Raw genomic sequence first — 55,800 nt, forward strand, 5'->3', positions numbered from 1 at the left:
CCCGCGCTCCCAGGAACACCATTGATTTCCAATTACCGCAGGATTAACTCTTCTTCCGTGGTGATTTGGCCGGCCGGCTTGCAGCCACGTTAAACAACTCGCTAAAGGGCCGCTGGATGCATTCCATCCGTGGGCCTGTCGCATTGCTTTCCGGCTGGCCCAACGTCGATCGAGTGCAACATGCCTATCAAGATTCCGGATACCCTGCCCGCCTTCTCCACCCTGGTCAGCGAAGGGGTGCGGGTGATGACGGAAACCGCCGCCATCCGGCAGGACATCCGCCCGCTGCAGATAGGCCTGCTCAACCTGATGCCCAACAAGATCCGCACCGAATTGCAGATGGCGCGCCTAGTCGGGGCCACGCCGCTGCAGGTCGAACTTTCGCTGGTGCGGGTCGGCGGCCATCGCGCCAAGAACACCTCGGAAGAGCATCTGCTCGCCTTCTACGAAACCTGGGAAGAGGTCCGCGAGCGCAAGTTCGACGGCTTCATCATCACCGGCGCACCGGTGGAGACCCTCCCCTTCGAGGAGGTGACCTATTGGAAGGAGCTCGAGCAGATCCTCGACTGGACCACGACCAACGTGCATTCCACGCTGAACGTGTGCTGGGGGGCGATGGCGGCCATCTGGCATTTCCATCGCATTCCCAAATATGAGCTCACGGAGAAGGCCTTCGGCGTCTACCAGCACCACAACCGCAAGCCTTCCTCGATCTATCTCAACGGCTTTTCGGACGACTTCCACATCCCCGTCTCGCGCTGGACGGAGGTGCGCGGCGAGGACGTGCGCAAGAACGCCGAGCTGGAGATCCTGATGGATTCGGACGAAACCGGCGTTTGTCTCATTCACGAGCAACAAGGCAACCGGCTCTATCTGTTCAACCATGTCGAATATGAATCGACTTCGCTGGCCGATGAATATTTTCGCGATGTCGACGCAGGCGTGCCGATCAAGCTGCCGAAGAACTACTTCCCCTATGACGACCCGTCCTTCCCGCCGCGCAATTTCTGGCGCAGCCACGCCCATCTCCTGTTCGGCAACTGGATCAACGAGATCTACCAGACGACGTCCTACGATCTGAGCGAGGTCGGCAAGGGACGCTGAGGCCTTCCGGGCACAGGAGGCACCCTGCCCATAGACGCCAACTTGAGGGTCGGGCGAGATGACCGAGCTGGAGGTTGAGCTCCACGTCCGAGTCCCCTCGCTCCGTTCTTACGGGGAGAGGATAGAGGTGAGGGGCTCCGCAATGCCCGGTTTTTCAAGGTTTGCGCTGCCCCTCATCCTTACCTTCTCCCCGTGAGAACGGGGCGAAGAAGCGTTTGGCGTCGCAGCTCTCGCCTTGGGTTCGCCCCTATGAGCATTTTGCCCGTTCCCTCCTCCTTCTCGCATCGCATTCAAAGAGCGCCCGAGACGCCCGCGCCCCCGGAATTCCCTCAATCCTTGGCGCGATCCATGCGCATCAGCAACTGCTCGGTCTTGGCGTCCTCGATGCGGTTGTGCAGCCGGCCGGCCTCCTGCTGGTCGCGCAGGGTCTTGGTCAGCGTCACACAGGTCTGGATCAGCATCACCGTGCCCATGGCCAAGTAGGCCTTGATCCAGATGTCGACCGGGATGAACAGGATGCCGAGGCCGACCATGCCGGCAGCGCCCGCGAAGGCGGCATAAGTGAAGGTCATCCAGGCATTGGAGTGCTTGATCAGGTTTGACTGTTCCATGGCAGTGTCTCGATTTTTCAAGAATTGAAAGGCAGGAGTTGAAAGGATGCTTGCTCAAGCGGCCTCAGCCGCTCGCGCTTGCAGCCGCGCCAGCACGTCCTTGGCCGTCGTCCGCGTCGAGGGACCGAACCCTGCCGCTTCGAGCTTCTCGGCCGTTGCCGCCGAGCGCGCCTCGGCGTCGAGGGCCTCGAGTTCAACCTCCACATCGTCCTGATGGGCCTGCCGGTGTCTGAGGCGGGCCAGCGTCTTTTCGGCATCGGCGAGAGCCGTACCGGGCGCGGCGGTGGCGAAGCCGGACTTGAGCTTGTTCACCGTCTCAGCGGCTGCAGTGATGCGCCTGCCTCGTTCGATTTCGAGAAAGCGGCGCTCGGCTGCCGCCAATTTTGCGCGCAGCCGTCCCGCCTCTTCGGCGAATGCCGCCCGGGCGGCGGCGATCGCCTCGGCATCGTTCTCAAGATTGGCGATCTCACCAGCGGCCTCGCCCGCTAGGTCGTCACGGCCGCCGCGCAGGGCCTCGATCGCGCGATCGTCGAGATCGGCGATGCGCCGGCGCACCTCGCCGAGCCGCCGCGCCTCGGCCTTGTCCTGGGCGATGGCCACCGCCAAGGCACGCCTTCCCTGTTCGAGGCCGGCCCGAGCATCCCGAATCTGCTGGTCCAGGATCCGCACGGCATTGCGGTCGACGAGATTGTCCTCCGCTTCTGCGGCCGCGCCGCGGAACAAGGTCACGATGGTCTTGAACATCACGCTCTCCGTGTTATGAACAATGTTCACGATCCGGACGTTAACCTGACCATGAACGGCGTTCAAGATAAATTTTGAACAATGTTCAGAGAGGAGTTGCCAGGCATGGCCAAGGCAAGTGCAAGGCGGGAAGAATTACGCGGGAAGCTGATCGAGGCGGCGGAGAAAACCATTGTCGCGCAGGGCCATACGGCCTTGAAGGCTCGGGCCCTCGCCGAAGAAGTGGGCTGCGCCCTCGGCGCCATCTATACGGTCTTCCCCGATCTCGCCGCCCTCGTCCTGGCCGTGAATGCCCGCAGCTTCGCTCTGCTCAGCGCCATGCTCGGCCGAGAAGCAGAAGCTGCCGCCGCCGAAGGAGGCAACCCTCGCGCCATCGCCAATCGCACCTTGATCGCGCTCGCCAACGGTTATCTCGACTTTGCCGCCGAGCATGGCGGGCGCTGGCATGCCCTGTTCGACTTCCGCTTGCCGGACGGCCAAGACCTGCCGGAAGACCATTTGCGCCAGCAGGATGCGCTGTTCCAGCATCTGGAAACCCCGCTCGCCGTGCTCCAGCCCGGCCTCGCTAGAGACGAACGGGCCCTGCTCGCCCGCTCCCTGTTCTCGGCCGCCCATGGCATGGTACTGCTCGGTCTGGAGGGCAAGCTGGTGCAGTTGCCCCTGCCCTATCTACGCGAGCAGATCGCGCTGGTGGTCAGCGCCATGGGCCGGGGCCTCGAAAGTGCATGAGAAACCACCGGTTGCCGGGATGTCTCAAAGCAGATCCAGCCGCCTGGCAACGTTTCTGCGCCGGTCGATGACCGTGTGCCGATAGAGGGAGGGCTCCAGCCGCAGCTCCGGCGAAATCGGCCATTTCATACCCGCCAGGTCGAGCATGGTCTGGGCGTTGCTGCCCATTTTCGACATACCCGTGCCCCCTTCGCCGAACCGCGCTACCGCATTGTCGCCGAGTTGAACGATCTGGCCGTTATTGGGACCATTGATGCCTCGCGTGCACGGCCATGCGCAGATCACGTCCTCGAAGCTCAGGCCGCATTCCGGCGTCAATATGCTGAGGATGCTCGCCAGCGCATTGATGGCATAGCTCCGGCTGTAGACCGGCAGGCCGATCACGCCGCCGCAGGTCAATTTCATGACGAGATGGCTTGATGTCCGGCCGACCTCGACGAAATGCGTCTGCTTCATCCCGGTGAACGGCAGGTTCCGTACCCTGTCGGGATCGGTGATCCTGAACAGGAGCTGGGCCGAAAGCCCGGTCGCGATGGTCTGATGGGGAACGGATCGGTCGAACCCAAGGCGATCCGACAAGGCCGACAGCATGTGGCTGGCCGGCTCATAGTGGAATGTTGCGGTCGGGCCGAGCGAAAGGCACAGATGGTCCAACGCCAGATGCGAAAACGCACCCGTATTCATGTCCTCCAGTGTAACCGCAGCTGCCCGCGCCATGCCGTGCCCATCTTTCTCGAAATAGACCTGGGTCATGCGCTGCCGATGCCGGCATTCGATGCCGTTCCGCTCCATCGCGTCCATGCAGAGGCGATCGAAACCATGGCGAATGCAGCCATTATCCAGGAAGAGATCGCCCGACACCACGCGATCCAGGATGGCAGGACCATAGAAGGCCTCCAGGCTGGCCGCATCGAGCTTTTGGATTGCGAGGTCAACATCCTCCGCGAGCTCCCTGTTGTCGATCAGCGAGGCCTCGTGGTTCTTGCGCGAGAGATAGAGGAAAACGGCACGGGGACTATCCTGGCCGAGACGCAGCGGGATCGCCATTTGCCGCTCGATCTCAGTGAGGATCTGCGTCGAAACCTTGCTGGCCAGGCGGCTCTTCAGGTGATCCGTCGGTCGTCCCAGGCGCTTGCGAACACGCTGCGCCAAGCCGTGCCATTCGTTGTGGAGATAGACAGGCACATCCCGCAACCGAACCCCGCGGGGCCAAAGGTCGACCTTCCTGTAGTCGACGCCGAGGGCAACCGAAGCATCCGCTTCGCCGAAGATGGCGCGCCTGAGGGCGGTCCCTAGAATGCCGAGCCCGGTATTGTCGAGCTCGGCATTGAGCGCATTGGCATGATTGACATGCTCGTAGCTCGCCGAACCGCTTTCGTTGGACTGCTCGGCGCCATCCAGAACAAACACCACATCCGAGGCATCGGCGGGGGTTTTCTGCAAGCCACTCAGAAGGGCGCCGATCTTGGCGGCGGGACCTCCGGCAAATATCGCCTTCGGCCGGCAGGCACCAGACTCCCGTGCCTTGCGGTGTCTTTCGGCAAGCAGGCGCACCTCTTCACAGGCTGTGTCGAGCCGTGCGACAAAAACCTTGTTCTCTCCCCTCACCCGGACGTCCTTGCGGGCAAAAGCGGGCTGGTAGGGACTTTCGGAGATCAAGAAGGGGTTGGCCGCCACCATGGCTTCATAGGCCTGGCGCACCCGGGCGGACGGATTGACCCACGTCGCCTTGCCCGCGAAATAGTCTCCCTCCAATAGATAGTCTAGAAACAGGTCGCCCGAGGGGTTGGCTTGGGTCATCGCCTTTCGCAGATCGTTTAGCGAGGGAAACGCCCTTGTCGGAGCCGCGTTGAAATAGCCGGACGCAGCCTCGCAAGCGGCTTCAGCACGGTCGAGGCGGGAGAGGCAAATCTCGGAATGCATGCCGCTATCGGGAAAGACTGGGGTATCGACCTTCACGCAATATCTCTACCTACAACCATAGATAGAATGATTTAAGAACAATTGTCGTCTCTCCCGGCGATCCCGTGATCTTCAAGGAAAAATGCACGGAAAATTCGTTGTGCCGACGCGTCTTCGTGGCCCTTCGCTTCCCGCGGATCGTAAGACGCCTCAGCGCGACTGCACAGTCTTGCTGCCGCCGAGCACCGAGGTAATGGCCCAGGTGAAGCCGGATGGAATGGTGTTGCGGTGGTTCTTGCCCGGTACGACCAGGGAACGGATGGTCAGGCTCGGGAAGCTGCGCTGCTTCAACTGCGCCTCGAACGCCTTCATGTCGCCGACCATGTCCCTGGTATGGCCGCGCCGGCTTGGGTCGTAGCGGCTGACTTCCTCGCCGCCGACATACATCAGGACATCGGCCTTCAGGTCGCTGTTAGCCTTGGCGTAATCAGCCTCGAGCACCAGGATGGCATGATCGGCGAACCAAAGTGACGGGCTTCCGAGGATGTAGGTTTTGAACAGGTCCGGCTCCGTCAGCAGGATGCGGGTTCCGAGCAGACCGCCATAGGAATGCCCCCAGTAGAGGCGTTGGCCTGGGTCGACGCGATAAAGGCTCTCGACATGGGGGATCACGGTGGCCCGCAGATAAAGCTGATAGGCCTGCCCGCCGCCATAGGCTGTGTCGCCGGGCTTGAGGGGAACGGGGGTATAGTCGCGCTTGCGGCTCACCTCTAGAGTCTCACCCCTGGCATAGGAGAGCCCGACGATGATGGGCTCCTCCATCAGTTCCCCCTTGCCGTAGAGGGCTTTGACCAGGCAGGTCAGCGGCCGTATCGCGCGGCCGCCATCGGCCAGATAGAGAACCGGGTGACGCTTTGCGGTATCGGTGTCGTAATCGGCCGGCAGGCTGATTTCGACGTCATAGGATCGCCCGGAAACCGGATCCGGCACCGATAGGGTCTGGATCCCGCCGGGATCGCAGTCGCGCCAGGTGGCAGGCTTGGTTTGGGCCACAGCCGCCGGACCGCATGGGATGAAGAGCGCGATCAGTACCCAAGCGAGCAGTGCTCCTGCAACGTCCCGTCGAACCGACCGGCAGGCCCCTGTCATTGCCTGATACGAAGTCGACACGCAAAGGCTCCCTGAATCTTTCTCTGGCGGTTTGTTTGACGCGTTTTCTTGATCGAAAAGTCTATCGACTTTTCCGGAAAACGCTTTACCGCACCGCCCCGCCGCCGAGAGCCGAAGTAACGGCCCAGGAAAAGCCCGGCGGAATGGTGGTACGATGGTTCCGGCCGGGCACCACCAGCGAGCGAATGGTAAGGCCTGGAAAACCGTGCGATTTGAGCTGTTTTTCGAACCTCCTGACGTCGCCGACCATGTCCTGGGTGTCGCCGCGCCGGCCCGGGTCGTAGCGGCGAATTTCGTCACCACCGACATAGATCAGGACGTTGGCCTTCAGATCGCGATTCGCCTTGGCATATTTGGCTGCCATCGCCAGGATGGCATGATCGGCAAACCAGAAGGAAGGGCTGCCGAGAATGTAGGACTGGAAGAGGCCGGGCTCGGTCAGCAGGACGCGGGCGCCGAGGAGCCCGCCATAGGAGTGTCCCCAATAGAGGCGGCGCTGCTCGTCGGCGCGATAGGTCTTCTCGATGAAGGCAATGACGGTCTGCTTGAGATAAAGTTGATAGGCCTCGGCCCCGCCATAGCCGGGTTTGTCGGCCACCGGCGTGTAGTCGCGCGCCCGACTGGCGGCAAAGCCTTCGCCCTTGGCGTAGGAAAGACCGACCAGAATCGGCTCCTCGCTCAGCTTGCCTTCGCGATGGAGCGCTCTCACCAGTCTAAGCGCTTCCTGTCGCCGCGGCTCCTTCGTCAGGCAAGTGGAGCCGTTGGAAAGATGCCCGCCATCGGCATAATAGAGCACCGGATAGCGCCTGGCGGGCTTGGCCTCATAATCCTCAGGCAGGGTGACTTCGATGTCGTAGGATCGCCCTGTCGCCGGATCGGGCAAGGAGCGGATCCGAGTGCCCCCCAGGTCGCAGTTCACCGGAGCCTTGTCCCTGGCCTCCACCGGCACCGTCATCGCGCCAAGCAGCGCCACGCCGGCGACGGTCCAAATTTTTATCTGGAAAAACAATGAAATAACACCGAAAACGACAGCTGGACCAATGCTTCACGCTGGCACGGTGAGCCCGACAGTGCAAGCCAGGAAGCGGGGCACTGCCGACACCGCATGCACCGCCAGCCATGGAGCCGTCACTGCGACCGCGGCTCTACGGCTTCATGTTGGACTTCACGGCCTCGACCAATTGCTTCATCGAGAAGGGCTTGGGCAGGAAGGCGAACTCCTCGCCCTCCGGCATGTTCTTGGCGAAGGCTTCCTCGGCATAGCCGGAGACGAAGATGATCCGCGTCTTCGACTGGCGCTTGCGCATCTCCTTGAGCAGGGTCGGCCCGTCCATTTCCGGCATCACCACGTCGGAGACGACGAGATCGATCTCACTCTCGCCCTCGTCGATGATCTGCAGGGCCTCGATGCCGGAGCCAGCCTCGATCACCTCGAAGCCGCGCGCCGCCAAGGTGCGGGCGGAGAGCGCGCGCAGAGCTTCCTCGTCCTCGACCAGCAGGATGCGGCCGCGCCCGGTGAGATCGGTCATCTCCTTGGCCTTGGCCGGCGCCGAACCCGCCTGGTCCGGAGCACTCTCGGCCTCGACGATTGCGGCCTTCGCCGGCTCGACCAGCCGCGGCAAGAAGATCTGGAAGATCGTGCCCTTGCCCTCCACCGAATGGACGAGAATGGAGCCGCCTGTCTGCTTGACGATGCCGTATACGGTCGAAAGCCCGAGGCCGGTGCCCTTGCCGACATCCTTGGTGGTGAAGAAGGGCTCGAAGATCTTGTCCAGAACGGCCGGCGGAATGCCGCTGCCATTGTCCTCGACCTCGACGGTGACATAGTCGGCCGGCGGCAGCTCGCTGCGGTCGAGGGCGCTCGCTTCCGAGATCGGCACGTTGCGCGTGCGGATGATCACCTTGCCGCCATCGGCCATGGCATCGCGCGCATTGACGGTGAGGTTCATCACCACCTGTTCGAACTGGTTGACGTCCACCTTCACCGGCCACAGATCGCGGCCATGCACGACCTCGAGCGCGACCTTCTCACCCAGCAGACGCCGCAGCAGCATCGACAGGTCCGACATGGCGTCGTTGAGGTTCAGCACCTGCGGGCGCAGGGTCTGGCGGCGCGAGAAGGCAAGCAACTGGCGCACCAGATTGGCGGCGCGGTTGGCGTTGCTCTTGATCGCCATGATGTCCTGGAAGGCGGGATCACCGGGCTTGTGGCTGCCGAGCAGGGAATCGGCGGCCAGCATGATCACGCCGAGCACGTTATTGAAATCGTGCGCCACGCCGCCGGCAAGCTGGCCGACAGCGTTCATCTTCTGGCTCTGGGTGAACTGCTCCTGCAGCGTGCGCTGCTCGGTGGTGTCGATCATGTAGACGATCGCCGCTTCCTTCTCGTTCTCGCCGCGGTCGACGGGCGCGAACCAGAAGCGGGCGGAGCGGCTGCCCTGGCCGACCAGGGAAGCCTCTGCCGGTTCGATGTCGCCCCGGCCGGCCATGGCGAGGCGGGTCAGTTTGCTCAGCCCCTCGCGGTCTCGTTCGATGACGGCCTCAAGCAGGGAATGGCCCGGCGCATCGCCGTTGAGAGACTCCTTGAACAGCCGCATGAACGCTGCATTGGTGCGCACAATCCGGGCATTTTCGTCAATGGTGGCAATGGCCAGGGGCGAATTGTTGAAGAAGCGGGCAAACCGCACTTCCGCCGCCCGCAGACCTTCGGAGACGTCGCCGCCCGGGCCGCGATAGATCACCAGCGTGCGCGATGGGCCGGGCTGGCCGTCGGCGGCGAAGGCGATCTTGTGGAACAGGCGCACGGGCATGATGGTGCCGTTGCGGCGCCGCAAGTCGATGTCGAAGATCTCGGTGCGCACGCTGCCCGGTTCGCTGGCCTGCGTCACCACCAAGGCGCCGGCATTGCCGGGGGCGATGTCGGCCAGCGTCAAACCACCCGTGCCGAACTGGGCAAGGTCATAGTCGAGCCAGCCGGCGAGCGTGGCGTTGAGATAGACGATCTCGCCCGAGGGATCGGCGGAGAAGAAACCGGCCGGCGCGTGGTCGAGATAGTCGATGGCGTGCTGCAGTTCCTGGAAGACGTTTTCCTGGCGCTCGCGCTCGCGCGTGATGTCAGCGACGGTCCAAACCGTTTCCCCTGCTCCAGACGGGCGTTCGATCGGGCGCACCCGCACCCGATACCAGGAAGCCGTTCCGGCGGGTGGCGCAGAGGCAATGCGAAACTCCTCGGCGAGACGCTGCCCGGCCCGAGCGGCCTGGGCCAGGCGGTAGGTTGCCTCCGAGACGTCGGGGTCCCCGGTGAAAGCCCGCTCCACCGTGCGGATATCCTGTTCGCCCATCGCGCCTGTCAGGGCCAGATAGGCCTCGTTGGCATAGATGATGCGGCCGTCCTTGTTGGTGACGAGGATGCCTTCCGGCGAATCGTCGGCAATCAGTTTGGTGAGATCGTTGCGCGCGATCGAAGATTGGCCGAAATGCGCGATCCCCATCGCCCAGGCGAACATGGCGATCACACCGGCCACCGCGAAGACAGCAAGAATGACCGGGCTCGCGATCTTGCCCCAGTCGTAAGGCAGCAATGCCACCCCTATGGCGACGAGGATCAGCATTCCGGCAAGCACCAGCACCCAGAAGATGCCGCTGGGCCGTTCGCTGCGATCGACCGCGGCGCCGCGTGCCGCCGCCTCCTCGCCTTCAGCCATGTTCAACCCCACCGCGCATCGTCAAAGGGCGATTCGCTCCGGCGAACCGCATAATGGTCAGTTTGGCTTAGCAGTTCACATTTCAAAATGTGTTAACCTCGTTGACCAAAAATATCCTGGCCCTTTGCGGCGATTTAGCACCATCCAAAGGTGTGCCGGGCCATGGTGCATCCCAGACGAAACAGCCGAGAGGGAAGAAAAATCCGCCTCTTTTGCGGCATTTCTCCGGTTTTTTAGCCAAATCCAAGGGACAAGCCTCAGTTCAGCGACTTTGCTGTTGATTCTTGCACGTTAACCGTCTTCTAAGAAACCAGCCCGGAAAGAGTACTGGTCGCATCAGGCTGCCATCCCCTATCGGCACCGGACCAGATCTAAGGAATTATATCGATGGATTCGTTGAACTCTTGGCTGCCCGCGCAGTTGTTCACCTTGGCTGGCCTGCTGTTGGTGGTGGGCGTCGTCTTGATGTTCATCTGGCGCGCCATCAACCGTCCTCAGGTCGGCGGCGCCAAAGGCGGACGGCAGTCGCGGCTCGGCGTGGTTGATTCCTATGGCGTCGGCACCCGCCAGCTCGTGCTGGTGCGGCGCGACAATGTCGAACACCTGATCATGATCGGCGGCCCGAACGACGTCGTCGTCGAATCCAGCATCCTACGCGCCCGCCCGGCCGGCCAGGCTGCACGCCCTGCTTCGCCCGGTGCAACACCGCCTCCCGTCCAGGAGCGTACGGCCGCCGTCGCCGTCCCGCCGCGGCAGGTCGAGGAAGATTTCGTCCGTCCGGCTCCCGTCGAGCCCCCGCCTGTCGCCAAGATCGATACGCCAGTTCCAACACCGGCCACAACACCGATGAGCAGGACCTCTCCTGCCGCCGCGACCACGGCCCCGATGCCTTCGACGACCTCCGCTACGCGTCCGAGCGTGGTGCCCCCGCGTGAACCGGGCTTCTTCCAGCGTGCCACGTCGCGTTTGCCGAATTTCGGCCGGCCAGCGGCCACGGCGACGCCAGTTCCCGTCGCACCGGCGGTGCCTGCGGCCGAGGAGCCCCGCGCCACCATCGATACCGCGCATTTCGAAGAGCTTCTGGCCGGCGATCAGCCTGCAACCACGCCGGCGCCAAAACCGACCGTCTCTGCCGCCCCTGCTGCACAGACGACGGCCGCTCCCAAGCCCAAGGCTGATCTCGATTTCGAAGTTGCGGAAGGGCTCGATCTCGAGCCCGCGCCCGAAACGCGCGAACCGCCGGCACCAACCACTACCACGCGCCTGACGCTGCCCGAGATTCGCCTGCCGGATCTGCGCTTGCCGGAATGGCGCCGCCCCGAGGCGACACCGGCTCCGACGCCGGCCCCGCGCCAGGCGCCGGACCTTCGGGTCGAGCCTCGCTTTTCCGCCGATCCGCGCCCGGCCGGCGAGACTTCACCGACTCCCGGCGGTCGCATCGAGCCCTCGCTGGGCACACCGGCGCCACGTCCCCAGGCCGAACCGACGCGTACGGAACCCTTCCGGGTTGGTGAAAGGCTGACGACGCCGACACGCCCGGCCACCACGCCGCCGGCGCCTGTGGGGAGCACGACAGCCGCGCCGGCCGCCACGGCAGCGCCGACGCCGGCACCGACAGCAGCCCCCGCTCCGACGCCCCCCCCGGCGCCGACGACCACGCCGGCCCCTGTCGAGGTCGAAGATCCCTTCGCCAGCCTCGAGGAGGAAATGGCGAGCCTGCTGGGACGAAGCAGGGACGACAGCAAGAAGTCCTGAATGGGCAAACGATCAACGGGCGGATCTTCCGCCCGTTTTCTTTTGGTGCCGTAGGTGCAGCCCGACACGCCGGCAGATCCGGGAAACACGATAGGAGCTGGGATATCTGCGTTTCCGGCCAGGACCAACACGATATCCAGGCCGGCTGGGCTGGACGCCGCTGTTGATCCGAGATGTGGCTTGCGCATTTCTTGGCAACGGCCGAATAAGGCCATCTCGCGCCCTGCCGCTCCGCCTCTCAGAGAATTCCGGTTTCCCTGCCATGCGTTCCTTCCTTGCAGATCTCAGCGGCCAGTCGGTCGGCATGGGCGTCCTCACCGCTGTGGTCGGCTATACCAGTTCGGTGGCGGTCGTCATCAACGGCATGAGCGCCGTGGGCGCCTCGCCGGGGCAGATCGCTTCGGGCCTTGCCGCTTTGTGCGTGACCATGGGCCTGTGCGGCGCCGGCCTCAGCCTCGCGACCCGCATGCCGGTCTCAACGGCCTGGTCGACGCCCGGCATGGCCCTCCTGGCAGGCCTTGCAGCGCCGGCCGGGGGCTATCCTGCCGCCGTGGGCGCCTTTCTGTTCACCGGCGTGCTGATCATGGTGGCTGGCTTGTGGTCCCCCCTCGGCAAGCTGATTACCCGTATTCCCCGTCCTATCGCGGGAGCGATGCTGGCCGGCATCCTGTTCAAGCTTTGCCTTGCCCCGGTCATCGCGATCGGCCAAGTTCCGAAATTCGCCATCCCCGTGGTACTGACCTGGCTGGTGGTCGGGCGCTTCTACCGCCTGTGGGCCGCGCCCGCAGCGCTCGCTGTCGCCTTGGGCGCTATGGCCTTCGACGGCCAGGCAAGTTCACTGCCGCTGGCTCTCCCGTCGCTTGAGTTCGTAACTCCAAGCTTCGATTGGCAAACACTGATTTCGATCGGGCTGCCGCTCTTCATCGTCACCATGGCCTCGCAGAACATTCCAGGCCTGACCGTGCTGGCCGCCTATGGCTATCAGGTATCCACACGGCCCGCCTTCCTCGTGACCGGAGGCGTGTCGGCCCTCTCCTCGCTGCTGGGCGCTCCCACCATCAACCTCGCCGCCATCACCGCCGCCCTCTGTGCCGGTCCGGACGCCCATATCCGACCCGAGCGGCGCTACATTGCGGCGGTAGTCGCCGGATTGTTCTATGCAGCGATCTTCTCGTTGCTGTCGGCGATCGCCGCCGGCCTGGTCACGGCCTCCTCCCCGATCCTGATCGAAGCGGCGGCGGGACTGGCGCTGGTGAGCGCTTTCGGAGCCTCCCTGCTCGGTGCCGTCCAGGAAGAAAGCCAGCGTCTGCCGGCGCTTGCAACGTTCCTGGTCACGGCCTCAGGCTTCAGTCTCTACGGCATCGGCGCCGCCTTCTGGGGCCTTTGCGCGGGGCTTGTCGTGCATATGCTCTATTCCGGCGCAAACAGAGGCACGACAAAGGCAAAAAAAAGCGCTACATAGATATGCGATGTTCCACGTATCTCCACAGGGCTGAGAGGTGCGGGACGCTTGGGCCCATCCTGGATGCAAGCCCCTGCGTGATGAGTTCCGGCCGGCTGACAGGGAAGCCGCCCGACGCTCCAATCGCCGAACCTAGAGCAAAGCGCGTTCATGACTGAACGCTTGTTTGCTCTAACTCCTTGGTTAGACGCGTCTTTGCGATTCTGGGTGACTCCGTAAGATCGCAAAACGCTACGGAAGCGGTCTGTCCGCATCACACGAGCTGGCCGGTATGTTTCTGCCGGACCAGGATTGTGCTTGAGCTGCCATGATCATTGTTGAGATACCCTGGTTCGATCCCCTAGAAGCCGCGGCCGCCATGGCCAGCCAGCCGCGACTGGCCCTGCTCGACAGCGCCATGCCTCATGAAACGCTGGGGCGGTGGTCCTATCTGGCCGCCTCCCCTTTCGGCCGGTTCCAGGTCGTCGACGGTGTTGCGCGCTGGAACGATACCGCCATCGACGGCAGCCCCATGGAGGCCTTGCGTCACCTGCTGCGGCAATACGCCCGGCCCCTCCTGCCGGGAGCGCCCCCCTTCAGCGGCGGCGCCATCGGCAGTTTCACCTATGAAGCGGGCCATCTGTTCGAGCGTTTCGGACCATCGGTTCCACCAGCCGCGCCAGGCGTTCCCCAGATCGATCTGCCGTTCTACGACCACCTCCTTGCCTTCGATACCATCGAGAAGCGGGCCTTCGCCATCGCGCCGAACCAGGCGGGCATCGAGCGGCTCGTCGAGGGGCTCGAGGCCCAGCCCCACCGGGCATCGGCGCCACGTGCATTGACCTGGCGCGACAGCCGCAGCCGGAGCGAATACGAAGCCGAGGTCGCACGCGTGGTTGGCTATATCCGCGACGGCGACATCTTCCAGGCCAATCTCTCCCATCGCTTCAGCGCCACGCCCCAGGACGGCGCCGATCCGCTGGCAACCTATCTCGCCCTGCGGCGGTCCAATCCGGCACCTTTCGCCGCCCTGCTGGTCGACGGCACCGGCTTTATCGCCTCTACCTCGCCCGAGCGTTTTCTGCGCCTGGACGCCGGCAGGGTCGAGGCCCGGCCGATCAAGGGCACCAAGCGCCGCTGCACCCACCCTGCCATGGATATCGCCATCGCCCAGTCGCTCGCCCGCAGCGAAAAGGACCGGGCCGAGAACATCATGATCGTCGACCTCCTGCGCAACGACCTGTCGCGCGTCTGCGATGCGGGCAGCGTCGAGGTTCCCCTGTTGTGCGGCATCGAAACCTATGCCTCGGTGCACCATCTGACCTCGGCGGTGACGGGCCTCCTCAAGCAGGGGCTCGATGTCACCGACCTGATCGCCGCCACCTTCCCCGGTGGCTCGATCACCGGGGCACCGAAGATCCGCGCCATGGAAATCATCGGAGAACTCGAACGTGAGCCGCGCGGCGCCTATTGCGGCGCCATCGGCTGGATCGGCTTCGACGGCGCGGCCGACCTGAACATCGCCATCCGTACGCTCAGCTATGACGGCAAGGACCTCTCGGTCCGGGCCGGCGGCGGCATCACGCTGCTCTCCGATCCCTTTGCCGAATATGACGAGACCCTGGCCAAGGCCGAGCGGCTCATTGCGGCCTTCGAGGATCCAGCCCGCGCGGAGGAAGCGGCATGATCCTGATCGTCGACAATTACGATTCCTTCGTCTTCAACGTCTCTCGTTATTTCGAGGAGGCCGATGCAAAGACCCATGTCGTCCGCAATGATGCCGTGAGCGCCGATGACGTCATCCGTCTCGGCGCCAAGGCCCTGGTGTTTTCGCCTGGTCCGAAGGCGCCGCGCGACGCCGGCGCTTCGCTCGACCTGATCAGGCTCTTTTCCGGCAAACTGCCCATCCTCGGCATCTGCCTCGGCCACCAGTGCATCGGCGAAGTCTTCGGTGGGCGCACAGCCCATGCCCGTACGCCCATGCATGGCCGCGCCTCGCGCATCGAACATCGGGGCGGCGGCCTGTTCGCCGGGCTGCCGCAGCCCTTCGAGGCGGCACGCTACCATTCGCTGATCGTCGAGATCGACGAGGATGGCCCGCTGGAGGTCACGGCGCGCAGCGACGAGGGCGAGATCATGGCACTTACCCATCGCCAGCATCCCACTTTCGGCGTGCAGTTCCATCCGGAGTCGATCCTGACGCCACAGGGACATCAGATCATCCGCGCGTTCCTGGATCGCGTGCAGTGAGCTTCTTTCTTCATCGTCTCCTGGCGGACGGCAATGCCGGCGCCCCGCTGGTCAATGCCCTCGATCGCGGCTTCCAGCTCGGGGATGGCGTATTCGACACCATGAGCTGCTTCAAGGGACGCCCTCTTGCAGAAGAGCGCCACCGCGCCCGACTCATCCGGCATGCTGCGGCCATCGGCATCGATGTCGACCCCAACCGGCTGAAAGAAGCGCTTGACGGCCTGCTGACAGAGTTGGGCGAACGCCATGCCATCGTGCGCACGACGGTGACGCGCGGACAGGCTGCCAGGGGCCTATGGCCGCCGCCGAGCGATCAAGCGCCAAGCAATTCCCCTACCATACTGGTGACGGCCCAACCCTGGAGCCCCGGCCTTGTCGGCCAGCCTGCGCGTCTCGTCGAAGCCGGCCTGCCGCGCAACCAGCTCTCGCCGCTCGCCCGCCTGAAATCCCTCAACTACCTGGAAAATATCCTGGCCGCGCGCCGGGCCGCCGAGGCCGGCGCCGACGATGCCCTGATCCGCAATCTCGACGGCAATGCCGTTTCATCCACAATCGCCAATCTCTTCGCCCTCATCGATGGCCGGTTCGTCACTCCTCCCTGCGCCGATGGCTGCCTTGACGGCATCATGCGCGAACTGGTGCTGGAGGAAGCGAAGACCCTTGGCCTGGAGGTCGGCGAGGCCAGCCTCACACCGGCCTTGTTCGAGCGCAGCGAAGCTCTGTTCCTCACCAATTCCGTTCGTTTGATCCGTCCGGTCACGGCGCTGGGCAATCAGAGCCTGGTCCCGCCTCCCGAGGCAGCCTTGTCCATCAACCGTCTCTTCAATGCCCTCCTGGCGCGCATCGACCACGACACCGGCGCGCGCCTGGACATAGCCCTTCCCATCCAGTGAGCAGTGTTTCCATGATCTACGTCGCCCTCGGTGCCAATCTTCCATCCTCCGAAGGAGCTCCCCGGGAAACCCTGCGCCGGGCGGTATCCGCCCTGGCGGCCCGTGGATTGACGATTTCCGCGCGTTCGCGCCTGTTCCTGACCGAACCAGTGCCGCGCTCGGACCAACCCTGGTATGCCAACCAGGTCATCGCCATCGAGAGCACCCTCACGCCCCATCAGATTCTCTCCGTCCTGCTCGACGTCGAATTGCAGTTCGGGCGCGAACGCAGCGAACGCAATGCCGCCCGCACGCTGGATCTCGACCTGATCGGCTATGGCAGCGATATCATCGACACGCCGGACCTCGTGGTGCCGCATCCGCGCATGCATGAGCGGGCCTTCGTCCTCGCACCGCTTGCCGACATCGCCCCGAGCTGGCGTCATCCCGTCAATGGGGAAACCGTCAGCCTGATGCTGGCGCGCAGTGATCGAGCCCATGTGCGAGCGCTCAGGACGGTGCCGCTGCTGATGGGCATCGTCAACGTCACGCCCGATTCCTTCTCCGACGGCGGACGCTATGACAATGCCGAGACGGCCATCGCCCATGCCCGCCAGTTGATGGAGGAAGGCGCCGACATTCTCGACATCGGTGGCGAGTCGACGCGTCCGGGGGCCTCCCCCGTCGACATCGAAACCGAATGGCAGCGCGTCGGCCCCGTGATCGAGGCCCTCGCCGAGGAGGCCAAACGACGCTACCGCCTGATCTCCATCGATACTCGCCACGCCGAGATCATGGCCCGCGCACTCGCCGCGGGCGCCACCATGATCAACGACGTCACGGCCCTGGACGATCCAGCCAGCCGCCGGGCCGTCGCCGATCATGATGCCCCCGTGGTGCTCATGCATATGCAGGGCGATCCACAGAGCATGCAGATCAATCCTGTTTATGCAGACGTGGTGAAGGATGTCTGCGCCGAGCTGAGCTTCAAATGCGAGCGCGCCATCAAGGATGGCATCGCCGCCTCACGCCTGTGGCTCGACCCCGGCATCGGCTTCGGCAAGACGATGGAACACAATTTGGCCCTGCTCGACGCCACCCCGCAATTGCGTGCCCTCGGCTTTCCCGTGCTGATCGGGGCTTCCCGCAAGATCTTCATCCGCGGCGTCGACCGCCATGGGCCGGCCTCGGAGCGCGTAGCCGGATCGGTTTCCGCCGCTCTCTCCGCCGCGCAGCGCGGCGCCGATGCGGTGCGCGTCCACGATGTCGCGCAGACGCGGCAAGCCCTGGCCGTCTGGAGCGCGGTCGAAGGGCAGGCGATGAGCTGATTTAAAGTGTTTTCCAGAAACGTTGATAGACCTTCCGATTAAGAAAACGCGTCGAAACAAGGGATTAGAGCAAAACAACGATCGGAGAAAAGTCGTTTTGCTCTAAGTTTCAGACGACCCGGCGCAATCGTGGCTGACGGTCGAAGAAGCGAAACAGGAGCAGGCCAGCCAGGAAGCCGCCTATGTTACCCGGCCAGCCGGGCATCACCTGCGACGTGGTGAGGATCAACGGGCTGACGGCATTCCAGGCCGTGATGAAGGCGAAGACGGCGAGCCAGATGCGTACGTTCTGGTCTGCCAGAGCGTCCCTTAAGGTCCAGGCCGGCTTGCGAAAGGCCGCACCGCCGGCGACCCGAAACGCCGCCATCGCCGATCCGCCCTTGAAGAGAAAATGGATCGAAGCCGCGAACAGGCCCGACAGGCCGCCACCTGCGCCCACCATGGCGGCAGCACTGCCCCAATAGAACAGCAGGCAGGCGAACGAGCCTGCAACGGTACACAGGGCGGTGAAGGCCAGAAAGCGCCAGGTACCGAAACGCCAGGCTACCGCAGCACCCAGGATCAGCAAGGCCGCACCATTGATCATCAACGTGCCTGGATCGGACTGAAGAAAGAAACAGGTCAGGAAGCCGGCAATATCGGCAAGATGTCCGCCGGGCCAGGCAATGCTCTCCCCGATCGAGGGATCGTAGCGCAGGGGCGTGAAGGCGAAGACCCCGACCAGCCAAGCGCTCCAACTTCCGGGTATCACCGCCCGGGCAATGTGAACGAGGACAATGAGGCCCGTGAGCAGCAGCACGACCGCCGGCACGTTGAAGGCCGCCGGCGGATCGATATTGCCGCGCGATTTCAATGACAAAGACATATCTCCTGAAGCAGGAAGCAAACTGTGGTCATCCGCCCGGTCATTCTTAACATCGATTCGGCTTCATTAACCTTTTGTTAACATTAATAATTCGTTTCCAGGCGGTAACCATCCTCCCCCCTGCCGTCCGCGCCCATGCCGGTGCTATCGTCACCTCCTCGCCCGCCTATGACGGGCAGGAGCGGCGTTCGAACGAAGGTCGCTCGCATCGCTGAAGCACGGGCACGGGCCGACCTCAATCGGAACATGCCACTGGCGCCTTGTGATCCGGCAGATACGCCGTGAACCACGGGACGCTCTAGCCAATCCGTCGGGTTGGCTTGGAAACAGAGAGTTAGAGCAAAAGGCGTTCAGCCGAACGCTGCTCTGGGGGCGGCTGACCAATGAAGAATACGGCGACACGCGATCTCTACGGCTACTGGGACCAGTTGCGTGGTCAACGGCCGGCTCCCGAACGTGTCGACATCGATCCGGGCGCCATCCGCCGCGTGCTGGGCGATACCTTCATCGTGGAGATCGACAAGAACCGCAGCTTTCCGTTCCGCCTGGCCGGAACCCGGATGTGCGCCCTGCTCGGCCAGGAACTGCGCGGTGCCTCCCTGCTCGATCGCTGGACCGATCGAACTGGCCTGGCGGAACTGGTAATGGCGGTATCGTCGGACCTGACGGCACGGGTGATTGCGCTGAGCGGCAGCACGCTGCAAGGCCATCATCTCGATCTGGAATTGCTGCTCCTGCCACTCCACCATCGCGGCAAGGCCAATTCGCGTATCCTCGGCAGCCTGACGCCAGGCGAGGCCCCCTATTGGATCGGCCTGCATCCCATTTCGCGTTTCGATATCGTCTCGGTGGAAGAGATCCCGGCAACCGCGCGCGTTCAGCGACGTACGGCCCTGCCTACAGGTACCCGGCGTTATGGCCATCTCACCCTGGTCGAAGGCGGCAAGGCCAGCGCCTGACCGGGCGTACGTTTTCTATTCAGAGGCATTTTCTCAATCGAAAAGCCTATCGGTTTTTCTGGAAAATGCCTTAGTGCAGCCGATAAGCCTGATCTCGCAGCGAGCCCGCCCGGCTGCAACGAAGCAAGTCGCCACCCACGCCGTCATCGGACAAGCGATCACGAATGGTGGTGAAACGATCCAGTTCGTGATGATAATCATCGGCGAGAACCTGCCAGTCCTCGACCTCTTCGAGCCTCGAGGCGGCGAAGCGGTCCGCAGCAGCCGCCATATCGGCATAGGCCAGCGCCACCGGCGAGGTCCGGAACAACGTGGTTTCGTTCAGTGAAACTTCGCCGGTATCGAGATCGCGAGCCTGAACGAGAAAGCCGTCAGACTGCGCGATGACTTCGTAGCACCAGCCCTGCCCTTCTGTACTTGCGATCAACATGGCGTCCTCCATCCACTCAACTTACGGCCATGATGCCAGAGCGGTGAAACTTCGAAGTGCCATCCTGCACACGTCATGGTTAACGCTTGATAACCAACAATGTTCAGGTACCCGGCGATTGCGTGCCATAATGACGCATGGAGTGTGACTATAGCGTGAACGCGCCTTGCAGCATTCTCGCAGCCGTCCTGGACGGCCCGAGAGCTACACGAGGCCGATGGTGCGCAACTCGCGCTGGAGCTCGATGGGTAGATCGGCATCAGCCGAGCCGGCCATGGCGAGATCGGGCGGCGCATCGGCCGCGCTGAGATAGCGCCAGCCCTGGAACGGACCGCGCGGGCGGGGATCGACGGCGACGACCGCCGGATCGAGCACGATGTCGCAACGCGAGATGCCGTGCTCGTCACGGCGCGCGCGCAAATCCGTGATGCGCTGGCGGCACGAGACAATGCCCTTGATCACCCAATAGAGCGAGCCGCCGTCGAGAATCGCCTCGCGGTTCTTCGGCATCATGCGCGTGGTGTGGATCTGTTCACCCGCCAGGCGCAGGCGCAGGGCGATCCATTCCTCGAGGTCGGCGATCGATTCGGCGCCGACACATAGCTTGATCAGGTTGAGGCTCATCACACTGAATCAATATCGACGATCGTTTCGGTTTCCTCGAGGGCTGCCGCTTCCCACTCCCGCCACATCGGCGTCGCCATCACCGCGTCCATGTAGCGGCGTACAGCGGCTGGCACCTTGATGTCGTAGGCGTGCAAGCGGTTCACCACCGGTGCCCACATCGCATCGGCATTGTTGAAATGCGCACCGAACAGGAAATCGCCACCACCGCCGAAACGCGTGCGGCAATCGATGATGAGATCGACCACCCTTTCCACACTCGCCAGGGTCTCGTCGTCGAGAGCGATGGCCTTGGGCCGGCGCTTGATGTTCATCGGACAATTGCGGCGCAGAGGCAGGAAACCGGCATGGATCTCGGCGCTGATGGCACGGGCGTGAGCCCGGCTCTCGCGATCCTCAGGCCAGAGCTGTGGCGCGATCTCGGCCAGATATTCGAGGATGGCGATGGATTCGTGCACCATGATGTCGCCATGGATCAGGATCGGCACCTTGCCGGCCGCCGAGGTCGCCTTGATCATCGCCGAGGTTTCGGGATGGCGCAGCCAGATGATCTGCTCCTCGAAGTGCATGCCGGCCGACTTTGCCGCCAGCCACGGACGCATGGACCAGGAGGAATAATTCTTGTTGCCGATGATCAGTTTCAAGGGGTGCACTCCAACACGGGCCGCACCATGCCGCCTCCTGCGCGGGCGCGCAAACGGAGATTTGCCTCCGTCAACATGCCGTAGGGGCCTGCAGTATGACGACCCGGGTGCCAAACATCCGGTTGCAAGCCGGCGGCAGCACCTTCATTGTCCCATCCACGAACTGCAACGCATCTGAGAGTCGTGCCTATGAAGAAGATGGTCTTGCTTGCCGGCCTGCTCACCCTTCCCCTGGCCAGTTGCGCCGTACCGGGAGGCGGTGGTTCCGATCGGCCCTATTACAGCGATCCCGGCTACTATGGCGGCAATTATTATGGCGATCACCGTCGCGACCGCCGCGATCGCTATCCTGGCAGAGCGCGCCCCGGCCGGCCAAATCCAGGAGAGCCAGGTGCGGATACAGGCCCCGGGCCTGGCCCGACTGCGGGTGGCGATTTCAGCTGGCGGAATGCCCCTCCCGGTTCAAGGCCACCGGTCACCTCCAACGTCGGTGGCTCTCCCGGCTTGTCTCGTCCTGGCTGGTCAGCCCCGGCCCCTCGAATCGGGAGCCCCTCGCCAACGCCCAGTGCGCCTCGGGTCGAAAGCCCATCGCCGGCCCCCAGTGCGCCAGCAGGCGCCGGCCCGGTCCATGATTGCCCGCCGGGTACAACCAGCTGCTGAACAAGGTCGCCCTAAGCAAGAAACGACCTCCAAGTGAAACGGGGTCTATGTTTCGAATGCAGAGAGCGGTTTTCGTTTCAAGGAATGGAAACCGCTCTACATTTTCATGGCGGGCACTAGGCGCTCTCCCCATCCAGATCGCGAGTTCAATGGTAGACAAGGACCTCCTGGAACAGACGGCACTGCGTCTGATCGCAGCCCTGCCGGCCGGCAAGACGATGGCGCCCGCCGACATCGCGCAAGAAATCGCGGGCAAGGCCGCCGATCAGTGGGGACCGTTGATGCAGCCGCTTCGCCGCATCGTCGTGCGCCTGGCCAAGGAAGGCCGGCTGGTGATCTATCGCAAGGGTGCGCCAGCCGATCCCGACGATTTCAAGGGCGTCTACCGGCTCGGACCGGTGCGGATCGACTGAGGCGAGGCGTCACCGGCGCTTTCAACGGTATTGAAGCTCAATTGGCGGCGATACTGCCGGTGGCGACGTTCTGGGCCAGGAAGTCCTGCCATTGCTGCTCGGAACCGGCAAAGGCGTTGCGGTCGACCTGCCCCTGGACGCCGGGCACCGAACCGGTGGCGGTATATTGCCAGAAGGCCCAGGAACGCTTGCCGTAGCGCCCGGAAGGATGGCCCTTCACCGAGCGCACCCAGAAGGGATAGCTCTCCAGTTCGCCGGTCAGGATTTCGCGGTGGAAGTCCACAGTGGTGTAGATGATCGGCTTCTTGCCATAGAAGCGCTCCATCTCGCGCAGGAACACCGCCATGTCGGCATGGATCTTCTGGGCAGGCGGACGCAGCTTGCAGGTCGGCGAGAGGTGGTTCCACTCCATGTCGAGAACCGGCGGCAGGGCATCGCTTGCCGGCGGCACATGGGTCTTGAACCAGGCGACCTGGTCCTCCACCGGCCGGCAGAAATAATAGAAATGATAGGCACCGGTCGGTATGCCCGCGGCGCGGGCTCCTTCCCAATTGGCCTTGAACTTGTCGTCGACGCGATCGCCGCCTTCCGTCGCCTTCAGATAGGCGAAGCGTACGCCTCCGCGAGCGGCAGCATTCCAGTCGATGACACCCTGATATTTCGAGACATCAATGCCGTGCACCGGAAACCTGTTCGCCTCGGGATAGGCTTGCTGAACGGTCGAGCAGGCACTGAGAACCAGTACACCTGCTGCGATGAGCCCATGGCGCATGAAGCACGACAGCGATCGCATTGTGAAACCCATTATGAATGGCCGTTACATCCGGCACTTCAACGACTGGAACACAGGGTAGAGAGAGAAGCTTAACCGCTCCTCACTGTCGACAAAAATCTTTGAAGACTCGGCCCGAAAACACGCCTATCAGGCGAATCATCCCCCATTACCGGTCAAATCCTATCATGAAAGTCCTGGCCCTAGCTGCCGCCCTCGCCTGCGCCCTGACTGCACCCACCCTCGCCGGCTGCCCGCCCGAGGCCCTGGGCGTGTCCCGTACGCTGCCCGTCGGCACCGTCGGCGGCGGCGCAGTGGGTTTCAAGACCTATCCCCAGACCCTGCGGCTGGCCCCTGGAGAGGTGGTACTGACCTTCGACGACGGGCCGATGCCAGGGCGCACGGAAAAGATCCTGGATGCTCTTTCAAGCCAATGCGTGAAGGCCACCTTCTTCATGATCGGCCGCAACGCCGCTGCCGCTCCCGCCCTGGCCGCCAGGGTCGCAAAGGAGGGACATACGGTCGCCTATCATTCGATGACTCACCCAGTGCTGCGGCGCCTGCCATTCGAGCGGGCTCGCGCCGATATCGAGAACGGCTATCGTGCCGTCGACAAGGCGGTATGGGGCGCAGCCAGCGAGCGCCCGCACCAACCCTTCTTCCGCTTTCCGGGCTTCGCCGACAGCCCTGCCCTCGACCAATGGCTCGCCTCGCTGGACATGGTGGTGTTCGGGGCCGATCTGTGGGCCAGCGATTGGGAACCTGAGACGCCTCAGGAGGAGCTCAAGCTGGTTCTGGGGCGGCTCGAGAAGAACAAGGGCGGCATTGTGCTTCTGCACGACATCCAACCCCGCACCGTGGCCATGCTGCCGCAATTTCTGCAGGAGTTGAAGATGCGCGGATTCCGGATCGTGCATATGGTGCCCGGCTCCGGCGCGCTCGAAACGACACCGGCTCCCGCTGGCTGGTTCTCCCAGACCGAGCGCATCCTCGCGGGCCAGGGCAGACCGGTCGGCAAGGTCCGGCGCCCATTGTCGCAATAGCTATCGACAAACCAAAAAGGCGATCCGTTTCCGGATCGCCTTTGGAGCCAAGCTCGAATTTGGTGCGGTCAAGAGGACTCGAACCTCCACTGGTCTCCCAACTACCACCTCAAGGTAGCGCGTCTACCAATTCCGCCATGACCGCGGTTGCTGCACAGGGCCGGCTCGAAGAACGCGCTGCCATGTGAAGCGGCGCATCGTCTAACAGATCGATCACAGGGCAGCAAGGGCAATTCACGCTTTTCCTTCACTTAGCATGCAAGCCCTTGTCGAAGCCCCGAAATCCGCCGATATGAAGGGCTTGTTTCCCCGATTGGAACCGATCCAGTGACCAGCCGCAATGCCCTCGACCACAGTTTCCTGCCCGGACGCGATTCTCCGCCGGTGGAGTGGCAGGTGATTGCGGGCCTCAGTCCCTATGAGCAAACCATTGCGGCCATGGAGGCCAGGGCAACAGCGATCGCGGACGGGACGGCCGACGAATGCGTCTGGCTGCTCGAACACCCGCCCCTCTACACCGCCGGCACCTCGGCCCGGCGAGAGGATCTGGTTGCTCCCGATCGTTTCCCGGTGCACCAGACCGGGCGAGGCGGGCAATATACCTATCACGGTCCCGGCCAGCGCGTGGCCTATGTCATGCTCGATCTCAAGCGCCGCCGGCAGGACGTGAGGCGGTTGGTGACGGCACTGGAGGCCTGGCTGATCGAAACGCTCTGGTCCTTTCACGTGCGAGGCGAGCGCCGCGAGGACCGGGTCGGCGTCTGGGTGAGACGCCCGGAGCGCGGCGAAGGCGCCGAAGACAAGATCGCGGCTATCGGCATCCGCCTCAAGCGCTGGGTCTCCTTCCACGGCATCGCCATCAATGTGGAACCCGATCTCGAGCATTTCTCCGGCATCGTTCCCTGCGGCGTCCGCGACCATGGCGTGACCAGCCTGGTCGACCTCGGCCTGCCGGTGACGCTGGAGGATGTCGATCTTGCCTTGCGCCAGACCTTCGAGCCGATCTTCGGGCAGACGCACCTGCCGCGTGCAGAAACCGATTCGGGAAATGCCGCCAAGGCACTGGGATCATGCGCTTAAAATATTTTGCGGTTTGGTGAATCACCAAGAATCGCAAAGACGCCTTAGCCAATCCTTTGGATTGGCTTGGGAACAAGGAATTGGAAGCAAATAAGCGTTCACGCTTGTGCGGGCTTTGCTCCAGGCCGGAGCTGACCTTGCGGCTACCAGCTCGTTCTCGTGCTGGAGGCGAGCCCGCTTCCGGGAATGATCGCCAATGCGATCAGCCAGCCGACCATGGGACCGCTGAACAAGCTGAATGTCGCCAGGGCCTGCTGCCAGGACGCCAAGGCCCCCCGGTCGAGAACGAAGATCGCAATGGCGACCGCCAGCAGATAGAGACCCAGAAAGGCTGGAATCACCAGGCCGGACCAGCCGAAATCATGGAGGCGCTTGCGTGAGAGACAGATGGCGGACCAGGCGATGGCAGCCACAAACGCAAAGGAGCCCAGGCCATAAGGACCGCTCCAGCCCTGCAGGGCATGATGCCCCCCGACGGCGAGCGCCGCCAGCAGCACCACACCGGTGGTGAAGGCAACGCGATCGATCGCGCCGGACGGTGAAAGCAGCAAACGCAGGATGACGACTGACAGCATTGTCCTGACAACGCAATGAACCCAAGCTGGATATGCTTGTAACATCCGCGGGTTAACGTCGCGTTTCGAAGTTTTGATTCGGCCGGATCGCAAAGAGCTTCAGAGCCGACCGGTTGCCACCCGCATCTTGTCGGCCAGGCCGCCGCCTATCCGCCGGTAGAGGGCATGTGCGATCTGCTCATCCCGTTTGCACAGTGCCTTGAGCTTGTCCTGGTCGAAAGCCAGCACCCGCACGGCATTTTCCGTGACCACCGTGGCGGTCGCCGGCACGCCGGTGGCAAAGGACACGTCCCCAACGAAGGCCCCGGCGCCGACATGGGCAACGAGCTGGTCGCGTACGCGCACTTCCGTCTGCCCTTCACAGATGAAAGTGAGCTCATGCACCGGATCGGCCTCGGTGGTCACGATCGAGCCAGGCTCCAGAGTGCGCCATTCCGCTGTCCGCAGAAGCTGGGCGATCTGCGCCTTGTCGAGGTCTCCGACGATGGGCTTGATGAAGGCCTGTTCGTCGGCCGAGAGCTTCAGGCTGAGACGGTCGCGCAGGAGAATGCCGAGCTGTACCAGATTGATCAGGATGAAGGCGCTGTCCCAGGCGATCGAGGGCCAGACGGCCGAGCCGCTGAACAGGAAATAGACAACCTCCAGGGCGATGCCGACTACCGCAGCAAGCCTCAGCCAGAAGATGTTGGTCAGGAGGTAGGATATGGCGATGATGGCATAGGCGATATGGCCGGGGAGCGCGCCCCAGCTGAAGAACTGGTCCCAGACGCTCAAACCCACTCCCCTTGCAATTCGACGACCTGGCTCTCAGGCGAAATCCATGATCACCGCATCGACGGCCAGCGTATCGCCTGGCTTGACGCGGATCTTCTTGACGGTCGCGTCACGCTCGGCACGCAGGACGTTCTCCATCTTCATCGCCTCGACGACGCAGAGCGCCTCCCCGGCCTTGACCTCCTGCCCCTCCGTGACCTCGATGGCCCGGACCAGCCCGGGCATCGGACACAGCAAGGCAGTCGTGAGTGCCGCGCTGCTCTTGACCGGCATCAGGCGGGCGAGCTCGGCTTCGCGCTGGGTGTAGATGCGAATGTCGGCGGCGGCGCCGCGATGGGCCAGCACCACGCCATTGGCAATGGCGTGCACCAGCATGGATACCGGCTCGCCATGGATGCGGCCCGACCATACCGGCTGTCCGGGCTTCCAATCGGAGGTCAGCGTCACCAGGCGTTCCGGCGCTCCCTCCGGCGAGAGGAAGGTCACCTGCATCTCTCCGCGCGCTTCGTCGACCTCGACGGTGAAGGAGGTATCGCCGAGAACAGCCACGCGACGGCGCTCGAACACCACCGGCTTGCCGACCATCTGCCCGCTGATGCCGCGCTTGCGCTGGTTCTGGATATGGTCGATCGCGGTGGCGACCGCCGCCAACCGGTCGGCGACTGCACCCTGGGGCGGGCTGACCGAAAAGCCGCCCGGAAATTCCTCGGCGATGAAGGCGGTCGACAACCGCCCCTCCTGCCAACGCTCATGCTGCATGAGAGCCGCAAGGAAAGGAATATTGTGGCGGATACCTTCGATGGCAAAGCTGTCGAGCGCGTCCGACATGGCGGCGATCGCACCGGCGCGCGTCGGAGCATGGGTGCAAAGCTTGGCGATCATCGGGTCGTAGTGGAGCGAGATCTCGCCCCCCTCGAACACGCCGGTGTCGTTGCGCACCGTAACGCCCTTCTCGCGCCGCTCGGCCGGCGGGCGATACTGGGTCAGCCGGCCGATCGAGGGCAGGAAATTGCGCAGGGGATCCTCGGCATAGACGCGCGATTCCACCGCCCAGCCCGACAGCTTGATATCGGACTGCTTCAAGGCCAGTTTTTCACCGGCGGCAACCCGAAACATCTGCTCGACGAGATCGATGCCGGTCACCAGTTCGGTCACGGGATGCTCGACCTGAAGGCGGGTGTTCATCTCCAGGAAGTAGAAGCTCTTGTCCTGCCCGGCCACGAATTCCACGGTGCCGGCGGAATCATAATTGACCGCCTTGGCGAGCGCGACGGCCTGGGCCCCCATCAAGGACCGCGTCTCGGCGTCCAGCAATGGCGAGGGTGCTTCCTCGATCACCTTCTGGTTGCGGCGCTGGATCGAGCATTCGCGCTCGCCAAGATGGATGACGTTGCCATGCTTGTCGCCGAGCACCTGGATCTCGATATGACGCGGCTCGACGATGAATTTTTCGATGAAGACGCGGTCGTCGCCGAAGCTCGCCTTGGCCTCCGAACGCGCCAGGCGGAAACCTTCTTCGACTTCGGCCGACGAGTAGGCGATGCGCATGCCCTTGCCGCCACCACCGGCAGAGGCCTTGATCATCACCGGATACCCGATCTCCTCGGCGATGCGGATGGCGGCCCGGCCATCCTCGATGATGCCGAGATGCCCCGGCACGGTGGAAACGCCCGCTGCTGCAGCCGCCTTCTTGGATTCGATCTTGTCCCCCATCGCAGCGATGGCATGCGGATTGGGACCGACGAAGATGATGCCGGCTTGCTTGAGTGCCGTGGCGAAGGCCTCCCGCTCCGACAGGAAGCCATAGCCGGGATGCACCGCGTCGGCGCCGGTCTTGCGGCAGGCCTCGATGATCTTCTCGATCTGGAGATAGGATTGGGCGGCGGGTGGCGGGCCGATATGGACGGCTTCATCGGCCATCTCGACATGCAGGGCGTCGCGATCGGCATCGGAATAGACGGCAACCGTTGCGATGCCCATCCGCCGTGCCGTCTTGATGATGCGGCAGGCGATTTCCCCGCGATTGGCGATCAGAACTTTGGAAAACATGCCAGCAATCACCCAGAATGCCTTTTTAGGGCCCGCTGCCCTTCTCTAGGGCGTCTCATAGATTGCGGCCGCACGCAATAAGCCCGCGGGGAGATTCAGGCGGCGTGCACCGCTGATCGCAGGACCTCTGGGGATTCCCGCCACAACGCTGTTCCCTCCTCGCTTTACGCCCCCTGCCCCTTTGCTAAGATCCGGACTGGCTTCAGGGGTGGTGGGGACCACATGCGCATGAGGATCGTCCATATCAGGGCCGTGCTGTCGGTCGCGATATTCGTCGGCCTGTGGGGCTCAGCCGGCGTGGCCCATGCCGACAAGCGCGTTGCCCTGCTGATCGGCAATGCCCGCTATCAGAATGCCGTGATGCTGATCAATCCGCCCAATGACGTCAGCGGCATGAAGGCAGCATTGAGCCAGGCCGGCTTCACCATCATCCAGCCTGAAAACGATCTGACCCGCCAGGGCATGGTGCAGGCATTGCGAGCCTTCGAAACGCAGGCCACCACGGCGGACGTGGCGGTGATCTATTATTCAGGCCACGGCATGGAACTCAACGGCGTCAATTATCTCCTGCCGGTGGACGCCCGCCTCGCGACCGACCGGGACGTCGAGGACGAAGCCGTGACCCTCGACAGGGTTCTGCGCTCGATCGAAGGAACCTCTCGCCTTAAGCTGGTGATCCTGGATGCCTGCCGCAACAATCCCTTTCTGCCACGCATGAGCCGCAGCAACGCCAATCGGGCAGTCTCTCGCGGTCTGGCCCGCGTCGAGCCAGCCGGCACGAACACCCTGATTGCCTATTCAGCCGCCGCCGGCACTGTGGCCGCCGACGGCGACGGTCTGAACAGTCCCTTCACTGCCTCGCTGATCAAGCGCATCGTCGAACCCGGCATCGATGTCCGCATCATGCTCGGTAATGTGCGCGACGATGTCATGTCCGATACCGGGAACCAGCAGCAGCCTTTCGTCAACGGATCGCTCGGCGGTGGCGTCCTGTCCCTGATGGAAGCACCGGCCTCGGCCGGTGCTTCTCCCGCGACGGATCCGCTCTTCGGGGAGGCTGCACAGGTCTGGCCAGCGCTACGGGGCAGCACGGATGTCGGTGAACTCGAGACTTTCCGCAAGCGCTACGCCAACACCTTCTTCGGCGAACTGGCTGACAAACGCATCAAGGAGCTGTCGGTGCCGGCGACGACAAAGACGGCGCCTCCTGTCGTCCCGCAGACGGCGTCGGATCCCGCCGCCTGAAACCGAATGCAACAGGCTGGCCGCCGGCCCGCTGGATCCGGACCGGGTCGGTGCAGGCGTGCTGTTCGGGCAGATCGATGTCGCCCGGGCCGTCGCGGCCTGCAACGATGCCCTGCATCAATATCCCGGCACCAAGCGGCTGCTCTTCCAGTATGGGCGCGCCCTCGATGCCGCCAAGCGCCACGCCGAGGCCTTCGCCACCTATCAGCAGGCCTTCGCCGCCGGCAGCCTTGCCGCGGCACACAATCTCGCCTTCCTCTATCGCGAGGGCAGCGGCGTACCGCGCGATTATGCCGAAGCCTTGCGCTGGTTCCGCAAGGCCGCCGATGGCGGCTATGCCAATTCTTATGTGAGTATCGGCTATCTCTACGAACTCGGGCTCGGTGTATCCCGGGACTATACCGAGGCCATGCGCTGGTATCGCCAGGGCGCCGACCGCGGCGACGTGGAAAGCCATGCCAACATCGCCCTGCTCTACGAAGGCGGCAAGGGCGTGAAGCGGGACTATGCCGAGGCCCTGCGCTGGTACCAGAAGGCTGCCGATCTCGGCGACACCAACAGCCTGGCCAGCCTCGCCTCCTACTACAACAACGGCCGGGGCACGGCGAAGAATCCGATGGAAGCCGCCGACTATGCCTTCAAGGCCCTGGAGCGCGGTTCCGAGTTCGAGCTCAACGAGCTGCTGACCAACGCCAAGGCTTGGTCGCCACGCTTCCATTCCGAGATGCTGCTCAAGCTCAAGGCCCGGGGCTATTATGACGGCCCGATCACTTCAAGCTTCAACGAGCAGGCGCGCGCCGCCCTGCGCAAATTGGCGGGCAGATAAGACGAGGCGATAAGATTTGGGATGAACGGGCTGATGCCGAGATTCATCCCTGGCAGCCAACACCTTGCCGAAAAAGCAGAATGCCGGCCCAAGGGCCGGCATTCGATGAGATGGATTCGAGTGGATCGAGCCAATCAGATCATCTGGCTGATCGACTGCTCCCAATTGTTGGTCGCTGCCATCTGGCGCGGATCGACCAGGGCCAGCAGGGCCCGCTCGGCGCGGCTCACCCGACCATCGTGCTGGATGCGTCGGTTCAGCCAGGCACTATCGCGATCGGCCAGAACCACGGGCGTAGCCAGCGAACGGCCGCCCGTATTGCTCGGCTGGTTGGTCGCCAGCAGATGGGCCTGAATGGTCTCGGCAAATAGCCCGTCCCAGGCCGGGTCCTCGCTGTTGCAGCCTTCGGCCATGTCGAACAGCATCTCGGCTTCCTGGCGCGAGACGATACGACGCTTGGCGCCCTTCTCGACCTGGAAGAGGCGGGCCATGTTGGCGATGTCCTGCGTATCGATCACGCGGGAGAAATGGATGCGGCCCTTGGCGGCCGGTCCCTCGCCCGTCATCGCGGCATGCTGGATCTGGTGCAATGCGAAGCTGGCGAGATCATCCGGTACGCTGTCGGCCTGTTCGACCAGGTTGATCAGCAAGCCGAGCTCGGCGGCATTGGCCACCAGTCCCTCGCCGCCATCGAGCATCGAAAGCACCCAGGCTCCCTGCTCCTTGGAAATACTGCCCTTTGGCTCGTTGCGATCCAGGACGAAAGCCGTCAGCATTTCCTCGAAGAGGGCGTTGAAACCCTTGTTGCGCCCGGCCAGTACGCCCTGAAGCGCAAAGAGTGCGTCGGCATCGGCGGCCTGGAGCTGCACGCCGTCCTGCCAACGCTGACGCATTTGCTGGACTTCGGAATCCTCGATCGAACCGCGCTCCAGGGCGGGTTGAATCAGAGTTGCGATAGGTGACGTCACCATAGTGTCGTGCCTTGCCTTGGTTTGCGCCAAACTCGCGGCGCCTCATGATGCCAATTTGAGCCTGGACCACTCAAAGTGGCGTTAATGAGTCTCACCCTAAGGGCCGCACATGGCCAAAGAATGTGCGGTTCGCCACAATCCTGTGGCAATGTCGGGCCGAAATCCGATCATTCACAGCTTCTGGCTTGGCGGCCACCAAGGGGTCGACGATAGAGCCGATGTAAAGAAGCCGATCCGTTACACCCGATATCTATCTGATATCAAACCCTTTTCAGGGTTCAGCCATGCCGCTGCCGCAGGCCTGCCCTGCGAGGCGCGCTTCGCAGGGCAGGCCTGCAGGAAACGCTGCGCGCGGGATTCACCATGTTTTGTCATTTTCCCCTACGGCAGGCAGAATAACCGATAGGGCCGCCTCACTATAGCGGGATGTTGTCGTGCTTCTTGCGGGGAGCCTCGACATGCTTGTTACGCAGCATGGCAAGGGCCCGTGCCACGCGCTTGCGTGTCTGGGACGGCTGGACCACTTCGTCGATATAGCCGCGCTCCGCGGCGACGAAGGGCGAAAGAAATCGGTCTTCGTAGCCCTTGACGTGCTTGGCGATCTTTTCCGGGTCATCCATGTCCTGGCGGAAGATGATCTCCACGGCGCCCTTGGCCCCCATTACCGCGATCTGGGCCGTCGGCCAGGCATAGTTGACGTCGGCCCCGACATGTTTGGAGGCCATGACGTCATAGGCACCGCCATAGGCCTTGCGGGTGATCACCGTCACCAGCGGTACCGTAGCCTGCGAATAGGCGAACAGCAGCTTGGCGCCATGCTTGATCAGGCCGCCATATTCCTGCGCTGTGCCGGGCAGGAAGCCGGGAACATCGACAAGGGTGACAATCGGGATCTCGAAGGCGTTGCAGAAGCGCACGAAGCGCGCGCCCTTGCGGCTGGCATCGGAATCGAGCACGCCGGCCAGCACCATCGGCTGGTTGGCGACGATGCCGATGGTGCGCCCCGCAATGCGCGCAAAGCCCGTGATGATGTTGCGTGCGAACGTCGACTGGATCTCGAAGAAGTCCCCCTCGTCCGCCAGCTTGGTGACGAGTTCCTTCATGTCATAGGGCTTGTTGGGATTGTCCGGCACCAGCGTGTCGAGCGAAGGCTCGAGCCGTTCGATATCGTCGAAGGACGGGATCTCCGGCGGTCCCTCGCAATTGTTGGCCGGCAGGAAATCGATGAGCCGGCGCATCTGCAGCAGAGCCTCGACATCGTTCTCATAGGCGCCATCCGCTACGGAGGAGCGTACGGCATGCACGGATGCGCCGCCGAGTTCCTCGGCCGTCACCGTCTCGTTGGTGACCGTCTTGGTGACGTCAGGGCCAGTGACGAACATGTAGCTGGTGTCCTTCACCATGAAGATGAAGTCGGTCATGGCCGGCGAATAGACGTCCCCGCCCGCGCAAGGCCCCATGATCAGCGAAATCTGCGGGATCACGCCGGAGGCCAGCACGTTCCGCCGGAAGACCTCGCCATAGCCTCCCAGCGCTGCCACGCCTTCCTGGATGCGGGCACCGCCAGCATCGAACAGGCCGATGATCGGCGCCCGATTCTTCAGCGCCATGTCCTGGATCTTGTTGATCTTGTTGGCGTGGGTCTCCGACAGCGAGCCGCCGAACACCGTGAAATCCTTGGCGAAGACGAAGACTTTGCGGCCATTCACCGTGCCCCAGCCGGTGACGACGCCATCGCCGGCGATGTGGGTGCGATCCATGCCGAAATCGACGGCGCGGTGCTCGACGAAGGCATCGAATTCCTCGAAGGAGCCAGCATCGAGCAACAGTTCCAGGCGTTCGCGTGCGGTGAGTTTGCCCTTGGCGTGCTGCGCGGCAATGCGCTTTTCGCCGCCGCCCAGCAGGGCCTGGGTGCGGCGTGTGTCGAGTTCGGCCAGGATATGCTTCATGAAGGGCGCTTCCCGCGGCTCTTGTTGGAACCTGCCGCGCCTTGTTCCATACAGCGATATCGCCCGGATTTCACCGTGCTCGGCCATTCCCCGGGGAAATTCCACAGGAACCGGCGCTCGCTGGCGCAAAACGCAACTTGAGCAGGAGAGCCGCAGCCAGAGTGACGGCGGCCAGCGCCAGCGAGAAAGCAAGCGCTCCCTCGGGACCCCACCAGTCGATCGCGCGGGCATAGATGACCGGCGCCCCGGCCGAGACGACGAAGCTGGGGGCGAGAAGGCGTCCGGTGACGGCCCCATAGGCGCGATGGTCGAACAGGACGAGCGGGACCGTGCCGCGTGTGATCGTTGCGAGGCCGTTGCCGGCGCCATAGCCGAGTGCGAACAGCATGGCCGCCGTGAGTGAATAGCCACCGGCAAATCCGGCGGCGAAGGAAAGCGGCAGCAGGGAGCATGCAAGCAGATTGAGCGCGAGCGGATGCAGGCGCGTGCCAAACAGGATCTCGGCCAGCCTGGCGCAGGACTGGCCGATGCCCCGCAGGGTGGCGACCCAGACCGCCGAGGCCTGAGCGAGGCCGAGCCCCGCCAGGATGGCGATCATGTGGGAGGACATGCCGGCGTTCAGAAAATTCATGATCGTGGTGATCAGCGCGTAGAGCACACCGGCGGGCAGGAGCTCCGAACCAGGCCGGTCAGCCCTCTGCCGGGACGTGTCGACATCGGGCACCGGCCCAACAGGGCGCCGGATGGCAGGCAGTGTCAAGGCAAGCGGCACCGTCGCCAGCATCAGGCCGGCATAGACGAGCACGGCTCCTCGCCAGCCTAGGCTGTCGGCCAGCGCCGTCCCCAATGGCCAGAAGGCAGTGGAAGACAACCCGCCTGGCAGCGTGATCTGCGCCATCGCCCGGCGCGCCTCGGCTCCACCGGCCCGCGCCAGAGCGGCAAAGGCGGCATCATAGAGCGTCAAGCGCATGGCAACGCCCAGGACGAGCCAGGCGGCGAAGTAGGCCGGCAGAGAATGGCTGAAGGCGAGCCCGACACAGGCCAAGGATGCGAGCACCGATCCGGTCGCCATCATGCCGCGACCGCCATGCCGATCGATCAGCCGTCCGCACAGCGGCGAAACCAGCCCCATCACCAACAAAGCGAGGGCGAAGCCGCCATAGACGATGTCGCGCGACCAGCCAAGGTCAGCTGCCATCCGCTCACCAAAGCCGCCGACCAGATAATAGGTCGCGCCCCAGGCCACGAACTGGAACAGGCCGAGGCAGAGCACGGTGTGGCGGGGAATCACCGCCTGGCCTCGCCGTCGAAGGGTAACCCGCCATTCCCGATTCCGAGCGGACGTTGCATCAGCACGGTATCGACCCAGCGCCCGAACTTGAAGCCGACCGACGTCAAGACTCCCACCTCCGAAAACCCCAGGCGCCGGTGCAAGGCAATCGATCCGGCATTGCCGCTATTGCCGATCACGGCCAGCATCTGGCGCCAGGGGCCAGCCTCACAGCGGGCGATCAGTTCCTCGAGCAGGAGGCGGCCAATGCCCCGCCCGCCCATGTCCGGGGCGACATAGACGGAATCCTCGACAGTGTAGCGATAAGCCGGCCGCGGCCTGTAGGCCGTGGCGTAGCTATAGCCGACCACGCGCCCCTCTATCTCGGCCACGAGATAAGGCAGTCCCTGGGCCAGGACGCCATGGCGGCGCGAAATCAGCTCTTCCAGGCCGGGCGGCACCTCCTCAAAGCTCGCCAGCCCTCCCAATACGTGATGGGCATAGATGGGCTGCACCGCTGTCATGTCCTTCTCACGGGCGTCCCGCACGAGAACGGCCGCTGCATTGGCGGTTGGATCCATTCGATTCGCTGTCATTGCCGTCGCCTGATTGCATTTCTTCATAGCAGGATCGCCCGTCCCCGCCACCGGCAGCCCAACCAGCGCTTCCAGTCTGGTAAGGCCGATATCCGCAAGCAGTCGATCGTCGAGTTCGCGCAGAGCGGCCCGCTGATGCAGGCGTGACCGGGGAGACAAAGCGAGATAGCGCCCGCCTTCCCGGACGGCTGCTACGCACGCTGCCTGAAGCGACAGGCGTCTTGCCATCCTATCTTCTCTCCGGCTCGTGAAACCCGCCGTATTGTCTTCCTCCGTCTCGAATAAAGGAAGCTTTGGAAAATCATGCTAAGTATAAGGAAATCTTTGGCATGAGAACGACTTCGATATGGACCGGCTCAACCTCGATCACCTCAAAACCTTCGCCGATGTCGTCGAACTCGGCAGTTTCTCGGCGGCAGCCGATCGGCTGAGCCTGACGCAACCCGCCGTCAGCCTGCAGGTCCGCCAGCTGGAGCGGCGCCTCGGTACGATGCTGATCGAACGCGTCGGCCGCAAGGCGAGGCCGACAGCAGCTGGCACGGAATTGCTGCTGCATGCCACCCGCATCGATGCCGCCGTGCAGGCCGCGCTCGAAGCGGTGGCTCGCCAGAGCGAAGGGGTGATGGGGACGGTGCGCATCGGCACCGGCGCGACAGCCTGCATCTTCCTGCTGCCGGCCCTGCTCCAGCGCCTGCGGCGACGTCATCCCCGACTGGAGATCGTCATCACCACCGGCAATACCGGCGAGATCGCCCGCGCAGTCGAGGACAACAGGCTCGACCTTGCCTTGGTTACCATGCCCGTCTCGAGCCGCTCGCTCGAGCTCGAGCCGGTCCTGGAGGACCCTTTCATGGTCATCGCGCCGCCGCAGACCCAACTGCCTGTGCCAGCTTCTCCTGTCACCCTCGCCGAATTGCCGCTACTGCTGTTCGAACCCGGCGGCAATACGCGGCGCCTCACCGATGAATGGTTCGCGCAAGCCGGCCTGTCACCGCGTCCCGTGATGTCGCTCGGCAGCGTCGAAGCGATCAAGGAACTGGTAAGGGCGGGCCTCGGCTGCTCGATCCTGCCCGGCATCGCCGTTCGCGGCGACGCGGCCTCCGGCGCCTTGACCGTACAGCCGCTCTCCCCGCCCCTGTCGCGCGTGCTCGCCATCATCGTCCGGCGCGACAAACCCCTGCATCGCGGGCTCAAGGAAATCCTGGGAGCCCTGCGCGAACTATCCGGCTCACCACCTGCTTCCGCAACGTCCGACGCCATATGAGAAGATTAACAATTTGTAATCAGCCACATCGAAGCGCCTTTGCTGGTAGCGGTGATGTCCAACCTCCCGGAATTGGCGGTCTACGGAGCTCAGTTGCATTCGCCCACATGAAATCATCGCCCTGTCGAGACGTGAGCTCCAGTTGGCGACGACAAATCGTCGTGCAATAGTCTGAGCAAGCCTTTGGCGCCGGCTTCCCATCCGTCGGCGCGTATTCGGAATGGAGAGCCGTTCAAAACGACAACAATGAACGCATCCGACTATCCGGATCTTTCGAAGGCCTGCATCCAGGGAGGATCGTATGACCAAGATTCGGACGACCGGCGAAGGACAATCGTCCCGCCGTAAATTCCTCGGCGAGGCCGCTGCCGTCGCGGCCGTCGCCATTGCGGCCCCATCCATCGCGCGGGCGCAGACCCATACCAGCATGCGCTGGCAGAGCACGTGGCCGGCCAAGGATATCTTTCACGAATTCGCCCAGGACTACGCCAAGAAGGTCAATGACATGACTGGCGGCGAACTCAAGATCGAGGTCTTGCCGGCTGGCGCCGTGGTTCCGGCTTTCGGCCTGCTGGACGCCGTGTCGAAGGGAACGCTCGACGGCGGCCATGGCGTGATGGTCTATCACTACGGCAAGCAGACCGCCTTGGCCCTGTGGGGCTCAGGTCCTGCTTTCGGCATGGACGCCAACATGCTGATGGCATGGCATAAATATGGTGGTGGCAAGGAGCTGCTCGAAAAACTCTATGCCTCGATCGGCGCCAATGTCGTCTCCCTGCCCTATGGCGCCATGCCGACGCAGCCGCTCGGCTGGTTCAAGAAGCCTGTCGGCAAGCCGGAGGATCTCAGCGGCCTGAAATTCCGCACCGTCGGCATCTCCATCGACGTGTTCTCCGGCATGGGCGCGGCCGTGAATGCCTTGCCCGGCGGCGAGATCGTCTCGGCGATGGACCGCGGCCTGCTCGACGCCGCCGAATTCAACAATGCCTCCTCCGATCGTGCCCTGGGCTTCGCCGACGTCTCGAAGGTGTGCATGCTGCAGAGCTATCACCAGAATGCCGAGCAGTTCGAAATCCTTTTCAACAAGACCAAATATGACGCCCTGCCCGACAAGCTGAAGGCCATTATCGCCAATGCCACGGAGGCCGCCTCCCAGGACATGCAGTGGAAAGCGATCGACCGCTATTCCCAGGATTATGCCGAGTTGCAGTCCAAGAACGGCGTCAAGTTCTACAAGACGCCCGAAGCGCTTCTGAAGAAGCAGCTCGAAGTCTATGACGAGGTGGTGAAGAAGAAGGCGGCCGACAATCCCCTGTTCAAGGAGATCCTGGATTCGCAGATCGCCTTCGCCAAACGCGCTGCGCGCTGGGAGCAGGATACGGTGGTCAATCGGCGCATGGCCTTCGATCACTATTTCGGGGCCAATGGCGCCGCGAAGAAGATCTGACGCTTCAGCGGGCACATGCCTGGCGCGGCTCTCAGGGATCGAGGCGCCTGCCTTAGTCATGCCCGGGCTTGATCCGGGCATCCAGGCTTTTCGTAATGGCGGTCGAAAGGTCGCGCAATTGCTTTCGCCATTACGCCAAGCACCTGTACCGTCGACCGGTCCCCGTTCATCGACGCGGCAGCCAAGCCGCATCGGCTCCTCCGCTTCCCCTCCGGCCGGACAGTCGCATGCATACTCAGCGTTTACTTCACGGGATCGACGCAATCAGCACCTGGGTCGGCAAGGCAGCGGCCTGGCTGATCATCGCCCTGATGCTGCTGGTGTGCGCCGAGGTCTTCAAGCGGTACATCCTGAACCAGCCGACCGCCTGGATTTATGACGCCAGCAATATGCTTTACGGCTCGTTGTTCATGCTGGCCGGCGCTTATGCCCTGGCGCAGAACGCCCATGTCCGCGGTGACTTCCTCTACAGCTCCATGCGCCCGCGCACCCAGGCGAGCTTCGACCTCGTGCTCTATCTCGTCTTCTTCCTGCCCGGCATCGCGGCCCTGGTCTACGCCGGCTATGACTATGCCGCCGCGTCCTGGCGCATCGGCGAGCATTCGAGCGTCACCGCCGACGGGCCGCCGATCTATCACTTCAAGACGGTGATCCCGATCGCCGGTGCCCTGGTCATGCTGCAGGGCCTGGCCGAGATCACGCGCTGCGTTCTGTGCCTCAGGAACGGGCAATGGCCGGAGCGGCTCAAGGACGTCAACGAGATCGACGTCGTCGGCGAACAGCTCGAGAACAGCCAATATGTCGATGCCAAGGAGCGCGAGGCGGCCATCGCCGCCATGCAGCGCATCGATGAGGCGGCGCGCCAGCGCGGCATGGGCGGAGAGAAACCGGGCGGAGAGAAACCGGGCGGAGAGCAACCCTGATGAGCGATCCCGCACTCGGCCTTCTCATGCTCGGCCTCATCGTGGTGGTGATCATGATGGGCTTTCCGACAGCCTTCACCCTGATGGGCCTTGGCATCTTCTTCGGCTTCTACGCCTATTACGACCCCGCCCAGCACTGGATGGACAACCGTGTCTTCGACCTGATGGTCCAGCGCAGCTACGGCGCCATGACCAATGACGTCCTGATCTCCATCCCGCTCTTCGTGCTGATGGGCTATGTGATGGAGCGCGGCGCGCTGGTCGACAAGATGTTCTATTCCATCCAGCTCTCCTTCCGGCGCCTGCCGGCGGCGCTGGCGGTGACGACGCTGATCGTCTGCACCTTCTGGGGCATTGCCAGCGGCCTGGTCGGAGCGGTGGTGGTGCTGATGGGGGTGATCGCCCTCAATCCGATGCTGCGCGCTGGCTACGACGTCAGGCTCGCTTCCGGCGTGATCACCGCCGGCGGCACGCTCGGCATCCTCATCCCGCCCTCGGTGATGATCATCGTCTATGCTGCGGTCGCCGGCCAGTCGGTGGTCAAGCTCTATGCCGCCGCGATGTTTCCGGGCTTCTTCCTCGCCTTCCTCTATCTGATCTACATCGTCGGCTGGGCGCTCCTCAATCCGCGCATCGCTCCGACCTTGCCGGCTGACCAGACCAAGGTGCCGGTCCCGGCCTGGATGCCGCGTTTCCAGGCCCTCTACACGCGGAACATGCCGGCGGGCCTGCTGCGAGCCCTGTTCTCGCCCCGGCGCGCCTTGGCCCTGGACACCGAAACCGGCCGGCTGACCTATTGGCAGATCCTCAAGAATTTCGCGGCCACGCTGGTACCCCTCGCTTTGGTCGCCGGCACGCTTGCCCTGGTGTGGTGGTATGTGGTCATCCACGGCCAGGCCGGCACCGAAGCCAGTGCCGCAGCCGGCCTCGAGCAATTGGGCTCGGCGCCCGAACAGTTCGGCGGGCCCGAACCGCTGGGAGGCCCAGAGCCGCTGGGAGGCCCAGAGCCGCTGGGAGGCCCAGAGCCGCTGGGAGGCCCAGAGCCGCTGGGAGGCCCAGAGCCGCTCGGCACACCGGACTCCAGTGGCCAGGCCGCCCCGGTCCAGGGCGGACCCGCGACCGCCTTCTTCGTGACCTTCGGCATCATCGCCGCCATGGCTGCGGTGATCCTGGCACGCTATTACCGTGCCATGGGGCCGGAACGGCTCGAGGTCATCAAGTTGCTCACCTCATCGGTGATGCCCCTCGCCATCCTGACCGTGCTGGTGCTGGCGGTGATTCTGTTCGGCATCACCACCGCTACCGAATCGGCGGCCGTGGGGGCGGCCGGTGCCTTCCTGCTCGCTTTCAGCGCCCGCACGCTCAACTGGAAACGCACCAAGGAGGCCGTGTTCCTCACCGCCAAGACCACGGCGATGGTGTGCTGGCTCTTCATCGGCTCGGCCGTCTTCTCTGCCGTCTTCGCCATTCTCGGCGGCCAGGCCTTGATCGAGCAATGGGTGCTGTCGCTCAACCTGACGCCCCTGCAGTTCATGATCCTGTCGCAGGCCATCATCTTCCTGCTCGGCTGGCCCCTGGAGTGGACCGAGATCATCATCATCTTCGTGCCGATCTTCCTACCGTTGCTGAAGCATTTCGAGATCGATCCGATCCTGTGGGGCGTCGTCGTCTTCGTGAACCTGCAGGCCGCCTTCCTGTCGCCCCCTGTCGCGATGTCGGCCTTCTATCTCAAGGGCGTGGCGCCGTCGCATGTGACGATCAACCAGATCTTCGCCGGCATGATGCCTTACATGCTGATCGTCATTGTCTGCATGGTGCTGATGTATCTGTGGCCCGGCCTGACGCTCTGGCTGCCGCAATATCTCTATGGCCGGTGATTTGGTGCCGACCATCGATGCAAAGGCTCGACTCGGGTGCCATTGCGCTGTAGTGCGACGTTCATCATCGTCCTCAACAGGAAATTGCCATGTCGAGCCTGGCCGAACTGCGCCCCGATGCCCTCGCTGCCCTCCATGGCGAACTGACGCGCGAATATGAGGCCTTGAAAGACCGCAAGCTCTCCCTCGACATGACGCGCGGCAAGCCGGCGCCCGAGCAGCTCGACCTCGCCGAAGGCATGCTCGCTTTGCCCGGCAATCGCGACCACCTCAGCGAGGCCGGCGAAGATACCCGCAACTATGGCGGCCTACAGGGCCTGGCCGAGGTGCGCAACCTGTTTGCCCCGGTGCTCGGCGCACCCGCCGCCCAGGTCATCGTCGGCAATAATTCCAGCCTGGCGCTGATGCATGACGTCCATGTCTATGCGCTGCTGCGCGGCGTCCCCGGGGGAACGAAGCCCTGGAGCAAGGAAGAGGAGATCGCCATCCTCTGCCCGGTGCCGGGTTATGATCGGCATTTCGCCCTGAGCGAATCCTTCGGCATCAAGCTCATCCCGGTGCCGCTCACCGGCGAAGGCCCCGACATGGACGAAGTCGAGCGCCTGGCTGCCGACCCGAAGGTCAAGGCGATCTGGTGCGTGCCGCAATATTCCAATCCGAGCGGCGAAACCTATTCGGATGCCGTGGTCGAACGCCTGGCGCGCATGAAGACGGGTGCCGCCGACTTCCGCATCCTGTGGGACAATGCCTATGCCCTGCACCATCTCGGCGAGACCAGGCCGCATCTTGCCAACATCCTGGAGGCCTGTGCAGCGGCGGGCCATCCCGACAGGCCGATCGTATTCGCCTCGACCTCGAAGGTCACCATAGCCGGTGCGGGCCTCGCCTTCATCGCCGCTTCGCCCGCCAATGTGCGCTGGTATCTCGACAATGCGAGCAAGCGTACGATCGGGCCCGACAAGCTCAACCAGCTGCGCCATGTCCGCTTCCTGCGCGACCTCGACGGCATTCATGCCCATATGGAAAAGCACCGCGCCTTGATAGCCCCGAAATTCGCGGCGGTGGAGGAGGCTTTCGAGCGTCGGCTCGCCAGCCACGACTTCGCACGCTGGACCAGGCCTGCCGGCGGCTATTTCATCATCCTGGACGTGATGGAGGGCACGGGCTCCCGCGTGGTCGCCCTCGCCAAGGCGGCCGGCCTGGCGCTTACCCCGGCTGGTTCCACGCACCCCTATGGCAAGGACCCCGAGGACCGGACCTTGCGTATCGCGCCGACCTATCCGAGCCTCGCCGAGGTGAAGCTGGCCGCCGACGCCGTGGCGCTCTGCGCCCTGCTGGCAGCGTGTGAAAAGCGCATGGCGAGCTAGGACTTCCTGGGACCGCCGGCATCCTGCCGGCCTCTTGGAACCGCTGCGCTTGCAGGAAAGGAAGAGCCGGCAGGATGCCGGCGGTCCCAGGATTACCGTCCCAATGCCAGCAGGCGCGAGGCGGCTTCCATTTCGCGCCAGCGCCAGGCTCGACGCTGTTGCGCCTCTTCGTCCTGGCCCCAGAGCTGGGCCTGATAGTCTTCGTCGACATGGGCCGCGGCCCAGGCGGCCTCGGGCTCCAGATAGCCTTCGGCCACTGCCAGCGCCAGAATGACAGAACCGGTCAGCGTGGTTATGGCATGGAGACTGGCCAACCCGAATTCATCATAGCAGGCAACAGCCTTGGCAATGGCTGCCAACGCTTCCGGAGGCTGCTGCTTGTGCTGGATGCCATGCGTGACGATGAGCCTCGCGCCCAGACGGTCGGCCGCCCAGGCCAGCACGGGATCCCAGGCCTCGTTCTGGCGACGAACCAATTCCTCTGGTTGGTCCACCCGATAACATAGGAGATCCGAGCCGCCATATTTGGAGATCTCGTCGATCACGGCCTGCCGCGAGGTGCGCACACCGTCGATGGCGGAATTGGCGATGCGGGTGATCGGCATGGAGAAGGGATCGATATGGCTCCCCTGCCCGTTCCACTCCGCTGCGGCCGCCGCGGCCATTTCAGGCTTGGAAAAGGCCAACAGGGACTTGGCGGGCGTGCGGGCGACGCGCCCATCGAGCGCCACGGCATGCTGCCCGTCCTGCTCGACCACGTTCGCCTCGCTGTAGAAGCGCTTGGGCAGTTCGGGCTTCATGCCCTTCTGGGCGGCATGCATGGGATCGGGCGTGGCGCCATCGCGGAACCAGTCGCCGTAAAAATCACGATCGCTCATTGCGGCTCGGCCACCTTGAAAGCTTCGACCAGCGGCAGCAATTGCCCGAAGTCGTCGATGATGTGGTCCGCCCCCGCCTCGGTGAGGTCGGAGACCGGGTGATTGCCCCAGGAAACGCCGATGGTGCGTGCACCGGCGCTACGCCCCATCAGGATGTCGAAGCTGGTATCGCCGATCATGATGGCGTCCTCGGGACGCAGGCCCACTTCGCCGGCTCCCTGCACGACCATGCCGGGATCGGGCTTGGAGGGAGCGGTGTCGGCGGTCTGGATGGTGGCGAACAGCCCTTCCCAGCCGAAACTCTCAAGGATGCGGTCGACGCCGCGGCGTGACTTGCCGGTGGCCAGGCCCAGGATCACATCATCGCGCCGGCGCAGCTCGGCCACCGCCTCCGCCGCGCCCGGAAACAGCGGCGGCGCAAAGGCAGGATCGTTGACGCGGGCGAGGAAGGCTTCACGATAGAAGCCGGCAGCCTTCTCGATGTCGCCGGTGCTGGTGTCGTCGCCGAACAGGCGCTGGATTGCCGGCACCAGCGAGAGCCCGACAATGCTGAGCATCTCGGCGCGCGGCAGCGGCGGGCGCCCCATGCCCTTGAAGGTCTCGACCAGGCAGGCATGGATCAGGTGCTGGCTGTCGAGCAGCGTGCCGTCGACGTCGAACAGGACAAGTTTCACGTCTCAATCCTCCGGAGCATCGACGATGGGATCATAGGCCGACGTATCGAAGCCCAGAATCTCGAAGCTCTGCTTCATATGCGGCGGCAGGGGTGCGGTGACGTCGAGCGTGCCGCCACGCGGATGCGGCAGGGTGATGCGGCGCGCATGGAGGTGCAGCTTCTTCGGCAGTTCCTCCGGCACGTTCTCCATGGCTTCCCCATATTTCGGGTCGCCGATGATGGGATGGCCGATATGGGCGGTGTGGGCGCGCAGCTGATGGGTACGTCCCGTCACCGGCTTTAGCGAGAGCCAGGACACCGAATTGGCGGCCCGGTCGACCAGCGAATAATAGGTGATCGAATGCACGGCCTCCTCGTCGCCATGCTTCATCACGCGCACCTTCTCCCCGTCCATGCCGAGCTGCTTGGACAGGAACAAGGAGATGCGGCCCTGCTTGGGTGAGGGCACGCCCTTGACCAGCGCCCAATAGATCTTGCGGGCCGAGCGGGTGCGGAAGATGGCGCCGAGATCGGAGGCCGCCTTGCGCGTCTTGGCCAGCACAAGCACGCCGGAGGTGTCGCGATCGAGGCGATGAACCAGGCGAGGCTTTTCGCCATCCGGCCCGGCCAGGGCGGCCAGCATGCCGTCGACATGACGCTCGGTGCCGGAGCCGCCCTGCACGGACAGGCCATGCGGCTTGTTGATCACCAGCACGTCCCTGTCCTCGTGCAGGATCAGGGAGCGGATGAAATCGGCGTCCTTCTGGCTCTGCGCCGAGCGCTTGACGCCGGTGATCGCCGGATCGGAACGCGGCAGCGGCGGTACCCGGATCGACTGATCCTTGGCGAGGCGGTCATTGGTCTTGGCGCGCGCGCCATCGACCCGGATCTGGCCGGAGCGCAGCAATTTCTGCAAATGACCGAAAGCGAGGTCCGGGAAATGCGTCTTGAACCAGCGGTCGAGACGCATGCCGTCCTCATCGGCGGTGACGATACGGGTTTCGACCAGAAAGGACATCAAGGTTCCGACACGCGATTAAGGGATCGCGTCCCTATAAAGCAGCGCAGCGCCGCTGTCTGCCGGAAATCGCCCAAAGGTGCGTTGCTTGCCAGCCGAACGTGCGGCCGGGCCGACTTGCATGGGCAGCGGACCGGAATGGCGCCGCGCATGTCGTTGCTAAATATGGCGCGCATTGGCACAATCCCTTTTCAAAAGCTGATCTGATGAAAGAATGTACCGAATGCGCATTGTGACATGTCTTCCGCTGTTGGCGCTTGCTGCATTCGCGCTCGGCAGCACGACTAACCAAGGAAATGCTGGTCAGGCATCAAAACACAGGGCCCAATGCGCAGGGTTTGGCTTTCAAGAAGGTACGGATGCTTTCGCCAATTGCATGATGCAACTGTCGCTGCGGCAACAGCGCGACCAGCCCCCGGATCACGATACCGTCGTTCAGCGCTACAGAGACCTAAGTATGCGCCGACAGGGCGATGAGCGTTATCCCGTCTGCAGCGCCGCCAACATGGACGCCGAACTCGACACGTCGATCAACAAGTGGGTTGGCCCCAATTGCCAGTTGGCGCCGGATTAGGACATCGTCCCATTGCGTCCGGCACCCGCGGGAGAAAGGTTCCGACCTGCCGTGACCGAACTCGATCCGGCGATCCAGGAGCCCCTGTGCAACCGGCCAAGCGCTGGATTGCCGTGCCAAGCCAGCAAAGCTGAACGATACCCGGGTGAGCCGCAGTGCAGCTAGGCTCCGGCTTCCAGGCCCTCGATGCCCGGCAATCCTTCACAGCAATCGGCCACGAAGAAATTCACGAAGGCGCTGGCCTTACCGGCGGCGATGCGGCAGCGCTGTACCCGGCCCTGCCGCTCTTGCGTCATCAGGCCCACGGCCAATAATTGCGCGATATGATGGGCCAGGGTCGATTTGGGAATACCGAGTTCCCTCTGGATGTCGCCGACGGCAAGGCCATCATCCCCAGCCTTGATCAGCAGCTGGAAAATCTGAAGCCTGTGCGGGTGGCCGAGCTCAGCCAAGCACCGCGCCGCATCGTCAAACGCCATATCCGCCAGCGCCATTGTGTTTTCGTGCGCCTCCAAAATGCTTCAGGACCGTCCAGGAATCGGCGAGAGAACGCCGCCGCCTTTGCCAGAAAGGATCGGCCCGGTCGAAAATTTTTTCAATATCGCTTCTCTCGATACCGATATCCCGCAATACCCGGTCACTCAGCCCATCGAAGTACTCGATATTGGCACGGCGCTGGCGCTCCGCAAGCAAATCTCCGAGAATGTCCTTGATCCAGCCAAACATGGTCGCCTCCTGAATAGAACCATAGTTCCAGAAATGTAGTCCTATTTTTTGAATTTTCAAGGAGGCTGCAATGAAGCAAAGCGACGACAGGGCGATACGCGCCAGCGGCGGCTGCCTGTGCGGGTCGATACGGTATGTCGTGCGCGGCGCGCTGGCGGACGTGAAGGCCTGTCTGATATGCCGGCGTCTACACGGCCATTGCTGCGCCTATACGGCCTGCGATGCCGCCGATCTCGAGATCCTGCCTTCCACGCGGCTGCGCTGGCATCGCGCGTCGCCAATGGCCCGGCGTGGCTTCTGCTCCAAATGTGGAGCGCAGCTTTTTTCGTTCGGCAGCGGACGCAGTCATGTTTCCATCATGGCTTCGAGCATTGACGAACCCACAAGGCTCAGGCTGGTCAAGCATGTCTGCGTGAACCAGAAGGGCGATTATTACGAACTTGCCGATGGCTTGCCCCAAGAGGGCGGGCGAGATCCGCAAAGCAGGTGTTGAGAATAGCGCAACCCTGCCGCCTCAGGTCTGACGACGAGCGACACCAAAGGAAAGTTGACGATGCCGACGAGCCAGGAACGTCCCATACGAGCGACAGGCGGCTGCCTGTGCGGATCGGTGCGCTATACCATCCGTGGCGCCGTGCGTGACGTCTGGGCTTGCCACTGCATCCTGTGCCGGCGGCTGCACAGCCATTTCGGGGCCTATGCGGCCTGTGACCCTGCCGATCTCGAAATCGCGCCGACCAACAAGCTGCGCTGGTATCGATCGTCGCCGACGGCGCGTCGCGGTTTCTGCTCCAAATGCGGCGCCCAGATCTTCTGGGACGGCAAGGGCAGCGACCACATCTCCATTGCGGCAGGAACGCTCAACGAACCGACCGGCCTCAAACTGATCAAGCATATCTGCGTGAATCAGAAGGGCGACTATTACGAGATTGCTGATGGCTTGCCGCAGGCGGGGCAAGAGCCCGATCGTCTATGAACGGATCGGCGCACCGGCCTTGAGGGCGTCGCCCAGCACATCGCCAATGCGCCTCGCGGCACTCGTCAGGACGTCCGGCTCAAATCCCGAGAAGCCGAGCACGAGGCCCTGACGAGCCGGCGCATCCACATACATCGGCGACAAGGCCCGCGCCCCGACGCCTTCGGCAAGCAGGCTGCGGACCAGATCGCGATCACCGGCCGAAGCAGCCAAAGCCGCCACCAGATGAAGCCCATGCTCCGGCACGGCAAAGTCGAGCATACCGTCGCAGTGATCGCGGAGTGCCGTAACGAACTCGTCCCGCGCGGCCTGCACGCGCCGCCGGGCCCGGCGCAGATGGGCTGCGAAATGGCCATCGTTGAGGAAATCGGCCGCGGCCCCCTGCACGAGGCTAGGTGGCTGCCTGTCGGACAGGGTCCTTAGACGCAGCACCCTGTCGAGCAAGGCCTCCGGCAGCACCGCATAGCCGATACGGATACCCGGGAACAGGACCTTGGAGAACGTGCCGAGATAGACGACCCGACCGGCGCCATCCATACCCTGCAAGGCGGTGAGCGGCGGGCCCGAGAAGCGGAATTCGCTGTCATAGTCGTCTTCGATGATCCAGGCATCGTTGCGATCAGCCCAGTCGATCAGAGCCAGGCGGCGGCGCATGGTCATGGTGACGCCGAGCGGAAACTGATGCGAGGGCGTGACGTAGACGAGCCGCCCGCCGCCCCCGAGATTCTCGCCTCCGGCGGCGTCGATCCCCTCCCCGTCGACGGGCACGCCAATCAGCTTGGCGCCCGCGGCTTCCAGCGTGGCCCTGGCCAGCGGATAGCACGGATCCTCGATCCAGGCGACGTCACCCGGCTTGAGAACGGTGCGCACGACGAGATCGAGCCCATGCATGGTGCCGGTGGTGACGACGATCTGCTCGGCATCGCAACGCACGCCCCGCGCCGCCCGCAGATAGGCCGCAATGGCTTCCCGCAACTTGTTCCCGCCGCGCGGATCGCCATAGCGAAAATGTTCCGGTCCCGGCTGGGCGAGATTTCGCGAGAGCAAGCCGCGAAAGACACGCATGGTCTTGCCGTCGATGCTGGCCACGCCCAGTTCGCAAGGCAGGGCCGGCGAGGCCGAAACCTGCCCAGGCTGGCTGGCAGCTCGCTCCGAGACTTTCGGTACCTGTGCCGCCACGAAGGTACCCGCTCCGATGCGTGCCTCGACGAAGCCGTCGGCAACGAGCATCTCGAAGGCGGCAACGGCAGCGGCTCGCGACAGGCCGAGGCGCTTGGCGAGGTCACGCGTCGTCGGCAGCTTGGCGCCCGGTCGTGCCAGTCCGGTCTCGATTAGTCTACGCATGGCAATATAGAGCTCGCGCCTGCGCGGACCCCGCCTCGGCAAGACGGGCATCAGGGTCGACCAATCCGGCAAATTGGTTCGAATTTTTTTAGCCAAATTGGATCTTTCCTGAACCAATATGATGACGCACCCTGCGCATGTTCATCGTTGAAAGCAAGGCACCATGAAAGAACAGGAAGCAACAAAGGAGCGTTTCGCCGTCACCGGGCGCAACCGATTGAAGCGGCGGCACGATCGTGGCCGCTATGATCATGAGGCCGTCTATGCCGTACTCGATGCCGGTCTCCTGTGCCATGTCGCCTATGTCATCGATGGGCAGCCCTATTGCACACCCACCATTCACTGGCGCGCGGGCGATTGGCTGTATTGGCACGGCTCCTCGGCCAGCCGCATGCTGCGCAATCTCAAGGGCGGTACGCCGGTCTGCCTGACGGTCTCGCATCTCGACGGCTTGGTGCTGGCGCGCAGCGGCTTCAATCATTCGGCCAATTACCGCTCGGCGATCTGCTTCGGCACCGCCCGCATGATCGACGACCCGGGTGAGAAGGCGAAGGCGCTGCTCGGTGTGGTCAATCGCTTTTTTCCCGGCCGAGCCGCGGAGCTGCGCCAGACCCATGCGCAGGAATCGAAGGCAACCACGGTGATCGGCATGCGCATCGAGGAGGCCTCGGCCAAGGTGCGCGCCGCCGGCGTCGGTGACGACGAGGAGGATTACGGCCATCCGGTCTGGGCCGGCGTCATCCCGGTCCAGACGATGATCGGCACGGCCGAGCCCTGCCCGCGCCTGCTGCCGGGCATGGGAAAGACGGCAGGCCTGGTTGGCTATCGCGCCGGGCGACGTCTCGACGAAGCCTTGCTCGAGGCCCAGGAGCTCTATGAGAGTGATAAGGAAGTAGCCGAATTGGCAGACTGAGCGCCCAATCTGGGATCGCAGGTGTCTCGCCTGCCCTTGGAAACGTCGCGTGTTGAGGAGAGGAAGGTGCCGGCGGGGCGCCTGCGGCCCAGGAAGGCTAGCCTTCCCCCCGCTCCCGCCGGATCTTGTCCCAATACTCCAGGCGTTTGCGGATCTCGCGCTCGAAGCCGCGCTCGACTGGCTCGTAGAACTGACGGCGCCCCAAAGCGTCGGGAAAGTAGTTCTGGCCGGAGAAGGCTTCGGGCTCGTCATGGTCGTAGCGATAGCCCTGGCCGTAGCTCTCGGCCTGCATCAGCTTGGTCGGCGCGTTGAGGATAATCTTGGGCGGCATCAGCGAGCCCCCCTCCTTGGCAAGGCGCGTTGCCGCCTTGTAGGCATTGTAGGCGGCATTCGACTTCGGGGCCGTCGCCACATAGATCACGGCTTGGGCGATGGCGAGTTCGCCCTCCGGGCTGCCGAGGAAATCATAGGCATCCTTCGCGGCATTGGCGACCACCAGCGCCTGCGGATCGGCGAGGCCGATATCCTCCACCGCCATGCGCACCACCCGCCGCGCAATGAACAGCGGATCCTCGCCAGCATCGAACATGCGCGCGAGATAATAGAGCGCCGCGTCGGGATCGGAACCGCGCACCGATTTGTGCAGGGCCGAGATCAGATTGTAGTGGCCATCGGCCGACTTGTCATAGATCGGGGCCCGGCGCTGCAGCACCTGCTGTAGCTTGGCCGCTGTGAAGACCTCGCCGGGCTTGGCCGCGCGCCAGGCTTCCTCGGCCAGGGTCAAGCTGGCCCTGCCGTCGCCGTCGGCCATGCGCACCAGCACTGCCCTCGCCTCCTCGTCGAGAGGCAGCTTCCTGCCCTCGACTTCCTCGGCATGGGCGAGGAGACTCAAGATCGCCGCCTCATCCAGGGCATTGAACACCATCACCCGGGCCCGCGACAGCAAGGCCGCGTTGAGCTCGAAGGATGGGTTTTCGGTGGTGGCGCCCACCAGCGTCACGGTGCCGTCTTCCATCACCGGCAGGAAGCCATCCTGCTGGGCCCGATTGAAGCGATGGATCTCGTCGACGAAAAGCAGCGTGCCGCGCCCCATCATGCGCCGCGAGCGCGCCGCCTCGAAAACCTTCTTCAGGTCGGCGACGCCGGTGAAGATCGCCGAGATCTGTTCGAAGGCGAGATCCGTCTCGCCGGCCAGCAGGCGTGCCACCGTGGTCTTGCCGGTGCCGGGCGGGCCCCAGAAGATCAGGCTGCCGACCGAGCCCGATGCCAGCAGACGCGTAAGCGCGCCCTCGGCACCGACGAGATGATCCTGCCCCGCCACCTCGGAGAGGTGCTTGGGGCGCATCCTGTCGGCCAGCGGCCGTGGCGCGCCCTTCTCCAGTCCCGCTGCCGCAAACAGGTCCGACATCATCCCCCCAGGATCGTCGAGATTTGCTGGCCATCCCTGACGATGGTGATGCGCCACAACCGTCGCGGTTCCTGCACCAAGGCGTCCAACGCCTTGGCATCATCGACCTTCTGGCCGTTGATGACCTGAATCACGTCCTTCTTCTGAAAGCCGAAATTGGCCGCGGCGCTATCGTCCTCGACATTGGTGACCACCACGCCGTTGGTGTCGAGCGGCATGCCCAAGGTCTCAGCCATGGCCGGCGAGAGATTGGCGACCGTGGCGCCGCTGAGCGGCGAGCGGCCCTGTAGCACGGTCTCGTCCCGCGGCGTGGTCTCGGGCGCAGCCGCAAGCTTGACCGAAACCTTCAGCCGCGCGCCCTTGCGCAACACATCGAGCTGCGCCTCGCCCCCCAGGGGCTTGGTCGCGAAGCGATAGCCGAACTCGTCGGGATCGGAAACGGCAGCGCCGTCGACGGCCAGCACGACATCGCCGGTCTGCAGGCCCCCCTCGGCTGCCGGCCCGTTCTTGGCGACCTCGGTCACCAGGGCGCCGCTCGGCCGCTCCATCGATAGCGACTCGGCGATCTCGGACGAAACGCTCTGCATGCTGGCGCCGATCCAGGGGCGCAAGACCCGGTCGGAACCGGCTTGCGCAGAGGCCACCACCACCTTGACCATGGCGGCGGGGATTGCAAAGCCGATGCCGATATTGCCGCCCGAACGCGAGACGATCGCCGTGTTGATGCCCACCAGCTTGCCGTTAAGATCGACCAGCGCGCCACCGGAATTACCCGGATTGATGGCGGCATCGGTCTGGATGAAGGACTGGAAGTCCGACTGGCCGACCTGGCTACGCGCCAGCGCCGACACGATGCCTGAAGTCACCGTCTGGCCGACGCCGAAGGGGTCGCCGACGGCGAGCACCAGATCTCCCACCTGCACCTTGTCGGAATCGGCGAAATCGAGGGTGGCGAGATCACCCTTCACTCCCTTGAGGCGGAGCACGGCAAGGTCGGCGCGCTGGTCCTTGAGGATGATGTCCGCATCGAACTCCCGCTTGTCGGACAGGGCGACACGGACCTGCGTGGCATTGGCGATCACGTGATAATTGGTGACGATCATACCGTCCTTGGCGACGATCACGCCCGAGCCGAGCGAGCGCTCCACCCGCTCGCGCGGCGCCGCTCCGCCGCCGAAGAACTGGCGGAAGAAGGGATCGTTGAACATCGGATTGGCCTGCGCCTTCTCGACATGCTGGGCATAGACGTTGACCACCGCCGCCGTGACGCTCTTCACGACCGGGGCGAAGGACAGCTTCACCTGTGCCGCGCTTTCGGGAACGACGCTATCCTGGGCTTGCGCCGGCACGAGGCCCGCCAGAAGCACGAAAGCGGCATAGGACAGTCGACGCATGGATGAACTCCGAGTGGTACGGCTTGATCGGTTTCGCAGACCCTTCTGGACCAGATCATGCGCAAAGCCAATGGTACAAATGTGGTCGTCTGAAGCGCGGATTTCCAGTCTGCCTTGCAAAAACGAAAAAGGGGCGGCGCTTGCGCACCGCCCCTTCAAATTCCGGATCCGCGATCGAACGATCAGGCCGCTTCGGCCTGGTCCTCGGCGACCGGACCGGAGTCCTGGCCCTTGGCCGACACGTCGCGATCGACGAACTCAATCACGCCGATCGGCGCGGAATCGCCATGGCGGAAGCCGGCCTTCAGCACGCGGGTGTAGCCACCCTGGCGGTCCTTGTAGCGGGTCGCCAGCACGTCGAAGAGCTTCCGGACGATGGTCTCGTCCTGAAGCGTCGCAATGGCCTGGCGGCGGGCATGCAGGTCGCCACGCTTGCCGAGGGTAACCAGCTTCTCGACGATCGGACGCAGGTCCTTGGCCTTGGGAAGCGTGGTGACGATCTGCTCATGCTTGATGAGCGAAGCCGCCATGTTCTCGAACATCGCCTTGCGATGTTCGGCGGTACGATTGAATTTGCGGTGAGCCTTGCCGTGACGCATTGCCCTGTTCCTTCAAGTTTGGCAGCGCGATGCGCCAGATCAATAATGTTCTTCGAAGCGCTTGGCGAGCTCTTCGATGTTTTCCGGCGGCCAGCCGGGCACTTCCATGCCCAGATGAAGACCCATCTGAGCCAGCACTTCCTTGATCTCGTTCAAGGACTTGCGGCCAAAGTTCGGCGTACGGAGCATTTCCGCTTCCGTCTTCTGGATCAGATCGCCGATATAAACGATGTTGTCGTTCTTCAGGCAGTTTGCCGAACGGACCGACAGTTCCAGTTCGTCCACCTTCTTGAGCAGCGCCGGGTTGAAGGCGAGCTCCGGAATGGCCGGGGCCTCGGATTCCTTCTTCGGCTCCTCGAAGTTGACGAAGACTTCGAGCTGGTCCTGGATGATGCGGGCCGCGAAGGCCAACGCGTCTTCCGGGGTGATCGAGCCATTGGTCTCGACCGTCAGCGTCAACTTGTCATAGTCGAGGATCTGGCCTTCACGGGTGTTCTCCACCTTGAAAGCCACCTTCTTGACCGGCGAATAGAGGCTGTCGACCGGAATGAGACCGATCGGAGCATCCTCGGGCCGGTTGCGGTCAGCCGCCACATAGCCCTTGCCGGTGTTGACCGTGAACTCCATGCGGATCTCGGCACCCTCGTCCAGCGTGCACAGCACGTGCTCGGGATTGAGGATCTGGATGTCGCCGGTGGTCTGGATGTCGCCAGCGAAGACCTGTCCCGGACCCTGCTTCTTCAGCACGATCCGCTTGGGTCCCTCGGCCGCCATCTTGACGGCAATTTCCTTGATGTTGAGGACGATATCGGTCACGTCCTCACGCACGCCGGGGATCGACGAGAACTCGTGCAACACGCCATCGATATGCACCGACGTCACGGCCGCGCCCTGCAGGGACGACAGCAAAACGCGGCGCAGCGCATTGCCCAAAGTCACGCCAAAGCCACGCTCCAGCGGCTCGGCAACGGCGGTTGCCTGGCTCTTCGGATCTTCTCCCGGAGTCACTTCGAGCTTTTGGGGCTTGATAAGTTCCTGCCAGTTCTTCTGAATCACGACGACACCCTTCAATCGGTCTCGGTGCGGCCAACAAGCCCGGCACGCTCCAATAGCGGCCGGGCCATCTCAAATCGCGGAATTAGACGCGACGACGCTTGCGCGGGCGGCAACCATTATGCGGAATTGGCGTCACGTCGCGGATCGACGTGATCGTGAAGCCCGACGCCTGCAAGGCGCGCAGAGCCGATTCACGACCCGAACCCGGACCAGAAACTTCAACTTCCAGCGTACGCATGCCATGCTCGCTGGCCTTGCGGCCGGCGTCTTCAGCGGCCATCTGCGCGGCATAGGGGGTCGACTTACGCGAACCCTTGAAACCCATCGTGCCCGACGAGGACCAGGCAATGGTGTTGCCCTGGGCGTCGGTGATGGTGATCATGGTGTTGTTGAAGCTCGAATTGACGTGAGCAACGCCAGAAACGATATTCTTGCGCTCGCGACGGCGAACGCGACCAGTGGCTTCTTTTGCCATAGTATGGATCCTTCAAGCGCGCCCGTGGTACCAGGCGCTCGGGATTGAATGAAAACGAATTACTTCTTCTTGCCGGCGATCGGCTTTGCCTTGCCCTTGCGGGTACGGGCATTGGTATGCGTGCGCTGGCCACGAACGGGCAAGCTGCGACGATGGCGCAGACCGCGATAGCAGCCCAGATCCATCAGACGCTTGATGTTCATCGCGACGTCGCGACGAAGATCACCTTCCACGATGTAATCGCGGTCGATAGTTTCGCGGATCTGCAGGACTTCCTGGTCCGACAGCTGGTGGACACGGCGCTCAGGCGCAATGCCGACCTTGGCAACGATCTCCTTGGCTTTGGCAGGGCCAATGCCGTGGATATATTGCAGCGCGATTTCGACACGCTTGGCAGTGGGAATGTTGACACCAGCGATGCGGGCCACGTTCCGGTCTCCAAATCTTTGATCCGGCGTAGGGCCGAATATCAGTTCAATCATCGCCGGCGAACCGGCAGCGCAAAAACGAGCCGTTCGCTCTGACCGAGCGATCGACCCGCGCGTCTTTGACGTGAGAGCCGTCTTCTAGAGATTCTCTGCGAAGACGTCAACTCGTAAAGACAAACTTCATGCATATCGCCTCACGGCGTATGCGGGTGGCGAATCAGACCGAGACCGCCGCCAGTGTGGTGTCGATCTCGCGAGTGACCTCGTCGATCGACTTCATCGCGTCGATGGGGCGAAGATCGCCGCTCTTGCGATAATAGTCAGACAGCGGTGCCGTCTGGGCGCGGTAGGCTTCAAGACGGGTCTTGAAGGCTTCCGCATTGTCGTCCGGCCGCACCTTCTCGCCGCGGGCAACCGTATCGGCGGCGCGCTTCTCGATGCGCGACAGCAGCACGGATTCGTCGACGACGAACTCGATCACGGCGTCAAGGCGCAGGCCCTTCTCCGCCAGCATCCGGTCGAGGGCCGAGGCCTGTGCCACGGTGCGCGGGAAACCGTCGAGGATGAAGCCATTGGCCGCATCCTTTTCCTCGATGCGATCGGCGACGATACCGACGACGATGTCGTCCGAAACCAGCCCACCGGAATCCATGACGGCCTTGGCCTTCAACCCAACCGGCGTGCCGGCCTGCACGGCCGCACGCAGCATGTCACCCGTCGAGAGCTGCGGAATACCGTGCTTCTCCGCCAGCCTGACAGCCTGGGTCCCCTTGCCCGCCCCCGGCGGTCCCAGCAGAATGAGCTTCATCAGCGACGGCTCCCCCTCAGCTTGGTCTTGCGTACCAGCCCTTCATACTGATGGGCAAGCAGATGGCCATGAACCTGGGCCAACGTGTCCATCGAGACGCTCACCGTAATGAGCAGCGACGTACCGCCCAGCACGAAGGGAATCGAGGGAACCATATAATTCTGAATTTCCGGGACCATGCAAACCAGGGCGATATAAATCGCACCGACCACGGTGATGCGCGTGAGCACATAGTCGATGAACTTGGCGGTGTTCTCGCCCGGACGGATGCCCGGAATGAAGCCGCCATGCTTCTTGAGATTATCAGCCGTCTCG

55 protein-coding genes, 1 tRNA gene, 1 pseudogene and 1 riboswitch (1 of these 58 cut by a window edge) are annotated in these 55,800 nt (G+C 63.5%); of the genes and pseudogenes, 23 read left to right on the top strand and 34 right to left on the bottom strand.

The annotated features are described in order from the left end of the window. The first annotated feature begins 47 nt into the window (after window positions 1-47). Window positions 48-125: riboswitch (SAM riboswitch) on the top strand. 55 nt (window positions 126-180) lie between these two features. Continuing rightward, window positions 181-1,104, top strand: coding sequence for a homoserine O-acetyltransferase MetA (gene metA, locus ACTJKX_RS17995; RefSeq protein WP_440726053.1), 924 nt, complete (start codon window positions 181-183; stop codon window positions 1,102-1,104). 329 nt (window positions 1,105-1,433) lie between these two features. On the opposite strand, the gene ACTJKX_RS18000 is transcribed toward metA, so the two are convergent. Then, window positions 1,434-1,715 (bottom strand): YiaA/YiaB family inner membrane protein, encoded by a 282-nt coding sequence (locus ACTJKX_RS18000; protein WP_311938668.1) that lies wholly within the window; start codon window positions 1,713-1,715, stop codon window positions 1,434-1,436. A 54-nt stretch (window positions 1,716-1,769) separates the two neighbouring features. Further along, entirely contained in the window at window positions 1,770-2,459 is a 690-nt protein-coding gene (locus tag ACTJKX_RS18005; RefSeq protein WP_440726054.1) for a PspA/IM30 family protein, read from the bottom strand. A gap of 105 nt (window positions 2,460-2,564) precedes the next feature. On the opposite strand from ACTJKX_RS18005, the gene ACTJKX_RS18010 reads away from it, so the two are divergent. Beyond that, window positions 2,565-3,188, top strand: coding sequence for a TetR/AcrR family transcriptional regulator (locus ACTJKX_RS18010; protein ID WP_440726055.1), 624 nt, complete (start codon window positions 2,565-2,567; stop codon window positions 3,186-3,188). A 24-nt stretch (window positions 3,189-3,212) separates the two neighbouring features. On the opposite strand, the gene ACTJKX_RS18015 is transcribed toward ACTJKX_RS18010, so the two are convergent. The 4 genes from ACTJKX_RS18015 to cckA all read right to left on the bottom strand — a co-directional run bounded on the left by ACTJKX_RS18015 (window position 3,213) and on the right by cckA (window position 9,964). Continuing rightward, entirely contained in the window at window positions 3,213-4,988 is a 1,776-nt protein-coding gene (locus ACTJKX_RS18015) for a hypothetical protein (protein ID WP_440726056.1), read from the bottom strand. 312 nt (window positions 4,989-5,300) lie between these two features. Beyond that, window positions 5,301-6,260 (bottom strand): alpha/beta hydrolase, encoded by a 960-nt coding sequence (locus ACTJKX_RS18020; RefSeq protein ID WP_440726057.1) that lies wholly within the window; start codon window positions 6,258-6,260, stop codon window positions 5,301-5,303. Window positions 6,261-6,345: 85 nt separating this feature from the next. Next, the gene (locus ACTJKX_RS18025; RefSeq protein ID WP_440726058.1) at window positions 6,346-7,233 is read right to left on the bottom strand and encodes an alpha/beta hydrolase; all 888 of its coding nucleotides are present in this window, start codon (window positions 7,231-7,233) and stop codon (window positions 6,346-6,348) included. Between the two features lie 172 nt (window positions 7,234-7,405). After that, window positions 7,406-9,964 carry a cell cycle histidine kinase CckA gene (gene cckA / locus ACTJKX_RS18030; RefSeq protein WP_440726059.1) on the bottom strand — a complete coding sequence of 853 codons (2,559 nt, stop codon included), beginning with the start codon at window positions 9,962-9,964 and terminating at the stop codon, window positions 7,406-7,408. Window positions 9,965-10,351: 387 nt separating this feature from the next. Between cckA and ACTJKX_RS18035 the strand changes: the two genes are divergently transcribed. The 6 genes from ACTJKX_RS18035 to folP all read left to right on the top strand — a co-directional run bounded on the left by ACTJKX_RS18035 (window position 10,352) and on the right by folP (window position 17,610). Beyond that, window positions 10,352-11,719 carry a hypothetical protein gene (locus tag ACTJKX_RS18035; protein ID WP_440726060.1) on the top strand — a complete coding sequence of 456 codons (1,368 nt, stop codon included), beginning with the start codon at window positions 10,352-10,354 and terminating at the stop codon, window positions 11,717-11,719. Window positions 11,720-11,981: 262 nt separating this feature from the next. Then, window positions 11,982-13,181, top strand: a complete 1,200-nt coding sequence (locus ACTJKX_RS18040) for a benzoate/H(+) symporter BenE family transporter (protein ID WP_440726061.1) — start codon at window positions 11,982-11,984, stop codon at window positions 13,179-13,181. A gap of 307 nt (window positions 13,182-13,488) precedes the next feature. Further along, window positions 13,489-14,847: an aminodeoxychorismate synthase component I gene (gene pabB / locus ACTJKX_RS18045; RefSeq protein ID WP_440726062.1), complete on the top strand. Its 1,359-nt coding sequence runs from the start codon at window positions 13,489-13,491 to the stop codon at window positions 14,845-14,847. After that, window positions 14,844-15,410, top strand: a complete 567-nt coding sequence (locus ACTJKX_RS18050) for an anthranilate synthase component II (RefSeq protein WP_394309628.1) — start codon at window positions 14,844-14,846, stop codon at window positions 15,408-15,410. Before pabB ends, ACTJKX_RS18050 begins: the two co-directional genes overlap by 4 nt. Continuing rightward, window positions 15,407-16,303 carry an aminotransferase class IV gene (locus ACTJKX_RS18055; protein WP_440726063.1) on the top strand — a complete coding sequence of 299 codons (897 nt, stop codon included), beginning with the start codon at window positions 15,407-15,409 and terminating at the stop codon, window positions 16,301-16,303. Before ACTJKX_RS18050 ends, ACTJKX_RS18055 begins: the two co-directional genes overlap by 4 nt. Window positions 16,304-16,314: 11 nt before the next feature. Further along, window positions 16,315-17,610, top strand: a complete 1,296-nt coding sequence (gene folP / locus ACTJKX_RS18060) for a dihydropteroate synthase (RefSeq protein WP_311938650.1) — start codon at window positions 16,315-16,317, stop codon at window positions 17,608-17,610. Window positions 17,611-17,719: 109 nt separating this feature from the next. Here the strand turns inward: folP and ACTJKX_RS18065 are convergent, their stop codons facing one another. Next, entirely contained in the window at window positions 17,720-18,469 is a 750-nt protein-coding gene (locus ACTJKX_RS18065) for a rhomboid family intramembrane serine protease (RefSeq protein WP_367626839.1), read from the bottom strand. Window positions 18,470-18,858: 389 nt separating this feature from the next. Between ACTJKX_RS18065 and ACTJKX_RS18070 the strand changes: the two genes are divergently transcribed. Beyond that, window positions 18,859-19,434 carry a PAS domain-containing protein gene (locus ACTJKX_RS18070; RefSeq protein WP_394309632.1) on the top strand — a complete coding sequence of 192 codons (576 nt, stop codon included), beginning with the start codon at window positions 18,859-18,861 and terminating at the stop codon, window positions 19,432-19,434. A 70-nt stretch (window positions 19,435-19,504) separates the two neighbouring features. On the opposite strand, the gene ACTJKX_RS18075 is transcribed toward ACTJKX_RS18070, so the two are convergent. From ACTJKX_RS18075 to ACTJKX_RS18085, 3 genes are all read right to left on the bottom strand, one after another. Next, window positions 19,505-19,864, bottom strand: coding sequence for a hypothetical protein (locus tag ACTJKX_RS18075; RefSeq protein ID WP_311938645.1), 360 nt, complete (start codon window positions 19,862-19,864; stop codon window positions 19,505-19,507). A 204-nt stretch (window positions 19,865-20,068) separates the two neighbouring features. Next, entirely contained in the window at window positions 20,069-20,488 is a 420-nt protein-coding gene (locus ACTJKX_RS18080) for a DUF1489 family protein (RefSeq protein WP_440726064.1), read from the bottom strand. Next, window positions 20,488-21,132: a glutathione S-transferase gene (locus ACTJKX_RS18085; RefSeq protein WP_367626842.1), complete on the bottom strand. Its 645-nt coding sequence runs from the start codon at window positions 21,130-21,132 to the stop codon at window positions 20,488-20,490. The genes ACTJKX_RS18080 and ACTJKX_RS18085 overlap by 1 nt, the downstream gene beginning before the upstream one ends. An 809-nt stretch (window positions 21,133-21,941) precedes the next feature. On the opposite strand from ACTJKX_RS18085, the gene ACTJKX_RS18090 reads away from it, so the two are divergent. Next, window positions 21,942-22,205, top strand: coding sequence for a DUF3253 domain-containing protein (locus tag ACTJKX_RS18090; protein ID WP_367626843.1), 264 nt, complete (start codon window positions 21,942-21,944; stop codon window positions 22,203-22,205). A 37-nt stretch (window positions 22,206-22,242) separates the two neighbouring features. On the opposite strand, the gene ACTJKX_RS18095 is transcribed toward ACTJKX_RS18090, so the two are convergent. After that, on the bottom strand, window positions 22,243-22,998 hold the full coding sequence (locus ACTJKX_RS18095; protein WP_311938637.1) for a glycoside hydrolase family 25 protein: 756 nt from the start codon (window positions 22,996-22,998) through the stop codon (window positions 22,243-22,245). Between the two features lie 167 nt (window positions 22,999-23,165). On the opposite strand from ACTJKX_RS18095, the gene ACTJKX_RS18100 reads away from it, so the two are divergent. Further along, entirely contained in the window at window positions 23,166-24,020 is an 855-nt protein-coding gene (locus ACTJKX_RS18100; protein WP_440726065.1) for a polysaccharide deacetylase family protein, read from the top strand. 60 nt (window positions 24,021-24,080) lie between these two features. Here the strand turns inward: ACTJKX_RS18100 and ACTJKX_RS18105 are convergent. Continuing rightward, a tRNA-Leu gene (locus ACTJKX_RS18105) sits at window positions 24,081-24,165 on the bottom strand. A 182-nt stretch (window positions 24,166-24,347) separates the two neighbouring features. Between ACTJKX_RS18105 and lipB the strand changes: the two genes are divergently transcribed. Continuing rightward, on the top strand, window positions 24,348-25,100 hold the full coding sequence (gene lipB / locus ACTJKX_RS18110) for a lipoyl(octanoyl) transferase LipB (protein ID WP_367626845.1): 753 nt from the start codon (window positions 24,348-24,350) through the stop codon (window positions 25,098-25,100). 143 nt (window positions 25,101-25,243) lie between these two features. Here the strand turns inward: lipB and ACTJKX_RS18115 are convergent, their stop codons facing one another. From ACTJKX_RS18115 to ACTJKX_RS18125, 3 genes are all read right to left on the bottom strand, one after another. Further along, window positions 25,244-25,675, bottom strand: coding sequence for a hypothetical protein (locus tag ACTJKX_RS18115; RefSeq protein ID WP_394309638.1), 432 nt, complete (start codon window positions 25,673-25,675; stop codon window positions 25,244-25,246). Window positions 25,676-25,774: 99 nt separating this feature from the next. After that, window positions 25,775-26,449, bottom strand: coding sequence for a Crp/Fnr family transcriptional regulator (locus tag ACTJKX_RS18120; protein WP_394309639.1), 675 nt, complete (start codon window positions 26,447-26,449; stop codon window positions 25,775-25,777). Window positions 26,450-26,482: 33 nt separating this feature from the next. Beyond that, window positions 26,483-28,498, bottom strand: coding sequence for an acetyl-CoA carboxylase biotin carboxylase subunit (locus tag ACTJKX_RS18125; RefSeq protein ID WP_440726066.1), 2,016 nt, complete (start codon window positions 28,496-28,498; stop codon window positions 26,483-26,485). Window positions 28,499-28,726: 228 nt separating this feature from the next. Between ACTJKX_RS18125 and ACTJKX_RS18130 the strand changes: the two genes are divergently transcribed. Both ACTJKX_RS18130 and ACTJKX_RS18135 read left to right on the top strand, forming a co-directional pair. Next, on the top strand, window positions 28,727-29,743 hold the full coding sequence (locus ACTJKX_RS18130) for a caspase family protein (protein WP_440726067.1): 1,017 nt from the start codon (window positions 28,727-28,729) through the stop codon (window positions 29,741-29,743). 58 nt (window positions 29,744-29,801) lie between these two features. Then, window positions 29,802-30,569, top strand: a complete 768-nt coding sequence (locus ACTJKX_RS18135) for a tetratricopeptide repeat protein (protein ID WP_440726068.1) — start codon at window positions 29,802-29,804, stop codon at window positions 30,567-30,569. A 134-nt stretch (window positions 30,570-30,703) separates the two neighbouring features. On the opposite strand, the gene ACTJKX_RS18140 is transcribed toward ACTJKX_RS18135, so the two are convergent. The 5 genes and pseudogenes from ACTJKX_RS18140 to ACTJKX_RS18160 form a co-directional block, all read right to left on the bottom strand. Further along, window positions 30,704-31,540, bottom strand: coding sequence for a hypothetical protein (locus tag ACTJKX_RS18140; protein WP_440726069.1), 837 nt, complete (start codon window positions 31,538-31,540; stop codon window positions 30,704-30,706). A gap of 416 nt (window positions 31,541-31,956) precedes the next feature. Further along, a complete protein-coding gene (locus ACTJKX_RS18145) occupies window positions 31,957-33,489 on the bottom strand; it encodes an acyl-CoA carboxylase subunit beta (protein ID WP_311934480.1) in 1,533 nt (510 codons plus the stop codon). A 70-nt stretch (window positions 33,490-33,559) separates the two neighbouring features. After that, window positions 33,560-34,780 carry an MFS transporter gene (locus ACTJKX_RS18150; protein WP_394309646.1) on the bottom strand — a complete coding sequence of 407 codons (1,221 nt, stop codon included), beginning with the start codon at window positions 34,778-34,780 and terminating at the stop codon, window positions 33,560-33,562. Then, window positions 34,777-35,355 carry an N-acetyltransferase family protein gene (locus ACTJKX_RS18155; RefSeq protein WP_440726085.1) on the bottom strand — a complete coding sequence of 193 codons (579 nt, stop codon included), beginning with the start codon at window positions 35,353-35,355 and terminating at the stop codon, window positions 34,777-34,779. The genes ACTJKX_RS18150 and ACTJKX_RS18155 overlap by 4 nt, the downstream gene beginning before the upstream one ends. Window positions 35,356-35,457: 102 nt before the next feature. Then, window positions 35,458-35,583 (bottom strand): annotated as a pseudogene (locus ACTJKX_RS18160) (hypothetical protein); the annotation flags it as partial. Between the two features lie 118 nt (window positions 35,584-35,701). On the opposite strand from ACTJKX_RS18160, the gene ACTJKX_RS18165 reads away from it, so the two are divergent. The 5 genes from ACTJKX_RS18165 (at window position 35,702) to ACTJKX_RS18185 (ending at window position 42,233) form a co-directional block, all read left to right on the top strand. Then, window positions 35,702-36,619 (top strand): LysR family transcriptional regulator, encoded by a 918-nt coding sequence (locus ACTJKX_RS18165; RefSeq protein WP_440726070.1) that lies wholly within the window; start codon window positions 35,702-35,704, stop codon window positions 36,617-36,619. 301 nt (window positions 36,620-36,920) lie between these two features. Beyond that, window positions 36,921-38,066 (top strand): TRAP transporter substrate-binding protein, encoded by a 1,146-nt coding sequence (locus ACTJKX_RS18170; RefSeq protein ID WP_440726071.1) that lies wholly within the window; start codon window positions 36,921-36,923, stop codon window positions 38,064-38,066. Window positions 38,067-38,293: 227 nt separating this feature from the next. Continuing rightward, window positions 38,294-38,989, top strand: a complete 696-nt coding sequence (locus tag ACTJKX_RS18175) for a TRAP transporter small permease subunit (protein WP_311934474.1) — start codon at window positions 38,294-38,296, stop codon at window positions 38,987-38,989. Beyond that, window positions 38,989-40,866 carry a TRAP transporter large permease subunit gene (locus tag ACTJKX_RS18180; RefSeq protein WP_440726072.1) on the top strand — a complete coding sequence of 626 codons (1,878 nt, stop codon included), beginning with the start codon at window positions 38,989-38,991 and terminating at the stop codon, window positions 40,864-40,866. Before ACTJKX_RS18175 ends, ACTJKX_RS18180 begins: the two co-directional genes overlap by 1 nt. An 89-nt stretch (window positions 40,867-40,955) precedes the next feature. Continuing rightward, entirely contained in the window at window positions 40,956-42,233 is a 1,278-nt protein-coding gene (locus ACTJKX_RS18185) for an aminotransferase (RefSeq protein WP_440726073.1), read from the top strand. Window positions 42,234-42,325: 92 nt separating this feature from the next. Here ACTJKX_RS18185 and ACTJKX_RS18190 read toward each other — a convergent pair whose 3' ends face one another. The 3 genes from ACTJKX_RS18190 to ACTJKX_RS18200 are packed head-to-tail and all read right to left on the bottom strand — an operon-like array spanning window position 42,326 to window position 44,784. Next, on the bottom strand, window positions 42,326-43,111 hold the full coding sequence (locus ACTJKX_RS18190; protein ID WP_311934471.1) for an ATP12 family chaperone protein: 786 nt from the start codon (window positions 43,109-43,111) through the stop codon (window positions 42,326-42,328). Further along, window positions 43,108-43,785, bottom strand: coding sequence for an HAD-IA family hydrolase (locus ACTJKX_RS18195; protein ID WP_440726074.1), 678 nt, complete (start codon window positions 43,783-43,785; stop codon window positions 43,108-43,110). Before ACTJKX_RS18195 ends, ACTJKX_RS18190 begins: the two co-directional genes overlap by 4 nt. Before the next feature lie 3 nt (window positions 43,786-43,788). Beyond that, window positions 43,789-44,784: an RluA family pseudouridine synthase gene (locus ACTJKX_RS18200; protein ID WP_394309657.1), complete on the bottom strand. Its 996-nt coding sequence runs from the start codon at window positions 44,782-44,784 to the stop codon at window positions 43,789-43,791. A gap of 223 nt (window positions 44,785-45,007) precedes the next feature. Here ACTJKX_RS18200 and ACTJKX_RS18205 point away from each other — a divergent pair, with 223 nt between their 5' ends. Continuing rightward, entirely contained in the window at window positions 45,008-45,358 is a 351-nt protein-coding gene (locus ACTJKX_RS18205; RefSeq protein WP_394309659.1) for a hypothetical protein, read from the top strand. A gap of 161 nt (window positions 45,359-45,519) precedes the next feature. Here the strand turns inward: ACTJKX_RS18205 and ACTJKX_RS18210 are convergent, their stop codons facing one another. Together ACTJKX_RS18210 and ACTJKX_RS18215 are read right to left on the bottom strand one after the other, a co-directional pair. Continuing rightward, window positions 45,520-45,873, bottom strand: a complete 354-nt coding sequence (locus tag ACTJKX_RS18210) for an ArsR/SmtB family transcription factor (RefSeq protein WP_440726075.1) — start codon at window positions 45,871-45,873, stop codon at window positions 45,520-45,522. After that, window positions 45,827-46,084, bottom strand: coding sequence for a DUF1127 domain-containing protein (locus ACTJKX_RS18215; protein ID WP_311934466.1), 258 nt, complete (start codon window positions 46,082-46,084; stop codon window positions 45,827-45,829). Before ACTJKX_RS18215 ends, ACTJKX_RS18210 begins: the two co-directional genes overlap by 47 nt. 70 nt (window positions 46,085-46,154) lie before the next feature. On the opposite strand from ACTJKX_RS18215, the gene ACTJKX_RS18220 reads away from it, so the two are divergent. Continuing rightward, window positions 46,155-46,577: a GFA family protein gene (locus ACTJKX_RS18220; RefSeq protein WP_440726076.1), complete on the top strand. Its 423-nt coding sequence runs from the start codon at window positions 46,155-46,157 to the stop codon at window positions 46,575-46,577. A 60-nt stretch (window positions 46,578-46,637) separates the two neighbouring features. Continuing rightward, on the top strand, window positions 46,638-47,060 hold the full coding sequence (locus tag ACTJKX_RS18225; protein WP_311934464.1) for a GFA family protein: 423 nt from the start codon (window positions 46,638-46,640) through the stop codon (window positions 47,058-47,060). Here the strand turns inward: ACTJKX_RS18225 and pdxR are convergent. Next, entirely contained in the window at window positions 47,055-48,455 is a 1,401-nt protein-coding gene (pdxR, locus tag ACTJKX_RS18230) for a MocR-like pyridoxine biosynthesis transcription factor PdxR (RefSeq protein ID WP_440726077.1), read from the bottom strand. The genes ACTJKX_RS18225 and pdxR overlap by 6 nt on opposite strands. A gap of 112 nt (window positions 48,456-48,567) precedes the next feature. On the opposite strand from pdxR, the gene ACTJKX_RS18235 reads away from it, so the two are divergent. Next, on the top strand, window positions 48,568-49,317 hold the full coding sequence (locus tag ACTJKX_RS18235; RefSeq protein ID WP_440726078.1) for a pyridoxamine 5'-phosphate oxidase family protein: 750 nt from the start codon (window positions 48,568-48,570) through the stop codon (window positions 49,315-49,317). Between the two features lie 97 nt (window positions 49,318-49,414). Here the strand turns inward: ACTJKX_RS18235 and ACTJKX_RS18240 are convergent, their stop codons facing one another. From ACTJKX_RS18240 to secY, 8 genes are all read right to left on the bottom strand, one after another. Further along, complete coding sequence (locus ACTJKX_RS18240; RefSeq protein ID WP_367625743.1) at window positions 49,415-50,725, bottom strand: replication-associated recombination protein A; 1,311 nt, start codon at window positions 50,723-50,725, stop codon at window positions 49,415-49,417. After that, a complete protein-coding gene (locus tag ACTJKX_RS18245) occupies window positions 50,725-52,119 on the bottom strand; it encodes a Do family serine endopeptidase (RefSeq protein ID WP_440726079.1) in 1,395 nt (464 codons plus the stop codon). The genes ACTJKX_RS18240 and ACTJKX_RS18245 overlap by 1 nt, the downstream gene beginning before the upstream one ends. Before the next feature lie 182 nt (window positions 52,120-52,301). Then, window positions 52,302-52,718, bottom strand: coding sequence for a 50S ribosomal protein L17 (gene rplQ / locus ACTJKX_RS18250; RefSeq protein WP_068292128.1), 417 nt, complete (start codon window positions 52,716-52,718; stop codon window positions 52,302-52,304). 39 nt (window positions 52,719-52,757) lie between these two features. Next, on the bottom strand, window positions 52,758-53,789 hold the full coding sequence (locus ACTJKX_RS18255) for a DNA-directed RNA polymerase subunit alpha (protein WP_209430830.1): 1,032 nt from the start codon (window positions 53,787-53,789) through the stop codon (window positions 52,758-52,760). 67 nt (window positions 53,790-53,856) lie between these two features. Continuing rightward, the gene (rpsK, locus tag ACTJKX_RS18260; protein ID WP_105862638.1) at window positions 53,857-54,249 is read right to left on the bottom strand and encodes a 30S ribosomal protein S11; all 393 of its coding nucleotides are present in this window, start codon (window positions 54,247-54,249) and stop codon (window positions 53,857-53,859) included. Window positions 54,250-54,308: 59 nt separating this feature from the next. Further along, on the bottom strand, window positions 54,309-54,677 hold the full coding sequence (gene rpsM, locus ACTJKX_RS18265) for a 30S ribosomal protein S13 (RefSeq protein WP_068292123.1): 369 nt from the start codon (window positions 54,675-54,677) through the stop codon (window positions 54,309-54,311). Window positions 54,678-54,894: 217 nt separating this feature from the next. Beyond that, window positions 54,895-55,485 carry an adenylate kinase gene (locus ACTJKX_RS18270; RefSeq protein ID WP_311934457.1) on the bottom strand — a complete coding sequence of 197 codons (591 nt, stop codon included), beginning with the start codon at window positions 55,483-55,485 and terminating at the stop codon, window positions 54,895-54,897. Further along, on the bottom strand, window positions 55,485-55,800 hold the final stretch of the coding sequence (gene secY / locus ACTJKX_RS18275) for a preprotein translocase subunit SecY (RefSeq protein WP_068292114.1). It continues 1,025 nt past the right edge of the window; 316 of the gene's 1,341 nt are visible here — the last part of the coding sequence; its start codon lies off the right edge, out of view; its stop codon occupies window positions 55,485-55,487. Before secY ends, ACTJKX_RS18270 begins: the two co-directional genes overlap by 1 nt.

Origin of the sequence: Labrys sp. 22185 (genome assembly GCF_052045555.1) — a bacterium.
In the GTDB taxonomy this organism is placed as follows: domain Bacteria; phylum Pseudomonadota; class Alphaproteobacteria; order Rhizobiales; family Labraceae; genus Labrys; species Labrys neptuniae.

Excerpts from the sequence above, each read along its gene's own strand:
- ACTJKX_RS18185 (WP_440726073.1), top strand. The coding sequence starts at position 40,956 with ATGTCGAGCCTGGCCGAACTGCGCCCCGATGCCCTCGCTGCCCTCCAT.
- ACTJKX_RS18140 (WP_440726069.1), bottom strand. The coding sequence starts at position 31,540 with ATGGTGACGTCACCTATCGCAACTCTGATTCAACCCGCCCTGGAGCGC.
- ACTJKX_RS18270 (WP_311934457.1), bottom strand. The coding sequence starts at position 55,485 with ATGAAGCTCATTCTGCTGGGACCGCCGGGGGCGGGCAAGGGGACCCAG.
- ACTJKX_RS18165 (WP_440726070.1), top strand. The coding sequence starts at position 35,702 with ATGGACCGGCTCAACCTCGATCACCTCAAAACCTTCGCCGATGTCGTC.
- ACTJKX_RS18010 (WP_440726055.1), top strand. The coding sequence starts at position 2,565 with ATGGCCAAGGCAAGTGCAAGGCGGGAAGAATTACGCGGGAAGCTGATC.
- ACTJKX_RS18015 (WP_440726056.1), bottom strand. The coding sequence starts at position 4,988 with ATGACCCAAGCCAACCCCTCGGGCGACCTGTTTCTAGACTATCTATTG.
- metA (WP_440726053.1), top strand. The coding sequence starts at position 181 with ATGCCTATCAAGATTCCGGATACCCTGCCCGCCTTCTCCACCCTGGTC.
- pdxR (WP_440726077.1), bottom strand. The coding sequence starts at position 48,455 with ATGCCCGTCTTGCCGAGGCGGGGTCCGCGCAGGCGCGAGCTCTATATT.
- ACTJKX_RS18180 (WP_440726072.1), top strand. The coding sequence starts at position 38,989 with ATGAGCGATCCCGCACTCGGCCTTCTCATGCTCGGCCTCATCGTGGTG.
- ACTJKX_RS18095 (WP_311938637.1), bottom strand. The coding sequence starts at position 22,998 with ATGCGATCGCTGTCGTGCTTCATGCGCCATGGGCTCATCGCAGCAGGT.
- ACTJKX_RS18035 (WP_440726060.1), top strand. The coding sequence starts at position 10,352 with ATGGATTCGTTGAACTCTTGGCTGCCCGCGCAGTTGTTCACCTTGGCT.
- ACTJKX_RS18090 (WP_367626843.1), top strand. The coding sequence starts at position 21,942 with ATGGTAGACAAGGACCTCCTGGAACAGACGGCACTGCGTCTGATCGCA.
- ACTJKX_RS18190 (WP_311934471.1), bottom strand. The coding sequence starts at position 43,111 with ATGAGCGATCGTGATTTTTACGGCGACTGGTTCCGCGATGGCGCCACG.
- rplQ (WP_068292128.1), bottom strand. The coding sequence starts at position 52,718 with ATGCGTCACGGCAAGGCTCACCGCAAATTCAATCGTACCGCCGAACAT.
- ACTJKX_RS18075 (WP_311938645.1), bottom strand. The coding sequence starts at position 19,864 with ATGTTGATCGCAAGTACAGAAGGGCAGGGCTGGTGCTACGAAGTCATC.
- ACTJKX_RS18175 (WP_311934474.1), top strand. The coding sequence starts at position 38,294 with ATGCATACTCAGCGTTTACTTCACGGGATCGACGCAATCAGCACCTGG.
- ACTJKX_RS18070 (WP_394309632.1), top strand. The coding sequence starts at position 18,859 with ATGAAGAATACGGCGACACGCGATCTCTACGGCTACTGGGACCAGTTG.
- ACTJKX_RS18115 (WP_394309638.1), bottom strand. The coding sequence starts at position 25,675 with ATGCTGTCAGTCGTCATCCTGCGTTTGCTGCTTTCACCGTCCGGCGCG.
- pabB (WP_440726062.1), top strand. The coding sequence starts at position 13,489 with ATGATCATTGTTGAGATACCCTGGTTCGATCCCCTAGAAGCCGCGGCC.
- ACTJKX_RS18200 (WP_394309657.1), bottom strand. The coding sequence starts at position 44,784 with ATGTCCTTTCTGGTCGAAACCCGTATCGTCACCGCCGATGAGGACGGC.
- ACTJKX_RS18080 (WP_440726064.1), bottom strand. The coding sequence starts at position 20,488 with ATGAGCCTCAACCTGATCAAGCTATGTGTCGGCGCCGAATCGATCGCC.
- ACTJKX_RS18000 (WP_311938668.1), bottom strand. The coding sequence starts at position 1,715 with ATGGAACAGTCAAACCTGATCAAGCACTCCAATGCCTGGATGACCTTC.
- ACTJKX_RS18170 (WP_440726071.1), top strand. The coding sequence starts at position 36,921 with ATGACCAAGATTCGGACGACCGGCGAAGGACAATCGTCCCGCCGTAAA.
- ACTJKX_RS18125 (WP_440726066.1), bottom strand. The coding sequence starts at position 28,498 with ATGTTTTCCAAAGTTCTGATCGCCAATCGCGGGGAAATCGCCTGCCGC.
- ACTJKX_RS18005 (WP_440726054.1), bottom strand. The coding sequence starts at position 2,459 with ATGTTCAAGACCATCGTGACCTTGTTCCGCGGCGCGGCCGCAGAAGCG.
- ACTJKX_RS18130 (WP_440726067.1), top strand. The coding sequence starts at position 28,727 with ATGAGGATCGTCCATATCAGGGCCGTGCTGTCGGTCGCGATATTCGTC.
- ACTJKX_RS18155 (WP_440726085.1), bottom strand. The coding sequence starts at position 35,355 with ATGACAGCGAATCGAATGGATCCAACCGCCAATGCAGCGGCCGTTCTC.
- ACTJKX_RS18235 (WP_440726078.1), top strand. The coding sequence starts at position 48,568 with ATGAAAGAACAGGAAGCAACAAAGGAGCGTTTCGCCGTCACCGGGCGC.
- ACTJKX_RS18205 (WP_394309659.1), top strand. The coding sequence starts at position 45,008 with ATGCGCATTGTGACATGTCTTCCGCTGTTGGCGCTTGCTGCATTCGCG.
- ACTJKX_RS18215 (WP_311934466.1), bottom strand. The coding sequence starts at position 46,084 with ATGTTTGGCTGGATCAAGGACATTCTCGGAGATTTGCTTGCGGAGCGC.
- ACTJKX_RS18145 (WP_311934480.1), bottom strand. The coding sequence starts at position 33,489 with ATGAAGCATATCCTGGCCGAACTCGACACACGCCGCACCCAGGCCCTG.
- ACTJKX_RS18220 (WP_440726076.1), top strand. The coding sequence starts at position 46,155 with ATGAAGCAAAGCGACGACAGGGCGATACGCGCCAGCGGCGGCTGCCTG.
- folP (WP_311938650.1), top strand. The coding sequence starts at position 16,315 with ATGATCTACGTCGCCCTCGGTGCCAATCTTCCATCCTCCGAAGGAGCT.
- ACTJKX_RS18100 (WP_440726065.1), top strand. The coding sequence starts at position 23,166 with ATGAAAGTCCTGGCCCTAGCTGCCGCCCTCGCCTGCGCCCTGACTGCA.
- ACTJKX_RS18245 (WP_440726079.1), bottom strand. The coding sequence starts at position 52,119 with ATGCGTCGACTGTCCTATGCCGCTTTCGTGCTTCTGGCGGGCCTCGTG.
- ACTJKX_RS18225 (WP_311934464.1), top strand. The coding sequence starts at position 46,638 with ATGCCGACGAGCCAGGAACGTCCCATACGAGCGACAGGCGGCTGCCTG.
- cckA (WP_440726059.1), bottom strand. The coding sequence starts at position 9,964 with ATGGCTGAAGGCGAGGAGGCGGCGGCACGCGGCGCCGCGGTCGATCGC.
- ACTJKX_RS18040 (WP_440726061.1), top strand. The coding sequence starts at position 11,982 with ATGCGTTCCTTCCTTGCAGATCTCAGCGGCCAGTCGGTCGGCATGGGC.
- rpsK (WP_105862638.1), bottom strand. The coding sequence starts at position 54,249 with ATGGCAAAAGAAGCCACTGGTCGCGTTCGCCGTCGCGAGCGCAAGAAT.
- ACTJKX_RS18050 (WP_394309628.1), top strand. The coding sequence starts at position 14,844 with ATGATCCTGATCGTCGACAATTACGATTCCTTCGTCTTCAACGTCTCT.
- ACTJKX_RS18240 (WP_367625743.1), bottom strand. The coding sequence starts at position 50,725 with ATGTCGGACCTGTTTGCGGCAGCGGGACTGGAGAAGGGCGCGCCACGG.